58 protein-coding genes, 1 tRNA gene and 1 other RNA gene (1 of these 60 running past the window's edge) are annotated in these 57,671 nt (G+C 47.3%); 18 read left to right on the forward strand and 42 right to left on the reverse strand.

Going from position 1 to position 57,671, the window contains the following annotated elements; translation table 11 throughout:
- Nucleotides 1-107 precede the first annotated feature (107 nt).
- From BM613_RS07805 to sigK, 10 genes are all read right to left on the reverse strand, one after another.
- On the reverse strand, nucleotides 108-932 hold the full coding sequence (locus BM613_RS07805; RefSeq protein WP_109430619.1) for a cyanophycinase: 825 nt from the start codon (nucleotides 930-932) through the stop codon (nucleotides 108-110).
- Nucleotides 933-1,031: 99 nt separating this feature from the next.
- Entirely contained in the window at nucleotides 1,032-1,214 is a 183-nt protein-coding gene (locus BM613_RS07810) for a small, acid-soluble spore protein, alpha/beta type (RefSeq protein ID WP_109430620.1), read from the reverse strand.
- Between the two features lie 147 nt (nucleotides 1,215-1,361).
- A complete protein-coding gene (gene veg / locus BM613_RS07815) occupies nucleotides 1,362-1,640 on the reverse strand; it encodes a biofilm formation stimulator Veg (RefSeq protein WP_109430621.1) in 279 nt (92 codons plus the stop codon).
- Between the two features lie 148 nt (nucleotides 1,641-1,788).
- Complete coding sequence (yabG, locus tag BM613_RS07820; RefSeq protein ID WP_109430622.1) at nucleotides 1,789-2,652, reverse strand: sporulation peptidase YabG; 864 nt, start codon at nucleotides 2,650-2,652, stop codon at nucleotides 1,789-1,791.
- Nucleotides 2,653-2,779: 127 nt separating this feature from the next.
- Nucleotides 2,780-3,250 carry a ribonuclease H-like YkuK family protein gene (locus tag BM613_RS07825; protein ID WP_245926306.1) on the reverse strand — a complete coding sequence of 157 codons (471 nt, stop codon included), beginning with the start codon at nucleotides 3,248-3,250 and terminating at the stop codon, nucleotides 2,780-2,782.
- Complete coding sequence (gene rsmA, locus BM613_RS07830; protein WP_109430624.1) at nucleotides 3,216-4,157, reverse strand: 16S rRNA (adenine(1518)-N(6)/adenine(1519)-N(6))-dimethyltransferase RsmA; 942 nt, start codon at nucleotides 4,155-4,157, stop codon at nucleotides 3,216-3,218. The genes BM613_RS07825 and rsmA overlap by 35 nt, the downstream gene beginning before the upstream one ends.
- Nucleotides 4,154-4,705 carry a ribonuclease M5 gene (gene rnmV, locus BM613_RS07835; RefSeq protein WP_109430625.1) on the reverse strand — a complete coding sequence of 184 codons (552 nt, stop codon included), beginning with the start codon at nucleotides 4,703-4,705 and terminating at the stop codon, nucleotides 4,154-4,156. Before rnmV ends, rsmA begins: the two co-directional genes overlap by 4 nt.
- Nucleotides 4,705-5,484 (reverse strand): TatD family hydrolase, encoded by a 780-nt coding sequence (locus BM613_RS07840; protein WP_109430696.1) that lies wholly within the window; start codon nucleotides 5,482-5,484, stop codon nucleotides 4,705-4,707. The genes rnmV and BM613_RS07840 overlap by 1 nt, the downstream gene beginning before the upstream one ends.
- A 5-nt stretch (nucleotides 5,485-5,489) precedes the next feature.
- Complete coding sequence (gene metG / locus BM613_RS07845; protein WP_109430626.1) at nucleotides 5,490-7,493, reverse strand: methionine--tRNA ligase; 2,004 nt, start codon at nucleotides 7,491-7,493, stop codon at nucleotides 5,490-5,492.
- A gap of 184 nt (nucleotides 7,494-7,677) precedes the next feature.
- Complete coding sequence (gene sigK / locus BM613_RS07850) at nucleotides 7,678-8,415, reverse strand: RNA polymerase sporulation sigma factor SigK (RefSeq protein ID WP_109430627.1); 738 nt, start codon at nucleotides 8,413-8,415, stop codon at nucleotides 7,678-7,680.
- Nucleotides 8,416-8,696: 281 nt separating this feature from the next.
- On the opposite strand from sigK, the gene BM613_RS07855 reads away from it, so the two are divergent.
- The gene (locus BM613_RS07855) at nucleotides 8,697-8,945 is read left to right on the forward strand and encodes an AbrB/MazE/SpoVT family DNA-binding domain-containing protein (protein WP_109430628.1); all 249 of its coding nucleotides are present in this window, start codon (nucleotides 8,697-8,699) and stop codon (nucleotides 8,943-8,945) included.
- 27 nt (nucleotides 8,946-8,972) lie between these two features.
- Here BM613_RS07855 and rsmI read toward each other — a convergent pair whose 3' ends face one another.
- From rsmI to BM613_RS07895, 8 genes are all read right to left on the reverse strand, one after another.
- Nucleotides 8,973-9,854, reverse strand: coding sequence for a 16S rRNA (cytidine(1402)-2'-O)-methyltransferase (rsmI, locus tag BM613_RS07860; RefSeq protein WP_109430629.1), 882 nt, complete (start codon nucleotides 9,852-9,854; stop codon nucleotides 8,973-8,975).
- Between the two features lie 39 nt (nucleotides 9,855-9,893).
- On the reverse strand, nucleotides 9,894-10,208 hold the full coding sequence (locus BM613_RS07865) for an initiation-control protein YabA (protein WP_342767161.1): 315 nt from the start codon (nucleotides 10,206-10,208) through the stop codon (nucleotides 9,894-9,896).
- 29 nt (nucleotides 10,209-10,237) lie between these two features.
- Nucleotides 10,238-11,185: a hypothetical protein gene (locus tag BM613_RS07870; protein WP_109430630.1), complete on the reverse strand. Its 948-nt coding sequence runs from the start codon at nucleotides 11,183-11,185 to the stop codon at nucleotides 10,238-10,240.
- An 18-nt stretch (nucleotides 11,186-11,203) separates the two neighbouring features.
- Nucleotides 11,204-11,650, reverse strand: a complete 447-nt coding sequence (locus BM613_RS07875) for a YaaR family protein (protein WP_109430631.1) — start codon at nucleotides 11,648-11,650, stop codon at nucleotides 11,204-11,206.
- Nucleotides 11,651-11,671: 21 nt separating this feature from the next.
- Entirely contained in the window at nucleotides 11,672-12,001 is a 330-nt protein-coding gene (locus BM613_RS07880) for a cyclic-di-AMP receptor (protein WP_109430632.1), read from the reverse strand.
- Nucleotides 11,992-12,654 carry a dTMP kinase gene (gene tmk / locus BM613_RS07885; RefSeq protein WP_109430633.1) on the reverse strand — a complete coding sequence of 221 codons (663 nt, stop codon included), beginning with the start codon at nucleotides 12,652-12,654 and terminating at the stop codon, nucleotides 11,992-11,994. The genes BM613_RS07880 and tmk overlap by 10 nt, the downstream gene beginning before the upstream one ends.
- The gene (locus tag BM613_RS07890) at nucleotides 12,651-14,126 is read right to left on the reverse strand and encodes an aminotransferase class I/II-fold pyridoxal phosphate-dependent enzyme (protein ID WP_109430634.1); all 1,476 of its coding nucleotides are present in this window, start codon (nucleotides 14,124-14,126) and stop codon (nucleotides 12,651-12,653) included. The genes tmk and BM613_RS07890 overlap by 4 nt, the downstream gene beginning before the upstream one ends.
- Nucleotides 14,127-14,198: 72 nt before the next feature.
- Nucleotides 14,199-14,417, reverse strand: a complete 219-nt coding sequence (locus BM613_RS07895) for a sigma factor G inhibitor Gin (RefSeq protein ID WP_109430635.1) — start codon at nucleotides 14,415-14,417, stop codon at nucleotides 14,199-14,201.
- Nucleotides 14,418-14,602: 185 nt separating this feature from the next.
- Here BM613_RS07895 and BM613_RS07900 point away from each other — a divergent pair, with 185 nt between their 5' ends.
- A complete protein-coding gene (locus tag BM613_RS07900; RefSeq protein ID WP_109430636.1) occupies nucleotides 14,603-16,240 on the forward strand; it encodes a putative polysaccharide biosynthesis protein in 1,638 nt (545 codons plus the stop codon).
- A 77-nt stretch (nucleotides 16,241-16,317) separates the two neighbouring features.
- Here the strand turns inward: BM613_RS07900 and BM613_RS07905 are convergent, their stop codons facing one another.
- The 9 genes from BM613_RS07905 to BM613_RS07945 all read right to left on the reverse strand — a co-directional run bounded on the left by BM613_RS07905 (nucleotide 16,318) and on the right by BM613_RS07945 (nucleotide 21,608).
- Nucleotides 16,318-16,587 carry a pro-sigmaK processing inhibitor BofA family protein gene (locus BM613_RS07905; RefSeq protein WP_109430637.1) on the reverse strand — a complete coding sequence of 90 codons (270 nt, stop codon included), beginning with the start codon at nucleotides 16,585-16,587 and terminating at the stop codon, nucleotides 16,318-16,320.
- 15 nt (nucleotides 16,588-16,602) lie between these two features.
- Nucleotides 16,603-16,911, reverse strand: a complete 309-nt coding sequence (locus BM613_RS07910) for a DUF2508 family protein (RefSeq protein WP_109430638.1) — start codon at nucleotides 16,909-16,911, stop codon at nucleotides 16,603-16,605.
- A 67-nt stretch (nucleotides 16,912-16,978) separates the two neighbouring features.
- On the reverse strand, nucleotides 16,979-17,578 hold the full coding sequence (gene recR / locus BM613_RS07915; RefSeq protein ID WP_109430698.1) for a recombination mediator RecR: 600 nt from the start codon (nucleotides 17,576-17,578) through the stop codon (nucleotides 16,979-16,981).
- A 2-nt stretch (nucleotides 17,579-17,580) separates the two neighbouring features.
- Entirely contained in the window at nucleotides 17,581-17,892 is a 312-nt protein-coding gene (locus BM613_RS07920) for a YbaB/EbfC family nucleoid-associated protein (RefSeq protein WP_109430639.1), read from the reverse strand.
- Nucleotides 17,893-17,909: 17 nt separating this feature from the next.
- The gene (gene dnaX, locus BM613_RS07925) at nucleotides 17,910-19,685 is read right to left on the reverse strand and encodes a DNA polymerase III subunit gamma/tau (protein WP_181362969.1); all 1,776 of its coding nucleotides are present in this window, start codon (nucleotides 19,683-19,685) and stop codon (nucleotides 17,910-17,912) included.
- A 5-nt stretch (nucleotides 19,686-19,690) separates the two neighbouring features.
- A complete protein-coding gene (locus BM613_RS07930) occupies nucleotides 19,691-20,824 on the reverse strand; it encodes a two-component system sensor histidine kinase NtrB (RefSeq protein WP_109430641.1) in 1,134 nt (377 codons plus the stop codon).
- 65 nt (nucleotides 20,825-20,889) lie between these two features.
- Nucleotides 20,890-20,989, reverse strand: an RNA gene (ffs, locus tag BM613_RS07935) — signal recognition particle sRNA small type.
- Between the two features lie 34 nt (nucleotides 20,990-21,023).
- Nucleotides 21,024-21,113 (reverse strand) — tRNA-Ser (locus BM613_RS07940).
- 30 nt (nucleotides 21,114-21,143) lie between these two features.
- Complete coding sequence (locus BM613_RS07945) at nucleotides 21,144-21,608, reverse strand: nucleoside deaminase (RefSeq protein ID WP_109430642.1); 465 nt, start codon at nucleotides 21,606-21,608, stop codon at nucleotides 21,144-21,146.
- Between the two features lie 118 nt (nucleotides 21,609-21,726).
- Between BM613_RS07945 and asnB the strand changes: the two genes are divergently transcribed.
- Nucleotides 21,727-23,577 carry an asparagine synthase (glutamine-hydrolyzing) gene (gene asnB, locus BM613_RS07950; protein WP_109430643.1) on the forward strand — a complete coding sequence of 617 codons (1,851 nt, stop codon included), beginning with the start codon at nucleotides 21,727-21,729 and terminating at the stop codon, nucleotides 23,575-23,577.
- A 22-nt stretch (nucleotides 23,578-23,599) separates the two neighbouring features.
- On the opposite strand, the gene gmk is transcribed toward asnB, so the two are convergent.
- The 3 genes from gmk to BM613_RS07965 form a co-directional block, all read right to left on the reverse strand.
- Nucleotides 23,600-24,244, reverse strand: coding sequence for a guanylate kinase (gmk, locus tag BM613_RS07955; RefSeq protein WP_181362970.1), 645 nt, complete (start codon nucleotides 24,242-24,244; stop codon nucleotides 23,600-23,602).
- 225 nt (nucleotides 24,245-24,469) lie between these two features.
- On the reverse strand, nucleotides 24,470-24,676 hold the full coding sequence (locus tag BM613_RS07960) for a copper ion binding protein (RefSeq protein WP_109430645.1): 207 nt from the start codon (nucleotides 24,674-24,676) through the stop codon (nucleotides 24,470-24,472).
- A gap of 60 nt (nucleotides 24,677-24,736) precedes the next feature.
- On the reverse strand, nucleotides 24,737-27,115 hold the full coding sequence (locus BM613_RS07965) for a heavy metal translocating P-type ATPase (protein ID WP_109430646.1): 2,379 nt from the start codon (nucleotides 27,113-27,115) through the stop codon (nucleotides 24,737-24,739).
- A gap of 343 nt (nucleotides 27,116-27,458) precedes the next feature.
- Between BM613_RS07965 and BM613_RS07970 the strand changes: the two genes are divergently transcribed.
- On the forward strand, nucleotides 27,459-28,655 hold the full coding sequence (locus BM613_RS07970) for an ROK family transcriptional regulator (protein ID WP_245926307.1): 1,197 nt from the start codon (nucleotides 27,459-27,461) through the stop codon (nucleotides 28,653-28,655).
- 55 nt (nucleotides 28,656-28,710) lie between these two features.
- Here BM613_RS07970 and BM613_RS07975 read toward each other — a convergent pair whose 3' ends face one another.
- Both BM613_RS07975 and BM613_RS07980 read right to left on the reverse strand, forming a co-directional pair.
- Nucleotides 28,711-30,321: a long-chain fatty acid--CoA ligase gene (locus BM613_RS07975; RefSeq protein WP_109430648.1), complete on the reverse strand. Its 1,611-nt coding sequence runs from the start codon at nucleotides 30,319-30,321 to the stop codon at nucleotides 28,711-28,713.
- A gap of 100 nt (nucleotides 30,322-30,421) precedes the next feature.
- The gene (locus BM613_RS07980) at nucleotides 30,422-30,910 is read right to left on the reverse strand and encodes a PaaI family thioesterase (RefSeq protein ID WP_109430649.1); all 489 of its coding nucleotides are present in this window, start codon (nucleotides 30,908-30,910) and stop codon (nucleotides 30,422-30,424) included.
- 210 nt (nucleotides 30,911-31,120) lie between these two features.
- On the opposite strand from BM613_RS07980, the gene BM613_RS15670 reads away from it, so the two are divergent.
- The 5 genes from BM613_RS15670 to BM613_RS08000 all read left to right on the forward strand — a co-directional run bounded on the left by BM613_RS15670 (nucleotide 31,121) and on the right by BM613_RS08000 (nucleotide 35,424).
- Nucleotides 31,121-31,246, forward strand: a complete 126-nt coding sequence (locus tag BM613_RS15670; RefSeq protein ID WP_281267838.1) for a hypothetical protein — start codon at nucleotides 31,121-31,123, stop codon at nucleotides 31,244-31,246.
- 263 nt (nucleotides 31,247-31,509) lie between these two features.
- Complete coding sequence (locus tag BM613_RS07985) at nucleotides 31,510-32,412, forward strand: ubiquinol oxidase subunit II (protein WP_109430650.1); 903 nt, start codon at nucleotides 31,510-31,512, stop codon at nucleotides 32,410-32,412.
- 44 nt (nucleotides 32,413-32,456) lie between these two features.
- A complete protein-coding gene (gene qoxB, locus BM613_RS07990) occupies nucleotides 32,457-34,424 on the forward strand; it encodes a cytochrome aa3 quinol oxidase subunit I (protein ID WP_109430651.1) in 1,968 nt (655 codons plus the stop codon).
- Nucleotides 34,425-34,427: 3 nt separating this feature from the next.
- The gene (locus BM613_RS07995) at nucleotides 34,428-35,054 is read left to right on the forward strand and encodes a cytochrome (ubi)quinol oxidase subunit III (protein ID WP_425450694.1); all 627 of its coding nucleotides are present in this window, start codon (nucleotides 34,428-34,430) and stop codon (nucleotides 35,052-35,054) included.
- Nucleotide 35,055: 1 nt separating this feature from the next.
- Nucleotides 35,056-35,424 (forward strand): cytochrome o ubiquinol oxidase subunit IV, encoded by a 369-nt coding sequence (locus tag BM613_RS08000; protein ID WP_109430652.1) that lies wholly within the window; start codon nucleotides 35,056-35,058, stop codon nucleotides 35,422-35,424.
- An 85-nt stretch (nucleotides 35,425-35,509) separates the two neighbouring features.
- Here the strand turns inward: BM613_RS08000 and thiC are convergent, their stop codons facing one another.
- From thiC to proB, 10 genes are all read right to left on the reverse strand, one after another.
- Entirely contained in the window at nucleotides 35,510-37,285 is a 1,776-nt protein-coding gene (gene thiC, locus BM613_RS08005) for a phosphomethylpyrimidine synthase ThiC (protein WP_109430653.1), read from the reverse strand.
- A gap of 231 nt (nucleotides 37,286-37,516) precedes the next feature.
- Nucleotides 37,517-39,847: a histidine kinase gene (locus BM613_RS08010; RefSeq protein WP_245926308.1), complete on the reverse strand. Its 2,331-nt coding sequence runs from the start codon at nucleotides 39,845-39,847 to the stop codon at nucleotides 37,517-37,519.
- A gap of 17 nt (nucleotides 39,848-39,864) precedes the next feature.
- Nucleotides 39,865-40,440 (reverse strand): potassium-transporting ATPase subunit KdpC, encoded by a 576-nt coding sequence (gene kdpC / locus BM613_RS08015; RefSeq protein WP_109430654.1) that lies wholly within the window; start codon nucleotides 40,438-40,440, stop codon nucleotides 39,865-39,867.
- A gap of 54 nt (nucleotides 40,441-40,494) precedes the next feature.
- Nucleotides 40,495-42,549 (reverse strand): potassium-transporting ATPase subunit KdpB, encoded by a 2,055-nt coding sequence (gene kdpB, locus BM613_RS08020; protein ID WP_109430655.1) that lies wholly within the window; start codon nucleotides 42,547-42,549, stop codon nucleotides 40,495-40,497.
- Between the two features lie 18 nt (nucleotides 42,550-42,567).
- A complete protein-coding gene (kdpA, locus tag BM613_RS08025; RefSeq protein WP_109430656.1) occupies nucleotides 42,568-44,280 on the reverse strand; it encodes a potassium-transporting ATPase subunit KdpA in 1,713 nt (570 codons plus the stop codon).
- 22 nt (nucleotides 44,281-44,302) lie between these two features.
- Nucleotides 44,303-44,380 carry a K(+)-transporting ATPase subunit F gene (kdpF, locus tag BM613_RS15775; protein ID WP_109430701.1) on the reverse strand — a complete coding sequence of 26 codons (78 nt, stop codon included), beginning with the start codon at nucleotides 44,378-44,380 and terminating at the stop codon, nucleotides 44,303-44,305.
- Between the two features lie 325 nt (nucleotides 44,381-44,705).
- Nucleotides 44,706-45,392: a response regulator gene (locus tag BM613_RS08035; protein ID WP_109430657.1), complete on the reverse strand. Its 687-nt coding sequence runs from the start codon at nucleotides 45,390-45,392 to the stop codon at nucleotides 44,706-44,708.
- Entirely contained in the window at nucleotides 45,367-46,953 is a 1,587-nt protein-coding gene (locus tag BM613_RS08040; protein WP_245926309.1) for a DUF4118 domain-containing protein, read from the reverse strand. The genes BM613_RS08035 and BM613_RS08040 overlap by 26 nt, the downstream gene beginning before the upstream one ends.
- Nucleotides 46,954-46,997: 44 nt before the next feature.
- Nucleotides 46,998-48,323, reverse strand: coding sequence for a glutamate-5-semialdehyde dehydrogenase (locus BM613_RS08045; protein ID WP_109430658.1), 1,326 nt, complete (start codon nucleotides 48,321-48,323; stop codon nucleotides 46,998-47,000).
- On the reverse strand, nucleotides 48,301-49,398 hold the full coding sequence (gene proB / locus BM613_RS08050; RefSeq protein ID WP_245926310.1) for a glutamate 5-kinase: 1,098 nt from the start codon (nucleotides 49,396-49,398) through the stop codon (nucleotides 48,301-48,303). The genes BM613_RS08045 and proB overlap by 23 nt, the downstream gene beginning before the upstream one ends.
- A 291-nt stretch (nucleotides 49,399-49,689) precedes the next feature.
- On the opposite strand from proB, the gene BM613_RS08055 reads away from it, so the two are divergent.
- From BM613_RS08055 to BM613_RS08095, 9 genes are all read left to right on the forward strand, one after another.
- Nucleotides 49,690-51,273 (forward strand): spore germination protein, encoded by a 1,584-nt coding sequence (locus BM613_RS08055; protein WP_109430659.1) that lies wholly within the window; start codon nucleotides 49,690-49,692, stop codon nucleotides 51,271-51,273.
- Between the two features lie 11 nt (nucleotides 51,274-51,284).
- The gene (locus tag BM613_RS08060) at nucleotides 51,285-52,487 is read left to right on the forward strand and encodes a Ger(x)C family spore germination protein (protein WP_181362972.1); all 1,203 of its coding nucleotides are present in this window, start codon (nucleotides 51,285-51,287) and stop codon (nucleotides 52,485-52,487) included.
- Entirely contained in the window at nucleotides 52,484-52,708 is a 225-nt protein-coding gene (locus BM613_RS08065) for a hypothetical protein (RefSeq protein WP_109430661.1), read from the forward strand. The genes BM613_RS08060 and BM613_RS08065 overlap by 4 nt, the downstream gene beginning before the upstream one ends.
- Nucleotides 52,709-52,724: 16 nt before the next feature.
- Nucleotides 52,725-53,801, forward strand: a complete 1,077-nt coding sequence (locus tag BM613_RS08070) for a GerAB/ArcD/ProY family transporter (RefSeq protein ID WP_109430662.1) — start codon at nucleotides 52,725-52,727, stop codon at nucleotides 53,799-53,801.
- A gap of 65 nt (nucleotides 53,802-53,866) precedes the next feature.
- Nucleotides 53,867-54,922: an ABC transporter substrate-binding protein gene (locus tag BM613_RS08075; protein WP_281267840.1), complete on the forward strand. Its 1,056-nt coding sequence runs from the start codon at nucleotides 53,867-53,869 to the stop codon at nucleotides 54,920-54,922.
- On the forward strand, nucleotides 54,912-55,709 hold the full coding sequence (locus BM613_RS08080) for an ABC transporter ATP-binding protein (RefSeq protein WP_245926311.1): 798 nt from the start codon (nucleotides 54,912-54,914) through the stop codon (nucleotides 55,707-55,709). Before BM613_RS08075 ends, BM613_RS08080 begins: the two co-directional genes overlap by 11 nt.
- Nucleotides 55,693-56,424 carry an ABC transporter ATP-binding protein gene (locus BM613_RS08085; RefSeq protein WP_109430665.1) on the forward strand — a complete coding sequence of 244 codons (732 nt, stop codon included), beginning with the start codon at nucleotides 55,693-55,695 and terminating at the stop codon, nucleotides 56,422-56,424. Before BM613_RS08080 ends, BM613_RS08085 begins: the two co-directional genes overlap by 17 nt.
- Entirely contained in the window at nucleotides 56,421-57,290 is an 870-nt protein-coding gene (locus BM613_RS08090) for a branched-chain amino acid ABC transporter permease (protein WP_109430666.1), read from the forward strand. The genes BM613_RS08085 and BM613_RS08090 overlap by 4 nt, the downstream gene beginning before the upstream one ends.
- Nucleotides 57,290-57,671, forward strand: the 5' portion of a protein-coding gene (locus BM613_RS08095; RefSeq protein WP_109430667.1) for a branched-chain amino acid ABC transporter permease. 608 nt of this gene lie beyond the right edge of the window; 382 of the gene's 990 nt are visible here — the first part of the coding sequence; it begins with the start codon at nucleotides 57,290-57,292; the stop codon falls past the right edge of the window. Before BM613_RS08090 ends, BM613_RS08095 begins: the two co-directional genes overlap by 1 nt.

The following is a 57,671-nucleotide window of genomic DNA, read 5'->3' on the forward strand; positions in this document are numbered from 1 at the left end:
TTTATTATTGTCCCTACCCGTGTACTCCTCCAAACCAAGCCGCATCATTAAGACCGGTTGTTAAATGTATACGTTCGGGCCATGGATCGCCCGCAGGTGGACGACTTTCACTCATTTCCACTCCTCGTAAGGCGTTCTAAATTCGGTTTGCGCTCGCGCAATGAAAATTTGTACCCGGCCGGTAAAATATGCAATTTCACGCCGCACAGCGCCAATGCGTCATTGTTTCGCAACTCTCCTAAATTTGAGAACGTAAGCGCTCCTGCATCGACTACCGAAACGGCACCTCGGCCGATCACCTCAAACTGAGTCCCACGTACAATCACTGCAGTATCTTCGTCGATACCCAGTCCAAGGTGGTGCGGATACTGTGCCACTGCAGACAATAGTCGACCGAGACGACCACGCTGTGCAAAATGCTGATCAATCACAACGCCGTCGATAAACTCCATCCCAGGAGCCATTTGCACAATGCCGATGCGCGGATTGGTGTCTCCTGCTCCCTCGACAATCATCGTGCTGCTCATCATCGAAGCTCCCGCACTTGTGCCCGCTAATACAACTCCTTTCTCATGAGCCGTATGCAAAGCGGAGTCCACTTTTGTCCCGCCAAGTAATGTTGTAATTCGAATCTGTTCACCGCCTGTAAAAAATACTCCAGTCGCTTTTTCAATCGCACGACATGCACTATCACGATCTGCAGCTTCTCTGGAGGATACATCAAACGTCCGAACATCCTCGACGCCAATTTTTTCAAAGACGTCGATATAGTCTGCACCTACTTCAAGCGGCAATTCTGTGGCCACAGTCATCACGACGATACGTGCGTGCGTGCCGCCGGCTAAGCGAATAAACTCGCGCAAAATCGTCATGTCTCCACGTTTGTCCTCAGCGCCCCCAATAATCACTAGAGCGCCACTGTGCTCGCCCATTCTTCGCCTCCAATCGCCACATACAATACTTTTTCAGCTATTCATATAGAGAGACGGCTGAGAGAACCAGCCGTCTTGGTCGCCCATCTCCAGGTTCAACTACCGGTTTTCGCGAGCTGCGAGCGACTGTTCTGCAATTTCAATAGCCCGCTTGACCATGTTGCCAGCATCCCGAGTGGTAATGCCGCCCCAACCCTCTTTTTGAAGAGTGGGATAGAAGCCGAGATCTTTCGCGAGTTCATACTTGAATTGCTCGGACATCACGCCACGCCTGCGCCCCATGTAGTTTGACCCCCTTTGAATCCTGCGTCCAAAATTAGCTTTCCCGCCATGTACTTCCGTATGCGATCTTTTCAAAAATAAAAGAACTGCCCCAACGAGAAAACTCGTTAAGGCAGCTCGGAAATTCTTGGTGTATAAAATTATACGTTACTCTTCAAATTCTGAAATTGAGACTGGCGCATCGCCACGATACACGGTTAACTCTACTGTTTCCGTCAAGATGTCAGCGTAGCTATACGATACGCGCTTAAATGAATTCTCTGCTTGATCCAATTTTACAACAAATACAGATGGGTATGTTTCTTCTAAGATGCCCGTACGTTCAACTGTCTTGCGACGACCACCATTTGCCCGCAGCAGAATCTTTTCTCCTACCAGGCCTTCCAAATTGCGCTTAATATCGTTCAAAGCGTTCTTTGCAGCCACACACTCCACCTCTTTCCACAGCAAAAGTATACCACAGTCACTTTTACTGTGTCAAATGGCGGGCAAATATTATATCAGTCGTCGTTTTTCTTTGTCAATCATATAAGGCTAGATTTTTTAGAATACCCAGTGATGAATGTTTCTATCCTCAATATCGAGAGCGCGGCAATCCAATGCGGTACTTGCCACGCGATTCGATCCCTCCTAACCCCTCTGTTCCTGTAATTGTCGATTTAACAACCTGAAAGATATCGATCGTCTCATTGATCGGCGTATACGCAATTTGTTCAGCAAGAAAGACCGGGTCTAGAGCATGGATCAAAATTCGCTCTGGTGAACTTGCAAAATTAGCGCCAGCCTCAAGGAGAGCCTCATAATGAGATTGACAAGCTCCAGCAAAAATAATTAATTCATCCAAGCTGCGCTCGAATTTGCGCGCCGCTCGTACCGCTCGAATAAAGTGATCTGAGTTGCGATAATTATCTAGCCGCAAGGCATCAGCACCCTTCGCACTCCTCAAGACGCTGTCATGCCCTGTAATAATAAGAATATCCGGATCATGTTCAGTCAATAGTTGTACCATCACATCTGCCATGCGAGCTTCTGGAATGTTTTTCCCGACCGCGCGAATCCCCAAACGGCGATAAACTTCTAAACATTTTTCCAAATACGCACCATCGCCGTCCAAATGTAATACGCGGCCGGGCAATTCAAAAAAATCTGGACCTTGCTTTCTTTTCTCTGAGCGATATCCTAATTTGTCTTTCTCAACTTGCCTGCGCAATTGTACAAGACGCAATGTTTCGTGTTCTAGTTTCGCCTGTGCAACTTGATAGGATTTCCAGTCGGATTCTGTAAGAGCTGCGAGATCTTCGAAGGGAGCGTCCGCAATCAAGCGCAGATCAAGCCCCTTTAAAATGGCCATCCCAGCATTTATGTCAAGCCCGACGATCATGAAACAAATGTCTCTGCCATATGAAGGACGTACAACCAAATCCCCCACTTTCCACACGCATAACCGCCTCCCGCATCAGACCCTCTTTAGACGGTATCTTATGTGTGATCGTGGAGAACGGTGCATCCATAGCCTAGAGTCTCTGTGGGCAAAGACGGCTTCGCATTCCCACATAGGAAGATGACTAGGATTTACTGTATCGATCAGCCACCTTTGAAGCACCAAAAGACTCGGGTTTAATCTTTGGCAAATATCCACTTTGCGTTACCCATCCAATTAAATCCTTAATCAACGCCTTTGTTTCACCATCTTCCCCGACATCTAAATGTACTTCGATTGGCAGTGCCACGCGATGGGGACCGAGTGCTTTTTCTAATTCATGCACAATCTCAAGTGCCATCGAAGCTTCCATAAAGATTCTTTGACGAAGGGGAATTGGTCGCTTATAGGGGCGCTTTAAAATATAAAAACGCGCGCCTTTTCCTACCCTGTGAACAACGATAGCCGTTACAAACAAGGTAGATTGGCGCGCAAGATGCGGTTGTGAATCTGACCCGACAATGAGTCGATAGCGATCTTCAGACTGCTCTGCGATGTAAGCGCTAATGTCTGCAGCTACATCATCCATTGTCATATTGCCCTTTGTTGGACTCATAAACCTCATGAGTTGTCACCTTCCTATCGGATGAAGAGACAAACTGTTTGAAGTGATCCGCAAGCGCTGCAAATTCTTCTAAGGTTAGTGTTTCTCCGCGACGAACCCCTTCAATACCTGAAGCAGCCAGCCATTCGCGAATCATGATCTTGGGTAGCCCAAACTCCATCGCCAGTGTATTTTCTAGCGTCTTCCTGCGCTTAGCAAATGCGCCCCGGACAACGCGAAAAAACACGTCGCGATTACAGGAGAACTCGTGTTCAACGCGCTCTAACGCAACGACAGCCGAGTCAACGTCTGGCTTTGGCACAAAACAAGTGCCTGGCACGAACGCTACAATCTGTGCTTGTGAATAGTATTGCACAGCTACACTTAAAGCACCATAGTCTTTTCCACCTGGTTTTGCAACCATGCGCTCCGCCACTTCTTTTTGTACCATCACAACGATGCGAGAGAAGGGCAACGCTCCCTCAAGGAGCCGCATCAATAAAGGTGTCGTAATATAATACGGCAAATTTGCTGCAAAACGAATCGTTGTGTCTTTTGGCATGTCCGCCAAGAGTCCTGCAAAATCAAATTGCAGGGCATCCGCAAAACGTATGTCAACCTCTGTATAATCACCGAGTGTTTCCTGTAACAAAGGTTTTAATGTCTGATCCTTCTCAATTGCAATGACACGATCGAATCCCCCTTCAATAAGGGCTTGCGTAAGCGTCCCGATCCCAGGTCCCACCTCAACAGCTACTTTCTGGCCCACCGCAGGCGCCCCTGCGATCGCTGCAGAAACAATCTGCGAAAGCACGTGCCCATCGATCAAAAAATTTTGCCCGAGCCCTTTTTTCATCGTAAAGCCATATCTTTTGAGGAGATCTGCTACAACACGAGGCTGATACAGCCGTGGTTTCAATGCCCTTCCTCCTCATCCAATGCGAAAAGTGCCTCCTCTAGCTCTGCTCGCGTTACCCCAAGTGCATTGATCCGCTGATAGAATGTTTTTGCATTCGCATACCCAATATGCAAGCGAGCACCAAGTTTTTCCCTGCGCTGTGCAGCTTTTTTGGTACCTACCAAACCGAAACTTTGCATTTCACTCCATGACATCACTACTTCAGGATGCCAAAAAACTGCGCGAACTTTTTGCAAAGCTGCTCGAATGGCCTCTGGAGATGCATTTTCCACCCCCACATCCCCCTTTTTCAGCGCTTCATCACGTGCAATATACGCGTGTTTCGCCTCAGGGAAACGCTGTGCAAGCGCTTTTCGAATTTGATTCCCAGTATAATCGGGATCTGTCAATACGATGATTCCACGGGCTTGTGCCGCCCGTTCGATCCGATCAAAAACATCTTTCTGAATATGTGATCCACCTGTAACGAGCACATCAGCAACGACAGCTTGCAAAATGCGATCGCGATCATGCGTTCCCTCTACAACGATGACCTCTTTTACTTGCATCACTGCACATCCCCAGCAATGGAAAAGATCCGATGAGCATTCGCGTAGGTTACACGAGCAATCTCTTCGACCGGGAGTTGCCGCAACTGCGCCAACTTATCCGCAACAAACCGTACGTGAGCAGGCTCATTTTGCTTCCCACGATAAGGTTCAGGCGTCAAATAAGGTGCATCCGTCTCAATTAACAAGCGATCCAAGGGTACTTGTGCAGCAACCTCTCGCGGTCGCTTCGCATTTTTAAACGTGATTGGACCCGCAAACGACAAGTAGAAATTCAATTGCAGACACTCTGCAGCCATCTCGCTACTCCCAGAAAAACTATGCATGATGCCGCCAATTTCTTTTGCATTTTCATCTCGCAAAATGCGAACGACGTCTCCATGTGCATCTCGATCATGAATCACAATCGGTTTTCTCACCTGTTTTGCAATCGCAATCTGACGGCGAAAAACGTCTGCTTGAACTTCCCGTGCGGGTTCTTCATAGTGATAATCGAGTCCAATTTCCCCAATTCCTACTACTTTTTCATCCCGCACCCATACTTCTAAATCCGCAAAGTCACTCTCGCCAACAGCCGCTGCATCTTGTGGATGAAATCCCACTACGGCAAAGACTGCCTCGTGTTGTGCAGCCAACTCCATCGCCCGCAGCGACGATTCACGGTCATATCCAGGCACTACAAAACGTGTGACCCCAACTTCTTGCGCACGGACAATCAACTCCCCGGCACGCAAAAAAAGATCCGGATCATTTAGATGGGTATGTGTATCAAATAGCATCAAGGTCACTTGACTTTTGCCCCCAGTGGAATATCCCCAGACACTGTAGCGAGAACCAATTGCTCACCTACAGAAGCCGCCAATATCATGCCATTTGATTCAACGCCTCGCAACTTGACCGGCTTTAGATTTGAGACGAGGATCACCTTTTGTCCCACGAGTTGCTCAGGTGCATAATATTTTGCAATGCCAGAGACAACCTGTCTTTTCTCTGTTCCTAAATCCAATTGCAATTTCAGCAATTTATCTGCTTTTGGAATCGCTTCTGCGTGTATCACCTGCGCAACACGCAGATCGACTTTGGTGAAATCCTCAATTTGAATCAGTTGCGCGACGCCAGTCATTTCCGCATCAGCTTTCTCCGCTGCTGGAATTTCAGTTGTAGAACTGCCTTGCACTTGTTCGCTCACAATTGACGCCCCCTGTTTTTGATCCATCATCTGATCTAATGCCTCTACCTCAGCTCTTACATCAAGGCGCGGAAAAATCGGGTCACCTTTTCTGCTCTGGATTCCACTTGGTAAAAGCCCAAACTGCTTTGCGCTCGCCCAAGTAGTGAACTCGCCAGGCTCAATCCCTATCTGTTCCCACATCTTGTGCGGCGTTTTAGGCATGAATGGTTGCAACAACACACTGATGACGCGTAGTGCCTCAAAAACGGTATAGAGTACCGTTCCCAGCCGATTGACATCTTGTTGTTTCGCAAGTGCCCATGGTGCCGTTTCATCAATATAGCGATTGCCGCGGCGAACGAGATTCCACACCGCAGAGAGTGCACCAGCAAAATCGTAGCGATCAAGTGCCTCTTCCACCTGCTTGGCTGATTGCACGGCGAGTGCAGCAACTTCCTCTTCAAGCGCCGTGATCGTTCCTGCAGCCGGGATGACTCCTTCGCAAAACTGTCCCAACATCGAGAGCGAGCGATGTAAAAGATTACCGAGATCGTTTGCAAGGTCGAAGTTTAATCGCTCCATTAGCGCTTCTGGGGTAAATACGCCATCTTGTCCAAAAGGAATTTCGCGCAATAAAAAGTACCGTAATGCATCAGACCCATAGCGGTCGATCAATAAATTGGGATCAATCACGTTGCCTTTGGTCTTCGACATTTTCCCATCTTTCATCAATAGCCAACCGTGTGCGACAATTTGTTTTGGCAGCGGCAAATCAAGAGCCATTAAGAAAATCGGCCAATAGATCGCGTGAAAACGGACGATTTCTTTCGCCATGAGATGAACATTGGCCGGCCAAAAATGCTCAAAACGCTCCCGCAAAATGGGATCCTGAGACAGATAGCCTAACGCCGTGATGTAGTTTGTCAGTGCGTCAAGCCAAACGTAAACTACATGTTCCGGATTTTCTCGAACGGGAATACCCCAACTGAAACTCGTGCGGGATACGCAAAGATCTTCGAGTCCAGGGCGCAAAAAATTATTCAACATCTCATGTTTACGTGATTCCGGAACAATGAATTCAGGATGCTCTTCATAATACGCAATGAGTCGGTCTGCATACTTACTCATTTTAAAAAAGTAACTTGGTTCACGCACCAGTTCAACTGTACCCCCGCAATCCGGACAATGTCCCTCATGGAGTTGTCGCTCTGTCCAGAATGACTCGCAAGGAGTACAATACCATCCCTCATAATCAGCTAAATAAATATCGCCTTGTGAAACCAAACGGGTGAAAATCTCTTGTACCACTGTCTTGTGCCGTGGTTCCGTCGTGCGAATAAAGTCATCATAGGAAATATCAAGTCGCTCCCATAAGCGCTGAATCCAGCTGACAATGCCATCGATGTACGATTGCGGGTCTTTTCCCGCAGCCTCTGCCTTGCGTTGTAATTTTTGCCCATGCTCGTCTGTCCCGGTAAGGTAGAACACGTCGTACCCTTGCAACCGTTTATAGCGAGCCAACGTATCCGCAACCGTCGTCGAATACGCATGACCAATATGCAATTTATCATTCGGATAATAAATTGGGGTCGTAATGTAAAATGTGCGTTCGCTCACTCGAGGAATCCTCCGTTTTCATGAAGCATCACACGGTCTAAAGTTTGCGCAAAATGCTTCAATGACCAAATAGATCTTGCCGCCCATGGTATCAATAAACCAGAGCTACTGTCAATTTATTAGCCACCTAAAAATCCCCTGCACACTCGTGTGCAGGGGGAGATCAGTGAGCAAGATTCTGTTCTTAACGCGGTGAACGCTGATTGCGAAACGACGAGGACACGCGTTTGGGACGTGGATGTAAAGCATGCTGCAACTTCGTTAACGCTCTCGCCTCGATGCGCGATACATAAGAGCGTGAAATCCCCATGAGTTCAGCAATCTGATTTTGCGTCCACTCCATTCCATCGATTAACCCATAACGCAAACAGACCACTTTACGCTCTCGTTCATCTAATATAGGTAAAAACGAACGCAATCGTTCTTCTTCCAAACGCTCTCCAACAAATCGCTCCAATTCATCTGAATCAGACCCTAGCACATCACGTAAAGTCAGATCATTCCCCTCTTTATCTGTGCCGATCGATTCATCCATTGAAATATCACGACTCGACTTCTTCCTAGAACGCAAATGCATAAGCATCTCATTTTCAATGCAGCGCGCCGCGTAGGTGGCAAATTTCGTGCCTGCATCTTGACGAAAACTCTTGACCGCCTTAATCAGCCCAATCGTACCAAGCGAAATCATATCGTCCTCATCAACGCCAGAATCCCGAAATTTTTTTGCAATGTAAGCGACAAGTCGCAAATTATGTTCAATGAGACGGTTGTAAGCAGCTTCATCGCCCTGTTGGATCTGAAGCAGACATTCCTTTTCTTCCTGTTCATTCAGTGGTTGCGGGAAAGCCTGGTTTTTTACATAGGAAACGAGTGACACCGTTTCCTTGACACATAGGGTGATGAGTGAAATTAGAGCTGGCACTCCACGTCCCTCCTGCTATCTTGGCGGCATCAAACCATCGTATGTCAGGGGAACTGGAAGCGTTACATCAATAGGCCCATGTTTGACGCAAAAAAGTAAAAAAAACTATTGCATCTCTATGGTCTAAGTGGTAGACTTTCACTAGTAAATAAGTGGGTAAACCTTAATAAAATCCGCTAGTTTGTGAAACTTGCGGAAGATTGCATTTTACCTGTGAATACAGGTTATGCAAGGAGATAGAAAAAATAAAAAGTAACCAATCATGGGGAGGAACACTCACAATGATGAAGTCCACAGGCATTGTCCGTAAGGTTGACGAATTAGGGCGTGTTGTCATTCCGATTGAACTGCGCCGCACCTTAGGAATTGGAGAAAAAGATGCTCTAGAAATTTACGTCGACGGCGATCGCATCGTTCTGAAAAAATACGAGCCTGCCTGCATTTTCTGTGGTCAAGCGGACGAAATTATCCACTTCAAAGGGAAAAATATCTGCCCGAATTGCATTGCTGAAATGGCACAACAAAAATAAGCGATTCGATACTCAATAGATCTATCTTTATGATTTATTTTCTAATAGTGCACGGTAAACGTCCCGCCGCGAAATGCTGCGGGCTTTTGCCACTTCTCGCATGGCTTCTTTTTGCGTTAATCCTTCAGCCATCCATTGTGCGACATGTTCAGCGATAGACAATTGCTCCCCTAAAACCGATTGATGATTCTGCGTTACATGAGGATCCCATTGGGGGTCCGCCCCTACGAGAACCACCATCTCTCCACGCTTCATCTCTTCGGGCAACAACTGCTGATGTTCCGCAAGGCGTCCTCGTACATAGCACTCATGGTGCTTTGTCAATTCTTTCGCGATGACGACCGGACAATTTCCCAATCCTTCATATAAATCTGCCAACATCTTATCAATGCGATGAGGAGCTTCGTAAAAAATGAGCGTTTCCGATCGCCCACGCAATTGCTCGATGATAGCTCGCCGCTCTTTCGCAACACGAGGCAGAAAGCCGTGAAAAGAAAAGTTTTTCGTATCTAGTCCGGATCCTACTAGAGCGGTCATCGCCGCATTGGGCCCAGGCAGAACGACATAGGGTAATTGTTCTGCCACCAACAGTGCAATTAAATCAAATCCGGGATCAGAGATCGCTGGCATTCCTGCATCAGAGACTAGAGCGCCCGAGTAACCCGCTTGAAGAAGGCGAATCACACTCTCCCCTGCAGTGCGCACATTATGTTCATGATATGAAAAAAACTGCTTCGGTCGAATCGCAAAATGTGTCAATAGTTTTCTTGTGTGACGAGTATCTTCTGCAGCAATAAAATCAACTTCTTGGAGGACGCGTAAAGCACGCAAAGTAATATCCTCGAGATTTCCTATAGGTGTAGGCACTACATATAAAGTTCCGACTGACATCGCATGGGAATCACTCATGAGCGGCCATCCTTCGATTGAGGCACATGGCAATCTTCTCTATACACGCTGCAGACTTTGTAAACAAAACAGACATTCTCCTTTGCGCAAGCTCCCATAATTAACATTGCAGATATGAAACCCATCTTCGTACAGCTGTCCAAGATAACGGGCCGCTTCACCCTGTATTGGGGTTTTTTCTTCCGCATAGAGACGTGCACGTTCACGTAACTTCACATTTTCAAGCGCTAATTGCCCATTTTCCTCTATCAAATCGCTAATCAGCAGCTTCAATTCTCCAAGTTCCTGATAAAATTCCCCGATTCGATCTTGTAGTTGCTCGATCTGCCGCAACATGGCCTGTTTGTCGATCATGAGATTTCACCCCTCAGCTACTGCAAGCGTCACGCTGACTCCCTTTGAAACTGAAGAAATACGGCTTCTAAAGCTGTTGCGACTTGAACGTGACTTGATAAGCGTCTGCGTAACGCGCCAAGCTCTACGGCGATACGAGCATAGTGGTCGATTTGTTCGCCCTTTGCTACATGCTGTAATTGCCGTATTTGTGCGCGAAAATGAGAGACGGGTTGCGAACAACTCACTGCGATGAGATCTCGGAAATACGCAATCAACAAATCTACAATCGCGTAACCTTGCTCTGCTTTAAAATTCATCTTTGCAAATCGATCAGCAACAGCATGCCAACCGTGTGGCTCTTGTGTTGCTAAAGACTGTCCCAATTCTAGCACTAGCGACAGGGCATCAGCAAACTGCGCTTGAACCTTCGCAAAATCCCCATCTTCTTCCTCTTTGTTTGGCCATAACGCGAACAAGCCGTCATCGTCTGTCTCTTGCAGGTTTAGTGAATTTTTATCAATGCGCAAAAGTGCACAACGCGAACGCAATGTGGGCAAGAGTGCTGCCAGTGAGACTGTTAAAAACAAAAATAAACGATTTTCACCTGGTTCCTCTACCCATTTGAGAATGGCATTCGTCGCTTCGACCGTTAACTTTTGAGCATCCTCTACGACAATCATGCGCAAGGTGACACCGCTAGCCTTTCTCGTATCCGCAGACCATGCCGAACGCATTTGAGCAATTTTGAGAGAGGCCCCATCTGGCGCAATCCAAGTCATTCCGAGGTGATTGCCCGATGCAATACGCAAACATTCATCACACGTCTGGCAAGCATCTCCTGAAGGAGAAACTCGTGAACAGTAGAGACCTTGTACGATTTGGTGTGCCGTTTGGCGCAAAACGGTGAGAGATTCACCTAGTAAAATATAGGCATGTCCAAGGCGATGCAGATCGTGCAGACGTCTCATTTTGTTTGCTATTTCCGTCGCGTCCATCTCATAAGAACCTCATTTCTACAAGCGAAGACTGACCAACAAGCCCTTGATTTCCCCGACAATCCGCAATACATCAATCGGTTCTTGTTGCTGCTGCAACACCGAATGCATCAGGTCGAGTAAGTGACGATCAATTTGCTCGACTTGCATAAAAATTTTCTGTCGACCTAATCGCCCTTTCGTCACTGCTTGGTGAACGGTTAACCCGTTTTGAACTGCACGTTGCACAAACTCCATCACTGCATCACGATAAGCTTGTGCAGTTTCGACCGAAGGATGCCGCACTAGTTTCTCTCCTCGTTTCGTCACAGCATCCATCAATCTCCCCCACTCTTGCTCTTCTAAAACCTGCTGCGTGGCGACTAATTGGCTCTGAAAAGCGGACGATTCTTTCGCTGCGCCCACATTTGCCACTGGGGGATGTCCAGAATCTAAGAGATTAGAACGCTCCATCTTTACCTTCAAATATAACGCCCCCGCACGTGATCAATACTGTTCAAAGCGATCCACTTGTACAATAAACACCGTGGCTCCGCCAACTTGGACAGACACCGGATACGAGACAAAGGATTCAACTTGATTGCCAAGCGGCGTAAGTGGTGTCACGAGTTGCTCACGCGCGCGGCAACTTTGTCGAATGTGTGAGAGTGCTTCCTCAACGCGAGAGTCTTCTACGCCAATCATGAATGTCGTATTGCCCGAACGCAAGAATCCCCCTGTCGAAGCTAACTTCGTCGCGCGAATCCCGGCTTTAACCAGTCGTTCTGAGAGACGAGCCACGTCTTTATCTTGAACCACCGCAAAGATCAATTGCATGGAGAACCCTCCCCCCCATTTATCAATTGAGAGACGATGCGCCAAATCTCCTGTTCAACAGTTTCTGGTGACCCTGTAGCATCTAGCCAAAGCATTCGCTGCTGGTCTTGTTCATATAACTGGTTTAATCCGCTGCGCACCGCGCGGAAAAAGTCAGCATTACGCTGCTCCATACGATCCTTCTTCCCCATTCCACTGCGTGCATTCAAGCGTTGTTCAGCTACTTCCACTGGAACATCTAGAATGAAGGTTACATGCGGAAGAATCCCTTGCAAGGCAGGTTGATTTAACGCCCACACCAATTCTGGTGTCACCTCGTCCGCCGCACTGCCATACCCCTGGTAGACAACACTCGCATCGACAAACCGATCACAGATCACAATCTTCCCAGCTGCAAGCGCGGGCGCAATCACGCGCTGCACATGTTCTGCACGCGCGGCTGCATATAAATACGCCTCTGTGAGCGAGGTCATCACAGATTCGGGATCTAGTAAAAGCGCGCGAATCGCGTCTCCGATCGGAGTGCCGCCTGGCTCGCGCGTGCAAATATATTCATGCGAAGTTTCCCGGAGACGCGCGCAAAGCCGCTCAACTTGCGTCGTTTTCCCAGAACCATCAATGCCCTCAAAGGTGATAAAAACACCCCGATTCAAGATACAGCCTCGCCTCCTTGTTCTTCCGCAGCCTCTAGATAATATCGAATCCTCGGCGGATTTTGCTCTAACAGGCCATCGATTCTCTGCTGAGCCGCGTGATGTTGCAAAAGCACTTGTGCAGTCTCGGCAGTCAGCGTCTCACCCGGAAGCACATAAGGAATTCCTGGCGGATACGGCACAATAGCATCAGCGACCACATGCCCAATCGCATCTTGTAACGCCCCCTCTACTTCATGAAGGACGCGCTGCCCAAGGTTATGCAACACAAGAGGGTGCGTCACCACCTGCTGTGTGTGTGTGGTGAGATCTACGGGAGAAGTGACAGATGAGATCCCCTCTCCGATCGCGAGTAATGCCTCCACCACCATCTCCATATCGCGATGTGTCGATGCGTAAGTCCAGACAAACAACACGTGACGTTCTGTTGCTAGTTCCACATATACTCCAAAACGTTCTCGCAAAAGGCGTTCGACTTCAAATCCCGTACGCTGCAATCGGCCCGCATCCAATACCCATTTGAAAGGGTCTGCAAAACCGACAGGAGCAACTTCAACAATCAATCCAGGCCTCTTCTCTATGACGCGCATTTTTGCACTTCGTAAAGCCGCTAACGTGTTCGATAACATTTGTTTCCCCTGAGTGGCCATTTGCTGGCGCGCACTATCTATAGATGCGAGCAACAAATAAGAAGGAGAACTGGACTGAAGGGTGCGCAACCATTTCTTTAGTCTGGACCGATCGACCCGTTCACCACAAACGTGCAGAAGTCCGGATTGTGTAAATGCCCCCAACATTTTATGAGCGCTGTGGATCACGAGGTCTGCGCCTACTTGTACAGCTGAGGTTGGCAGATCTGCATGAAAAGAAAAATGCGCACCATGCGCTTCATCCACAATGACAAGCACGTCATTTTGGTGAGCCAATTTAACGATCGCTGCCAAATCCGAAGCCGCGCCATAATACGTTGGACTCGTGACAATTAGCGTCTTGCAAGATGGAAAATGGGACAAAGCTTGTTCCACAGTCGCAAGCGATAGGGCTCCTGCAACTCCTCCTTGCACCTCCGGAAAAACAGGAACGATCTGTGCGCCTGCAAGCTCTAATGCAGACCATATTGACTGATGGGCATTACGCGCTACAATCGCAAGATCTCCAGGTCCAACAGCTGTTAAGATCGCAGCAAGATTCCCTACTGTGCTGCCCCCTACCAAAAAATAAGTCTCTTGTGCCCCCCAAGCTGCGGCAGCTAGCTGTTGCGCTGCTAAAATCGGGCCTGTAGGATGATGAAGATCATCCGCACCGGGTAACTCTGTAATATCAAGACGTCCTACATGTCCTACGTAGGCAGCCAATTCTTCAGAAAGGCCTTGTCCCGCTTTATGTCCTGGCACATGTAGCGAGACTCGTTCACGCGCTTGGTGCGCGCGGACTGCTTCAACAATCGGCATTGCCTTTTGATCGATTCTCATAACTCACCTTAGGAATACAATTTCGTGACGCGATGACAGAATCCTTCTGCTTCACTCTATTGTATGCAACATTTATGATAAGGTCGACCCATTGGCTTCTTCTTTGTCTAAGTTTAAAACATCGATCCACAAACCGCGCAGACGACCGACAAAATAGTCATAGAGATCGTCCTCTACATTGGTGCGGCAGATATCTTGCTCACACTCCAAGCAAATAAATTGTGTCAAAATATGAATTCCTTCTGTACATTCGCGTTCACAAATCATGCATACCGAACGGTTTGTCTCCATCTCAACCACTATCCCCTAGTTATTCAATCCTAGCAATCAGTATACCTCTCTTTGATTGCTGTTATACGAGAGCATATAGATCCGACTTCTGTGCACCTACCGTATGCATTTCGACGTGAAAAGGTTCCTCATGTGCTATACTACGTGCAGTGTGCGCAAGGACTTGGCAAGGGAGGAGCAAAGTCTTGTCTTCGGAATCACAAGGGCGATTTGGACGTGGGGCGTCTTCAATGGTAAGCGCAGTATTCATCTCAAAAGTACTCGGACTGCTTTTTATCATCCCCCTGCAAAATATGATCGGCGGTTACGCCTATGGACTCTATTATCTAGCTTATCCACTTTATACTGTGATGCTGACGTTATCTACAGCCGGATTTCCACTTGCTCTCTCCAAATCCATCAGCGACTTGTCGGCACGCGGTCGACATCGCGAGGCAACCGCAACCTTTCGCATTGTTGGACGAGCGATGCTTGTATTTGGCCTTGTTTCTTTTTTCCTCATGTGGTTTATGGGGCCCCTCTACCTGCGATTGGCAGTCCCCCAACAGCAACATGCACTTTTGCATGACGCACTGCCTGCCGTTCGCGCACTAGCGCTTGCCTTACTCCTGCTTCCTCTGATGAGTGCCATGCGAGGATATTTACAAGGATATTTAAACCTTCAACCTTCTGGTACTTCTCAAGTTGTTGAACAGATCGTTCGTGTGATTTTCATTTTGGCCGGCGCCTTTCTCGCAATTCAACTCGGTTATGGACCGCGCGTAACTGCCGCAGTAGCCACATTGGGTGCGGTCGTTGGTGCGATCCCGGCATTTATCGTCTTGCGTCACGCGGTGATCAAAACGCGCCGGGCTCATTTGCAAAAATCACGCGTTGCGCAGATGCCCCGCCTGCCTGCACGCTCGATTTTATGGCGTCTCTTCCTCTACTCGCTACCTATTGCCATGGGAAGCTTAGTTCTTCCACTGTCCCAGCAAGTCGACGCTTGGACTGTGCCGCGCGAACTCGTCGCAAGTGGCCTTAGCGTCGTTGCAGCTACAGTGCAATATGGCATTTACAGTGGCGAAGCGCTAAAACTCATTCAGCTCCCACTTGCGTTTGCTAACGCGATCGGGGCTTCTGTCATGCCCGCAATCACTGAAGCCATGGCACGCAAAGATCGCAAATTGGGTGAAGATCGCCTCTTGCTTACGCTTCGCATGACAGCTTTTATCACGCTTCCAGGCGCACTGATTCTCAGCGTTCTCGCGTTACCGATCAATCTGGCCCTGTTTAAAAGTACAGCCGGCACAGACGCGATTGCGCTTGCCGGCGTGATGAGCATTTATAGTGCGATTGAACTCGTATCTACCTATATTTTACAAGGATACGATCGCTTTTATACACCTGTTTGGCATATGGGAGTAGGGCTCCTCATAAAGCTAGGATTAAACCTCACCTTGATTCCACTCTTTGGCATCGATGGCGCGGCAATCGCCGGGATCGTCGGATATTTCGTTTCTTCCTGGCTAAATATGGCAGCCATTCGCCGTGCCACAGGTCTTCGTGTGTACTTTTTACGCTTAACTTGGCGCACTTTCGTCGCCTCTGGGGCCGTTGGACTTCTCTCTTATGGCATTTTGCGCCTCTATGAATTCATGACCACGTGGCTTCCAGCTTTTCACGCCTCTCGGATGTTGGCGCTAGGCGCTGTCCTTGTGAGCTTAGTCCTTGGCGTTCCAGTTTATATCGCCACCGCATTAATGTTGCGCGCCGTTGATCAGGAGGAATTGCTCCGCATGCCGATGATCGGCCCTTTACTTATAAAATTGGCGCGGGCGTAAGCAGGATTTTTCAACTGCCTGCGCTTAAAAAGGCCAGATTGCTCGGCAGCGGTGGCACTTCCTCACTCGTGGCATTCTTAGAGAAGCCAGTGTTGGACAATCGCAAGTGCCGCGACACCGGGCACCCCTAATACACTCGCGACGCCAGCTGTTTGCAGATTGAGTGGAACGTGAATGCCCATTCCCTTCCCTACATAATCAATCGCCGCGAGAGCAAGCAAGCCCACGCTCAAGTTACGCAAAAGAACGCCAAAAAAAGACAGCGGATCACGCAAAATTTGAGCAGCCACAATGAGCACCACTAAAATGCCAAGTGCCATCCAAAGTGCAGTCTGATCGCTAAACATCGTACGCCTCCTCCGTTAAAAGGAATCAGAGTCGCGCGCAAAAGATAGATTCACACGAGGAAAGTCTTGACGATCAGACCGATACGAACGGAAATTTACATGGTTTGGGATGTTCACGACAATTCGCAAACGCCTAGCCACGCGCATTAACCCTTCAAATCGCATTTCCGCCGCATTTAACAGATAGATGGCATCGTCGATAACAACCTCGTCCATCGCGTTGTTAAACTGTTGCAAGGCCAGTTGCCACTGCGCATGTGCGTCTGCAATTTGCGCAAGGAGCTCTGCGCGCTGCTCGTCCGAAAACCCCTCGAATTCCTCCATAGGCCGGCCCTCTACTTTCCGTATGGTTAGTAGAGTATAGTGAGCAAGCAGAGGTTTTATGACAACTTTAGATTGGACGGCGAAATTCCATCGCACGTTTAAGCGTTATTTCATCCGCATATTCCAAATCGCCACCCACAGGGATCCCATGTGCGATACGTGTAACTTGCAACTGATCAAAGTGATGTGCCAAGCGCGCGATGTACATCGCTGTAGCCTCGCCTTCCACTGTTGAATTGGTTGCTAAAATTAGCTCAGTTACTTGTTCATTCGCGATGCGCTGCAACAATTCACGCAGGTGAAGCTGGTCTGGACCAATCCCATCCATCGGGGAAATTGCCCCGCCAAGTACGTGATAGAGCCCGTCATATGCTTGCATTCGCTCAATTGCAAGCATATCGCGAGTGTCTTGCACTACACAAATGACACTGCGATCGCGTAGGGGATCTCCACATACCGGGCAAGGGCTGCGATCGCTGATTGCGCAACACTGTTCACAAATGGTTAACTCCTGTTTCATACGCAACAGCGCCTGCGCGAATTCTTGCACTTGCTCATCTGCCATCGTCGTCACATAAAATGCAAGACGTTGTGCGGACTTTGGACCGATTCCAGGCAGTCGCTCAAACTGTTGAATCAGCCGCAAAATAGGTTCTGGAAACTGCAACATTAGAATAACCCAGGGATGTTCAATCCCCTTGTGTATTTGCCCATTTGTTCTTCAATGAGCGCTTCGACTTTCTGATTGGCATCATGCAGTGCCGTTAAAATTAAATCTTCCAGCATCTCTACATCTTCAGGGTCGACCACTTCCGGCTTAATTTTCACAACTTCCACTTTGCGATGTCCATTCATCTGAATCGTCACTGCATCTCCACTCGCAGACCCCGTTACCGTCATGGAACCGAGCGCCTCTTGCGCCTTACTCATATCCTCTTGCAATTTCTTGGCTTGCTTCATCAACTGATTCATATTTTTCATTAGACCATCTCCTGTTCCTATTCTTCGATTACAATTTGCACTCGATCTTCACCGAGTAATTCTATCACTTTTTCCACCCACGGCTCACGTCCTTTCGACTGTATGGGTTCAGTATCCAGCGGATGCTCTTGTTGCAATTGTCCCCATTTGTCCTCAAGGATTGTAGCGATTGATAACGTGCATTGAAAGAGTCTTTGCAACACCTCTTCAATGAATTCGCGGTGAGGACTGCGCATCACGGTCTCCGCATGCAAAGAAGACTTAAAAGCGACCACAAGATGTTCTCCAAACACAGCTACAGGACGTCCCGCCAACAACCATGCCCTAGACTGTATGCTCACCTTCTTCACTTCTTCTAAAACGAGATTCCACTTTTGCTCAATCGCAGCAAGTCGATCTTGATCATTTTGTGACATTTTCTTTCCACGCCATGGCTCTATTCCCCTCATCGCCACCTTTTGAGGATGTATCGGAGAGACTCGCACCTCTGAAGCAGGAGCAAAATCCGCTTGCGCCATGTAGTCAGGAGTTTTCCCCTCAGTAAAAGGTGTACGCACTTCCTCACTTGTGATGGGGGAACTCCTTTCTTTACGCAAATTCTCATGCCGTTGTTCAAACGCCTCAATGCGTTTCGTCAGTTGCGATACCTCTTGCTGTAATTCCTGCAATACCTCCGCTTGTACCAACTGCCCTGCTTTTTGCTGAGCCTGTATTTCGTTTATAAAAGAGACCAGACTCACTTCGACATAAAGCCGAGTCTGTGCTTGATAACGCAATTCCGACTGTAGGCTGCCCATTCGCTGCGCAAAGGTCAGCAAAATTTCAGGAGTCACACGTTGAATGACGATTGGGAATGTGGGATCATACGCGGAGCGATCTCCGGATTTTTCCTCTACTCCCCCACAACGCTGTAAAATCGCATCGCGTAAATAGGACGAAATCTCTACTACAAGCTGCGACGGATCCACTCCTTGTTCCCAAAATGACGCCAGCAGTGATAACAATGCCGCATAGTCACGCGTAAAAACATGAGTGCAAAGCTGGCCAATCTTTTCACTCGCAACCCCCCCTGTCACTTGCGCCACTTGCTCTACGCCAACTTGTAAATCAGAAAATGCGACCACCTGATCTAACAGCGCGAGCGCATCACGCAATCCTCCTTCTGTCAAACGCGCAATCAGCCACAAGGCCGCATCCTCAATCTCAACTGGGAGCGTTGCGACCACTTCTCGCAAGCGATCGACCACACGTTCAATCTTGACACGGCCAAAAGTAAAGCGTTGGCACCGTGAAGCGACAGTGGGAGGCACTTTATGCAATTCTGTCGTGGCCAAAATAAAAAGGCAATAATCGGGGGGCTCCTCGAGTGTTTTTAGCAATGCATTAAACGCTTCCGGCGTTAACATGTGGACTTCATCGATAATGTACACTTTCTTTTGAACTTCAGTCGGTGCATATCGCACTTGTTCCAACAGAGAGCGAATTTCATCAATTCCGCGGTTCGACGCCGCGTCCATCTCAATCACATCCATAACCGCGCCAGCTGTAATCCCAGTACAAGCCGGGCAGACATTACAAGGCTCAACCCCTTGCGGATGCTCACAATTGACCGCTTTTGCCAAAATCTTTGCTAAGCTGGTTTTCCCAGTACCACGTGGCCCGGCAAATAAGTATGCATGTGCCAAGCGGTTCATCTGGAGCGCGTGCGTCAGTGTGGTCACCACATGCTCCTGTCCAATTACGTCCGCAAAGCGCTGCGGTCGCCACGCGCGATACAAAGCCACATAAGACACCATGATCACTCCTTGACCGCAGCCGGTAAAATGATCGAAAAAGTCGTACCAAATCCCTTAGAAAAGACGCGAATTTCTCCGCCAAATTCAGTGACAATGCGTTGACAAATCGCCAACCCTAGACCTGTTCCATGTTCCTTCATGGTAAAAAATGCATCAAAAATTCGATCAATCATATAAGATGGAATGCCTGGTCCCGTATCAGAGATGTCGATGTGAACATTTTTTCTGTCTGCATCATCATGTGTCGCAATCGTTAACGTCCCCCCTCCGCTATCTTCCATCGCATCCAGTGCATTACTCACAAGATTAAGCAGCACTTGTTTGAGATGATTGCGATCCACGCGCACAAGAGACGTAGGTTCTAAAAGAAACTGACAATCTATGTTGCGCAACAGGGCATCGGATTGAACAATAGAGGCAATGCTCTCAATCACTTCATTGGATGTAATCATCTCCAGCACAAGATCTGCTGGCTTTGCAAGAAGCAACATTTGGTTGACGAGTTGATTCACCCGATCAATTTCAGATAGCATCAGTTGAATATAAACTTGCTCCTTTTCTAATCCTACAGCAACGAGATCCCGTTCTAATACCTGTAGAAAACCTCGGATCGAAGTCAGTGGGTTGCGAATTTCATGCGCTATCCCCGCCGCCATTTTCCCTGCAGTCGCCAATTTATCATGTCGCAATACCTGCGCCTCAATGGTCATCAAGTTGTCGATCTCGCGACAAGCAAATATTGATCCATATACCTCTTGGTGTTGCTGAATGACATGGGCGTCAACAAGTAAATGAACAAGTTTTTCTTTGCGCTCAAAATGAACCAAGCGAGAACGATATTCGCTCTGCTCCAGAAACGTCTTTTCAAAAAGCGCAATCAAAGGGGGGTATTTACTAAGGATCACGTGGAGTGGTTGCGGAGCGTCCATCACCGGCAATTCAACGAGCTCAGCAAAGGGATGATTATATTCGATCATCAATTGATGCGAATCCGTATATATGTAGGAAATAGGCAGTATTGACATCATCCACTGCATCAAATGCAAAATAGGGGTCGGATCTACCTGATCCTCCGAACTTCCCGATAGTCCAAACATTTCGAATAGAGTTGATAACTCCGAGTGAGATTTGCGCATGCACACGTTCCCCTTGCCGTACGACGACCGAAAAACATGAAGATTTAGCCGAACTCTCAGCGCCACCTAGCCAGGCGGGACTGCGGCACCCGTCTGACATCTCTTAGTGCTGCTTCCGTCAGGACCTGACACAGTTCGAGAGCAAGCGTTGCGCAGGACCCAACTAGATGAGCGCTGAGACTCCGGCTAAATATAGAAATGGCGGAGAGAGTGGGATTCGAACCCACGAGCCCCGTTAAGGACTACTCGCTTTCGAGGCGAGCTCCTTCGACCACTCGGACATCTCTCCGCAGGTCGCGTCAAAACAGCTACTCATGAATTAGCGCAAGCGTTTTTCGCGAAAGAAATCTTGAATTATATTACCACATTGTTGAGCCAAAATGCCACCGGTAACAACTGGATAATGATTGAGTCGTTCAAATGCATACGCATGACCAGATGACCGGAGTGCTCCACCCTTAGGATTTTCAGCTCCATAAACTACATGCGAGATCCTGCTAAGTTGAATCGCACCTGCACACATCATACAGGGTTCGATCGTAACATACAAGCGGCAGTCGTGAAGTCGCCAGTGCTTGCGCTTAGCAGCCGCAGCCTGAATGGCTAACATCTCCGCATGAGCCGTAGGATCGCCGCGCCACTCACGCAGATTATATCCCCTTCCCAATACCTGCCCCTCTTTATCTATTACAACAGCACCAATCGGAACTTCCCCCAAATCATAGGCCCGCCTCGCCTCATGTAAGGCTAGCTCCATAAAATACTCGTGATCTTCGCGTATCATCTTGCCCACAATCTCCTTTCCCTCATTGTATCATCGACACACCTTTTTGGCCTCTTGCATACATTGTGAAAGACCTGGGCTCATAAATCCCTGAACAGTTTACTAGGAGGAATCTGACATGTGCGGAATTGCAGGATATGTCGATTGGGAAGGTGCCACAAAAGAACGTTTGAACACGATAGAGCACATGGGCACAACCTTAGTCTGTCGGGGACCGGACGCGGATGGGACCTTTGTCCATGGGCCCGTGGCGTTTGCTCACCGCAGACTCATTGTCATCGATCCAGAAGGCGGGATCCAACCGATGGTGCGCCGTGTAGACGGTCGCAGATATGTCATCACCTATAATGGTGAACTGTACAATATGGATGAATTGCGGCGAGAACTCGAACTGTGCGGACACACCTTTGAAACGCGATCTGACACAGAATTACTCCTGCTCTCTTATGTCCAATGGGGTCCCCAATGCGTAGAAAAACTCAACGGAATTTTCGCTTTTGGCATCTGGAGTGAGACCGACCAAACCCTCTTTTTGGCGCGTGATCGCTTAGGTGTAAAACCTCTATTCTACACGGAACGTGGTCACTTATTCGTGTTTGGCTCAGAATTGAAAGCTCTTCTTGCACATCCAAACGTGCCAGCTGAAGTCGATTTGGAAGGGCTCGCCGAATTACTTCTCATCGGTCCGGCCCACACACCCGGTCACGCTGTATTTAAAGGAATTCATGAACTACGGCCTGGTTACTCTCTGCTCTACTCTCAGTCAGGGACAAAAATCACCCAGTACTGGAGACTCGAGAGCCATCCACACGAAGATGACGTCGAAACAACTGCTGACACGGTGCGCGAATTACTGCGAGATGCCGTATCGCGCCAACTCGTCTCCGATGTGCCTGTAGTCACTTTTTTATCGGGAGGACTCGATTCCAGTGCAGTCAGTGCACTTGCTGCGGAAGCTTTTCAGGCAGATGGACGCGGCCCCTTGCATACTTACTCGATCGATTTTGCAAATATGGATGAATACTTTGAAGCGAACGCCTTTCAGACTGGGCGCGATACGCCATTTGCCCGCCGCGTGTCCAAATATCTTGGCACCATACACCATGAAATCGTCTTTGACACACCTGATTTGATCGAACATTTAACTCGCCCGCTCGCCGCTCGCGACCTTCCTGGCATGGCAGACATTGACACGTCACTCTATCTTTTCTGCAAGGAAATAAAAAAAGAGGCGACAGTCGCGCTGTCAGGCGAAGCCGCTGACGAAGTGTTTGGCGGATACCCTTGGTTCCATCGAGAAGACGCATTACAAGCTGATACTTTTCCCTGGTCACTTCAACTCGAAGAACGTATACGGCTTTTGTCCAAGGAATTCCTCGCACGACTTAACCCGATTGAATACGTGAAGGAACGCTACCATGAGGCGCTGGCCGAAGTGCCAAAACTACCTGGTGAAACCCGTGAGGAAGAGCGCTTGCGTGAAATCTCTTATTTAAACATCACACGCTTTTTAACGACTTTACTTGAACGCAAGGATCGCATGAGTATGGCGACAGGGTTGGAGGTTCGAGTTCCTTTTTGTGACCATCGATTGGTCGAGTATGTGTGGAATATTCCTTGGAAGATTAAGCGTTTTGATGGGACTGCGAAGGCCATTTTGCGTAAAGCAATGGTGGGCATTCTACCTGATGACGTCGTCTATCGACGCAAAAGCCCCTATCCTTCTACCCATAACCCCGCTTATTTAGCTGCTGTACGAGAGTGGGTAGAGCAGATTCTCGACGATAAAACGCAACCTATTCACGCCTTAATAAACGAATCGGCCGTTCGCGAACTGATTCAAGCAAGTTACAATAAACTCGAACATCGGCCTTGGTTTGGTCAAATCATGGCAACCCCACAGATGTTTGACTATCTGATTCAAATCAACACGTGGTTAAAAACGTACAACGTTCAAATTACATGGTAAACAAGCGGGAGAAGCTGTGCCTTTATTGTGGCACTTCCCGCTTCCCCTTGAAGTTTTTACTAGTTCTCACTTCTTGAATAATCTCTCGCAACTGCTGCGCACTCTCGTCGAGATTGTCATTTACAACCACAAAGTCATACTTGTCTTGATATTTCATCTCAAGCTCCACACGCTCTAGTCGCTTCTGAATATTGCGTTGGTCTGCATCCCGACTATACAGGCGATTTGACAATTCATCGAGTGAAGGTGGCATTATAAAAATTGTACAAATGTGTTCTGGAAAAGCCGCGACAGCATCTGCACAACCGAGCACATCCATGTCTGTGATAATATCGTAGCCATTTTCAATCGCATAGCGAATCGATGGTAAATGTGTACCATAGTAGTCATTCGTATGAATTTTCTTCCACTCGAGAAACTGCCCACGCTCGATCATTTCCTCAAATTCATCCTTAGAAACAAAAACGTAAGGATTCAGTTGACTTTCACCAGGACGCATGGGGCGAGTCGTGGCCGAAGGCATATAATACACGCCTGACAACCCCTGCAAAACGATGCCAAGCAGTGTGTTTTTCCCTACACCAGAAGGACCAGATAAAATAAAAAAATAGCCTGGTCGATCTTGTTGATCCTCCGGTCGAAATGGAATAAAGATTTCCGGAACCATCCTCATCCCCCCTTTACACGTGTCGCGGCATCGCACAAATCCCTGCCAAGCACATGGTTTACCACATTATGATGGGTATGTAGGAGCTCTGTCAACGCTACATACCCTATCCGGTCATAAAACAGTAAAAAACGAGTGAAATGGGCATTCTCAGGATTTTCGATCATACAAAGTAGGGGGCAAGCATTTTAGCTCCCCCCATTAAACTCATGTATAAATTATTGATCACTCAGTATCGTATCCGGCTTCTTCTATCGCTTCTTTCAAAGACTCCACCGTGGTTTTTGTTTCATCAAACGTAACTGTGGCCTTTGCACTTGCTAGATCCACCTTTGCTTCGCGTACCCCCTGTACACGATTCAGTGCATTCGTAACTGATTTCACACATCCACCACAGGTCATACCCTTTACTGCAATTGTAATTGTCGACATGACTTCCATCTCCTTTTTTCTATGCAACCGCTCCGTATGCAACGTCTTGTCACATAGACATTACACACTTCTTCCCAAGCGAAGACAACGCAATAACAAGCTATTTGAAACTACGCTTACTGAACTCATTGCCATAGCCGCCCCAGCAATGACTGGACTAAGAATTCCAGAAGCAGCAAGCGGAATCCCAAGTACATTGTAAAAAAATGCCCAGAAGAGATTTTGTCGAATCTTTTTCATTGTCGCTTTAGATAACCGAATCGCATCAACCACACCATACGTCCTTGCATTCATCAGTGCAATGTCGGCTGCTTCAATCGCAACGTCTGCACCTGTCCCCATCGCAATGCCAATGTCAGCTGCCGCCAATGCCGGAGCATCATTGATTCCATCCCCCACCATCGCCACAATGCGCCCATCCTTACGGAGCGATTCCACCTTCGACGCCTTCTCTGTAGGGAGGACACTGGCAATGACGTTCGTGATTCCAACTTGTGTAGCGACCGCCTTTGCTGTTCGTTCATTGTCACCAGTAATCATCCACACTTCGATGCCCATCCGATGAAGTTCACGCACTGTTTCAGCTGCATCTTCTTTAATAGGGTCCGAGATGGCCAAAATACCCAGCACTTGCTTTGAATCAGCTACTAAAATCGCCGTTTTCCCAGTTTCCTCATAACGAACAAGGATCTCGTTAGGAATGTTGTCAATCCCGTGTTCAAGCAGCCACTTGTCATTCCCAATTCGAATCAGTTGATCATCAATCTGGCCCTCGATTCCCTTCCCAGGGATTGCTTCTACATTCGATACTGTTTGAAGAGCAACTCCGAGTTCCTCTGCGTATCGCACGACAGCTGTACCTAGTGGATGTTCACTCTGCGCCTCTAGTGAGGCTGCTAGCCGAATCAATTCTGTTTCAGTTACTCCTGATGCCGTCCAAACATCAGTCACCCTAGGTTTCCCAGTTGTGAGGGTCCCTGTTTTATCCAGTATCACAGTGTTTATTTTGTGTGCCAACTCAAGATGTTCTCCGCCCTTAATGAGGATCCCAGATTCTGCACCTAGACCTGTACCGACCATGATGGCTGTCGGTGTCGCTAAGCCTAACGAACATGGGCAAGCAATGACCAGTACTGCAACTGCTGCAAATAACGCATGTGACCAACCACTGAATATTCCCCAAAGAATCAACGTGAAAAGTGCAATGATCAGTACAATAGGTACAAAAATACCTGATATTTTGTCAGCAAGTCTTTGTACAGGCGCCTTAGACCCTTGCGCTTGGTCTACCAAGCGAATCACTTGTGCCAATGCAGTATCAGAGCCCACTTTTGTGACTTCCATCGTGAATGCTCGCGTTTGGTTTACTGAAGCACCCACTACCGGATCGCCGACCTCTTTTGAGACGGGGAGTGGCTCCCCCGTTAAAAAGGATTCATCCACGAATGTATTGCCTTCTGTAATCACACCGTCTGTCGGAATTTTCTCCCCAGGGCGAACTCGTACCGTATCCCCCACTTGCAACTGTTCTACCGACACATCACTTTCCTGCCCATCCCGAATGACATGGGCAACTTTAGCACCCAATTTGGCCAGAGCTTCCAAAGCCGAGCTCGATTGCGCTTTCGCTCTCGTCTCCAATAACTTCCCCATAAAAATAAGTGTGATGACTGTAGCGGAGGAATCAAAATACGTATCTGGACTTCCTATCCATGTTAAGATTACACTGTATACGTACGCAACAGATGTTCCAAGAGCGACTAACACGTCCATGTTGGCCGCTCCACCCCGCAGGGAATGATATGCTCCTTTATAAAATCGCCAACCGACGTAAAATTGAACGGGCGTAGCCAAGATAAAACTCAGCCAATTCGGCATATAGGCCTGACCGCCAAACAACATATACAGCATTTGTATTACGAGCGGCATTGTGAGAATGACAGAAAACCAGAACTTCGCTAGTTCCCGTTTATATTCTTGCTTTTTACGAAGTTTTTCTTCTTCAACTACCTGTTTCGATGCAAGTGTTGCCTCATATCCGGCCTTTTCAACAGCCTTTATGAGATCATCCTCTTGAATCAACCCTGGGATGTAAGAGATATGGGCCTTCTCAGAAGCTAAATTGACATGAATCGATTTGACGGAATCAACTTTCCCCACCACTTTTTCAATTCGAGCTGCGCAAGATGCACAGGTCATTCCCTTGATGTTCAGATCCACTTCTCGAATTGGAACAGAGTAGCCAGACTTCTCAATTTTTTGAACGACATCTTGCCAAGTAGATTCACTATCCAAAATGACGCGTGCTCGTTCCGAGGCGAGATTCACATTGATTTCTTTGACCCCGGGAAGTTTCGCAACGTTTTTTTCGATTCGGATCGCGCAGGATGCACAAGTCATCCCCTCAATCGGTATACTGAGTTCTTCGATCTTTGCCACGAAGATTCCCTCCTGCCTTCTATTCCCCTCCGACAATCGTATCTTTTACGAATTACGAGTGTATGATTCCAGACTAGATAAAGTTGCTTAGTGAGAAGCTGCTTGATCACATCAAACCGCCTTCACATACTATACCCCCGTACAGTATGTATGTCAAATGCGCATAATACCAAATACTCGAAATGGACTCCTCCAAACAACTGCATAGATGATCTCGCGTTTAAAACTCAGCAATTTCCTTTTTAATTACAAATACATGTTACTTCAAACACTTATGTAAATGTGTTAAACTATGTAGTAAATTCACACGCTCTCATTTATAAGGAGAATCTGAAATGCTATGATGAATATCGATGCGTCCGCCATGCGATTGCTCAACCGAGCAAGCGTCTTGCGTTATATCCGCGATCATAAGTTGACGACGCGAATTGCAATTTCCGAGGCTACAGGACTCACACGAGCCACTGTATCGTCATTGGTTGAAACACTACTTGAAGAAGGATTTGTTGATGAAGTGGGGTATGGCGCTTCCAGCGGAGGACGCAAACCTGTAATGCTGCGATTCAATGCCGACGCAGCATATAGCATTGGCGTTGATGTGCAAATTTCGCATATGACCACAGTGGTATGTAATATTCGAGGCGATATCGCATACAAAAATGTACGTCGATTACTTAACGCTCAAACGGGGCAAAAAATTGACCAACTCTCTTTATTAGAGTGGATTCAAACGGAAGTCAAAGCTGCACTTGCACATGTGCCGCCATCGCCGCACGGGATCACAGGGATTGGCCTAGCCGTTCCAGGACTTGTGAATTTCACTACTGGATTTATTTATCATCTTCCGAATTTATCGATATCAAACTGGGGGATAAGAGAAGTCCTTCAAGAACAATTTGCGCTTCCTGTCTATGTGGATAATGACGCAAACTGTGGCGCCTTTGCCGAATATGAAAAACGCAATGTGCCAAAATCAAGTATTATCTATGTGAACGCTGGAATCGGTGTAGGCGTAGGACTTATTTTAAACGGTCAATTATTCCGAGGTAGAGATGGTCTAGCTGGCGAATTTGGACATATGACGATCGAAGAAAACGGCGTTCCCTGTAGTTGTGGAAATCGTGGGTGTTTTGAACAATACGCATCAGAACAAAGTCTGATGCGCTATTTAGAGGAATTACAAATTCATGTGTCCCCATCTGCGGAAATTAGCAGCATCCTTGAACAAGTCATTTACGAATCTTATCTTGGCTCTGAGAAATATCAATTCGCTTTCGAACGTTTAGGCACTTATCTAGGCATTGGTATGGCCAATATTGCTAACGCCTTAAATCCTGATGAAATTGTCCTTGGTGGAAGAGTGTCTATGGCCTATAAATTTCTTTCAGAACGAATGATCTCCACTTTTAAACAACGCGCAATTTCTCAAAACCGAGAAATCCCAATTGTCATGGGATATGTCAATGGTGTGGCGATTGGCGCAGCTGGCATTGCGATGAATGAATCGCTGTTTGCCAGTCCGGTTGCCTCTGTTGGTTAAGTCCCCTCCCAATCTACAAAAGTTTGCAACCATTGTAGATTGGGAGGTCACTGCATTATAGTTGACCTGAGTTGTATTGCTCACGCAATGTTTTTTTAGAAAATTTACCAACACTTGTTTTGGGGATCTCTGATACAAAGACAAGATCGTCAGGAAGCCACCACCGCGCCACCCGCGCTTCTAAAAACGCCATCAAAGCTTCCTTTGTCAGCGTCTCCCCAGGCTTCACGACCACACAAGCGAGGGGACGTTCTTGCCACCTCTCATGAGGGATCCCAATCACAGCCGCCTCAGCGACAGCTGGGTGCCCCATGATGGCGTTTTCAAGATCAACCGATGAAATCCACTCCCCACCACTCTTTATAAGATCGCGGGTGCGATCGACGATCTGCAGATACCCATCTTGATCCATCGTGACAATATCCCCCGTGCGAAACCACCCATCCTTAAAACTTTCTTTCGTCTTCTCAGGATCTTGATAATACTCTTTGATTACCCATGGACCTTTTAAGAGTAACTCCCCCATTTCTACACCGTCATGAGCAATTTCTTCTCCTCCCGCATTGATGATTTTCATCTCCAATCCCGGAACAAGTAATCCTGACTTCGCTCGTTTTTGCAGTTGTTCAGCATAGGGGAGAGACTGAAATTTTGCTTTTTGCATCCCAATAAAAGTGACAGGTGTCGTTTCAGTTTGTCCATACCCTTGATAGAGATGAATGTTTAACTCTTTCTCATAGGCCTCGATCAATGCCATTGGCAAGGCAGAACCACCTGAGAGAAAATAGCGAACGTGACGAAAATCAAATTTTCCTGGATGTTGTCGAACGTAGTTCAAAATCCCCATCCATACGGTAGGCACGCCTACGCTGTACGTAACTTTCTCTTGGTCTATAAGTGTACACAAGTCAGAAATTTGGGGGCGACTGCCTGGATAGACTTGTTTTGCGCCAATCCAAGTGTCTGAATATGGCCTTCCCCAGGCATTGACATGAAACATAGGGACAATTGGTAGTGTCACGTCAGATTCGTCTGTCCCAAGCTCTCCTGTCAGTGCCATCAAACAGTGTAGATATAATCCCCGATGCGAATACTCCACACCTTTTGGCATGCCTGTCGTCGCCGATGTGTACCCTAAAATTGCAGTCGTATTTTCATCAAAAATCGGCCACTCGTAATCTTTTTCTTCATGAGCAATCAAATTTTCATAAGAAATTGCATTCGGAAGCGAAGTTGCAGGGAGTTCTGACTTATCTGTCATTACGATATACGTGTGCACTGTGGGTAATTCAGTAGCAATTTCCTCAATCACGGGCAACAGATCTTCATCGACAAAAAGAACACGGTCTTTGGCGTGATTGATCACATAGATGAGTTGTTCCTTAAACAAGCGGATATTTACTGTATGCAACACTCGCTGAGAACAAGGTACAGCAAAATAAAGTTCAAGATGGCGATGATGATTCCATGCAAAAGACGCTACATGTTCATGCGCATCAATCCCTAAACGGTCGAGCGCCCTTGCCAGCTGACTAACCCGTTGATAAAGCGCGCGATACGTATATCGGAAAATACCTGAGTAATCACGCGACACAATCTCTTTCTCAGGAAAAACTGTGTTCGCACGATACAACACTGACCGCAAAAGCAATGGATAATCCATCATCAGCGATTTTCCCTCCCCCACAAATTCGCACTCGCATCTACTATACCCAGTGAGTCTCTTTGGGGTCAATTGGGGAAGGGAAATCGCATACACAACAGATTTACACTTTATGGTAGAAAGATCCTGTCGCAGTCGCCATCACTTTCCCCGTTTCATCTACAACCTCACATGTAGTGATATTAATGCGTCCCCCTGATGAAATTACTTTAGCTCGCGCGGTCGTATGTGTCCCACGAATTGGTTGATGATAGCGAATATGCAAATCCAGTGTGACCCCTGGTCGTTTTTTATCCAAGAAGCTAGCTAACCCCATCACATTATCACAAAGCAAAGCAGTCACACCGCCATGCAACATATTCAGCGGATTGAGCACTAATTGATTCACGGGTAACTGGATCGAAGCGTCATAACCCGCAATTTCCACTTGTTTCTCACCTAAAAAATGATGTAGGAAATAAAATCCATGTTCACCCCGATTTTCCCTCGAGGCTTCCGCAGCATGCAAAGCGACTAGCAAGTCTTCTGCATCAAAATCAGCTAATTTCTGCAAATATACCTGTTTCTCTTTCTCACGACTGTCGTGCATCATTTCAACCACCCCTAAAACACACTATTAGATGATCTTACCACAGAACAAGTGTACTTGCAGAAAAGGAGACTCTATAAAATCGCCAACTTCCCTTTCATGGATGAACCGGTTAATACATCGTCATCCCACACATACTAACGTCGCGCCATTTGAATGAAGAACACCCATAGTTTGCATTCCACGCACTTGCCCTATAAGGAGGAACGTGAATTGAAACAAAATGCGAATGAAGGATTAAGTAAAACATTTTGGGCTGTCATCATCATTTTTGCACTATTTTTTCTCATGGGAGCAGTACTTTGGTGGTTCGACGGGTATCTACTCCGCTATAAATAAGGAATATTTTTCTTTATTTTGGTTATCTTATGTAATCCATATCGATCTCTGGAGGCTGAGTTGTGGAAGGAAAACCAAGACACACGCCAAAAAGAAGACGTTTGTCACGTCGAGACTTTGCTGTCGGAATTACCGTCGTGATGCTAGTTGTTCTCTTAATCCTTTTATGGGAATTTCATGGATATTTATATCAGTTTTTCACAGGTTCGCTCTAGGGAAAGGGGCACCATCCACATGATGATAACAACGAGGTTGATCTCCCTATGATGCAAAAAAGAACGGGCACATACACCTTGATTGCTGCCCTCTGCGCGACGTTATTCCTGCTCCCCGGGTGCGGAGAACAGGTACTCGTCTTTCACCCCGTGGGTCCTGTCGGCCAAGTAGAAAAACAGATGATCATTCTTTCCATTGTGATGGTTTCCATTGTAGTTATACCCGTAATCGCGCTGCTTTGGGTCATTGTCGTTCGATACCGCGATACCCCTGATAACCCAACACCCTATCGCCCAGAATGGTCAGAAAGTAGGACATTAGAATTTCTATGGTGGGCTGTACCTATCGTCATCATCGGAGTTCTAGGATTTGTCACTGTACAAAAAACCTTTGCATTAGTCCGTCCACCGGGTAAAGTGATCAATCCCTTAACCATTCAAGTAACCTCTCTTGACTGGAAATGGTTATTCCAATATCCCGGACAAAAAATTGCAACGGTAAACTATTGTGAAATCCCTGCCAATCGTCCTATTGAATTTGTTTTAACTTCAAATGCACCGATGAACTCTTTTTGGGTTCCTCAATTAGGCGGACAAGAATACACGATGCCAGGCATGGCAATGAAGTTGTGGCTTGAAGCAGACCAACCAGGCGTCTATTTTGGTTCCGGGGCAAACTTTAGCGGAGAAGGTTTCTCACACATGCATTTTCATGTGATTGCACGTCCGCAAAGTGATTTTGATCATTGGGTACAAAGAATAAAATCCACAGCCCCCCCGCTTACGACTCAACAATATGCGGTTTTGGCACAACGGACGATCGTTCAACCGATGTCCTTTTCTACCAATCAACCTGGACTGTTCGAGAAAATTGTCAGTCAGGATGGCGGCATGTATATGCGGCGCGATCTCATGAAAGGGAAAGTTAACACCCACGTGGGAACAGATTAGAAAAGCCTGTTGCAGTCAAACCTCATTTGGAAAGAAGGACATACATGCTGTACAACGTGGAAAACTTTGCGAGTCACTTTTTTGTTCTAGGAGATCCTCTGATTTACGGTGCCGATGTATCGATTGTACTGGTCAGTTTAGCAATTGTTTTTGTCCTCACGTACTACAAAAAATGGGGCTGGCTATGGCGAGAGTGGCTGACGACCGTCGACCACAAAAAAATTGGCATTATGTACATGATTGCTGCCCTGCTCATGTTATTTCGTGGCGGTGTCGATGCCATTTTGATGCGAACGCAATTAATCATGCCAAATATGCCCTTTTTAAAGGCACAACATTACAATGAAATATTTACTACACACGGAACGATTATGATCTTATTCATGGCTATGCCATTTATCTTTGCCATGATGAACATTGCCGTGCCACTACAAATTGGCGCGCGCGATGTAGCATTTCCCTATCTAAATGCCATCAGTTTTTGGCTCTTTTTCTTTGCTGCCATGCTACTTAACTTGTCGTTTGTCATCGGTGGATCACCAGATGCAGGATGGACAAGCTATGCTCCACTCGCTGGACTCACTTTTGATAAAGGGCCAGGAGAAAATTATTATCTGCTCGCGCTTCAAATTACAGGAATAGGAAGTATGGCGACGGGCATCAACTTTTTTGTGACCATCATGAAAATGCGCGCGCCGGGGATGACGCTCATGCGCATGCCACTCTTTACATGGTCAATTCTCGCCGCCTGCATCATCATCATCTTTGCTTTTCCACCACTGACCGCTGCGTTGACTTTATTGCTGATGGATCGGCTCGCAGGAGCCCACTTTTTCACCATTTTTGACGGCGGTAATCCAATGATGTATGTCAATATGTTTTGGATGTGGGGCCATCCCGAAGTATATATTGTTGTTCTGCCCGCTTTCGGAGTGTTTTCAGAAGTTGTCGCAACGTTTTCGAAAAAACGTACTTTTGGCTATGCATCGATGGTCGCTTCGCTCATTGCAATCGCCGTCATCAGTTTCTTCACTTGGGTGCACCACTTTTTCACGATGGGTGCTGGACCTGGCGTGAATAGCTTCTTTGCTGTCGCAACGATGATCATTGCCATTCCGACAGGCGTCAAAGTGTTTAACTGGCTCTTTACGATGTATCAAGGAAGAATCCGCACCAAACTCCCTATGTTGTGGGCGATTGCGTTTATTCCCAACTTCGCAATTGGCGGTGCAAGCGGCGTGATGCTTGCTGTTGCACCTGCTGATTACCAATTCCATAACAGCTACTTTCTCGTAGCTCATTTTCACCAAGTACTGATCGGCGGCGTCGTGTTTGGCATGCTGGCAGGCATGTATTACTGGTGGCCAAAGATGTTTGGATTTATGCTCAATGAAAGGTTAGGACGGATTGCCTTTTGGTTTTTCAACATCGGATTCTATGTCTGCTTCCTTCCACAATATTGGTTAGGCTGGATGGGAATGACCCGCCGGATCTATACCTATTTACCAGGTATGGGTTGGACTTTTTGGAATATTATTTCCACATTTGGCGCTTATTTGATGGGGGTTGGATTCGTCTTTATCGTTTTACAAATTCTCTATAGCATTCGCTATGGCGAACGAGATCTTACAGGTGACCCTTGGGATGGGCGCACACTTGAATGGTCATTGCCGTCGCCTGTACCTCACTACAATTTTGCGCGCATCCCCGAAGTTACTGGACGTGACGCTTGGTGGACAATGAAAGAAGCCAAGCAAAAAGGAGAAATGCAACCCGAGCTTGAGCCGCTAAAGCCCATCCATATGCCAAACGATTCGGGCCGACCCTTTATTCTCTCTGTTCTATTTTTCATCTTTGGATTTGGCATGGTATTCACGTGGTATCCAATGGCAGCGGTCGCATTCATCGGCATCTTGCTCTCTCTTATTTTGCGATCTTTTGAATACGACACAGATCACACCCTGTCCGTCGATGAAATCCGACGTACGGAAGCAGCCTATGGGAGGGTATAGCAAATGGCCATGGCCGATTCATTCGTCAAGTCACAAGGGTCTCAAAGTGTCCCGTTGGAATATACGCACGAGGAAGACGCGCTGCGTATATTTGGATTTTGGATTTTTCTCGCGACCGATTTACTGCTCTTTGCAAGTTTATTTGCAACCTATTCTGTTTTATATCGGCACGTAGGACACGGCCCTGGACCGTTGCAAATCTTTGATATCACAGGATTTTCCGCGGAGACATTCATCCTGTTGACCAGCAGTTTTACATGTGGACTGGCCACCTATTCAATGCATCGCGGTCAAAAAGCAGCCATGATGGCTTGGATGATTGTTACCATTTTGCTCGGTGTCTCTTTTATCAGTTTAGAATTGAGTGAATTTGCAAGTGATATAGCACGCGGGGCCACACTACAGACCAGCGCCTTCTTGTCGGCTTTCTTTACTTTAGTCGGCACACATGGAGCACACGTTTCTTTTGGAATCGTGTGGATGACACTCATTCTCATTCAACTCGCAATTCATGGGTTAACCCCGACAACAGCACGTAAAGCGTTTATTGTCAGCCTTTATTGGCATTTTCTCGACGTTGTCTGGATCTTTATCTTCACCATCGTCTACTTACTAGGAGTGATGAGTTAAAATGTCGACGATAGATGACGGAATTCAAGAACATGCGCACAGCTATCATCATGGAGGCCCCTCTGCAGGGAAAGAAGATCACGGGCCTTGGAAACACATCATTGGCTTTGTGATCTCTCTGCTCTTCACTGCACTTGCACTGTGGATGGTTGTTGCACATATTGCACATGCCAGCATGTTGTTTGCGGTGATTTTAGCATTGGCGATTGCTCAGGCATTTGTGCAACTCTTTTTCTTCATGCACATCAGTGAAAGCCATGCTCCACAGTGGCCCTTTCACGTATGGATGTTGACACTGGGTTTGCTTTTTACGATCACAGTGATTGTCGGTTCCATTTGGATCATGAGTTTTGGAACGGAATCCTATTAATTGAAAATGACAGTGCGATACTTTTGCAAAAAAAAAGGGATCGCAAGAAACACATCCTCTTGCCACCCTTTTTTTGCGCTCACGACTATTGATAAATGTGGTTCCCAAGCTCGCGGAATTCTTTTGCCTTTTCCTCCATCCCTTGCTGAACAACGGCCTCTTCGTTTACACCCTGTTTTTCTGCATATTCACGGATGTCTTGTGTGATGCGCATACTGCAGAATTTAGGACCGCACATCGAACAAAAATGCGCCGTTTTTGCTGGCTCAGCAGGTAAGGTTTCATCGTGATATGCAAGAGCCCGTTCTGGATCAAGGGATAAATGAAACTGATCCTTCCATCGAAACTCAAATCTTGCCTTAGAAAGTGCATCGTCACGCTCTTGTGCATGCGGGTGCCCTTTGGCAAGATCAGCCGCATGTGCAGCAATTTTATACGTGATGACCCCTTCTCGAACGTCCTCTTTATTTGGAAGACCCAGATGTTCTTTGGGCGTGACATAGCAGAGCATAGCCGTGCCAAACCAACCAATCATGGCTGCACCAATCGCTGAGGTAATATGGTCATATCCAGGAGCGATATCGGTCGTGAGAGGACCTAATGTATAAAAAGGTGCCTCGTGACACACTTCTAATTGGCGATCCATATTTTCCTTAATCTTATGCATCGGCACGTGGCCTGGCCCTTCAATCATCACCTGAACATCATGCTTCCATGCGATTTCTGTAAGTTCTCCAAGTGTTTCTAATTCGGCAAACTGCGCTTCATCGTTCGCATCAGCAATAGATCCGGGACGCAATCCATCCCCAAGTGAAAAGGAAACATCGTAAGCCTTCATAATCTCGCAAATTTCCTCGAAATGTGTATAAAGGAAATTTTCCTGATGATGGGCGAGACACCAAGCGGCCATGATCGACCCGCCTCGCGACACGATGCCTGTCACCCGCTTCGCTGTCAGTGGAATATACCGCAATAAAACACCTGCATGGATGGTGAAATAGTCCACTCCCTGTTCAGCCTGTTCGATCAACGTATCGCGATAAATCTCCCAAGTAAGTTCTTCCGCTTGGCCATTGACTTTTTCAAGCGCTTGATAGATGGGTACTGTACCAACGGGAACTGGGGAATTGCGAATGATCCATTCTCTTGTCGTATGAATGTTTTTCCCTGTCGATAAATCCATAATCGTATCAGCGCCCCACCGTGTCGCCCAGGTCATCTTCTCGACTTCTTCATCAATCGACGACGAAACCGCTGAATTCCCAATATTTGCATTAATCTTCACCAGGAAATTCCGACCAATAATCATCGGTTCACTTTCTGGGTGATTAATATTCGCTGGAATGATCGCACGGCCGCGAGCAACTTCACTTCGCACGAATTCTGGAGATACTTGTTCACGGATCGCCACATACTCCATTTCAGGTGTAATGATCCCTTTGCGCGCATAGTGCATCTGAGTGACTGCATGGCCTGATTTTGCGCGCAGCGGACGGCGGCGTAAACCAGGATACACATCGTGATGAATTTTCTGTCCCTCACGATATCCATTGTCCAGCGGTTGTACTTCACGCCCCTCATATTCTTCAACATCCCCGCGCTCTAAAATCCAAGCACGACGAGGCGCAGGCAATCCTTTCGTGAAATCAGGGCGATACAGCTCATCGGTATATGGACCACTCGTATCATAGACGCGAACGGGTGAATTTTCCTGTTCGCCATAACGACCCGTAGTCGGCGTTAGTTGAATCTCCCGCATAGGTACTTGCACGTCTGACCGACTGCCCTCCACATACACCTTTGTACTGCCTGGCAACGAAGTCCCGTAAGAAATACGCCGTTCTTGCTTCGCTTGCTCCATCTCCCTATTCTCCTCACCGGATTATGATTTTTTTACAAAATACAAAAAGCCGCTTGGAGATCCCAACGGCTTCACACACATTCATCCTATGCTGTGTCCCTCCGCTGGCATTATCCAGATCAGGTCATCGGTCGATAGCAGATGCGGCTACCCTCTCAGCCTGGCTCAACCAAGCTCCCGTTCTTTCAAAATTCATTATAGCATATGCCTCGCAACGGCCACGTATTTTTTTTACTCGCGAGAATTCGCCACAATATAGAGATCGACAAAATCTGCGTGGGCCAATACGTAATCGATCGGGTTTCCCTGCAGTCGACGAAGCCATTGAGTAGAGGGAAGAGGCTGACCTGTCACAAATTGTGAAATGCCAAGTTCCCCAGCCACCGCGACAATCGTAGCCCCTACCCCTTGTTCAAGCGCCCTACGTGTAATAAAGGTTGCCTCAAACTGCTGACTAAGTTTTTGAATGCGCAAGAGATCTCGCTGATCCTCCTCAGACAGAGACTCTTGAGTAAGAACGACAAGTACCCACAATTGCGCCTGCAAACGATCGGCTAAGCGCCACCCTCTGCGAATTAATTTTTCTGAATGCGGACGATGGTTGACTGCGACAAGGATACGCTCCTGCCGTGCAGAATCCGATTGTCCCTTATCAAGTTCGCGATCAAGTCGCTGATCCACATCATCTGCTACCTCTAAAAGCGCCAACTCGCGCAGGGCAGATAAATTGCCAATTTGAAAAAAGTGATCAAGCGCATGTTGAATCTTATCTTCTGAGTAAATTTTCCCATCAATTAATCGTTGTTGCAACGTTTCAGGGGTCACATCGATGAGTTTTACTTCGCGCGCTAATTTCATGAACCAATCAGGTACTCTCTCGCGTACTTTGACACCTGTAATGTGCTCTACTTTATCGTGTAAACTCTCCAGATGTTGAATATTTACGGCTGTGACCACATGGATGCCGTGGTCGAGCAAATATTCAATATCCTGATATCTTTTTTCACGTATACTCCCAGGTACATTGGAGTGCGCAAGCTCATCAATGATCACAATTTCGGGTTTGCGTTGCAAAATGGCATCCACATCTAAATCTTCATATAGTCTTCCCTGAAATCGATGCAAGCGCTTTGGAAGCACTTCAAGATCCTCAATTTGCGCAGCCGTTTCAACTCGCCCATGAGTTTCGATTAATCCGATGACGACATCTTTTCCACGTCGTCGCCAATCGTGGGCATCGCGTAGCATCTTGTACGTTTTTCCGACCCCAGGCGCAGCTCCCACATAGATCGTCAGTCTGCCTTTGCGCAACTCCCCCTTCATGGATGGCAAAGCTAGAGAAGTAGAGCGACTCTTTACAGGATCTAAGGGCTTAGGCCCACACACTTGCTCTCCCCTCTGGCTGTGGTGATCCTCTTTCCAACCCACAATGCGCACATCCATATACTTCATATGACGCAATAAATAGCGTACAGGCGCATCCTTCCAAAATCGCTTCCAGCGCTTCGCATGTGCTGGCTGCCCGATCACCACCTGTGTGACATTGCATCGCTCAGCCGTTTCAAGGATGGCTTTACCGATCGGTCTGTCATTTTGCGCTTCCAAAATCCACTCTGCGCCACAATCTAACGCGATTTGCTGCAGTTTATCCAGGCGTTCTTTCTCGCGGCCTTTTAGCTGACCCTCTCCCGTGTTAAAGACAGACAGCACATATAATTCTGCCTTCATGCGCTGTGCCATACGATAGCCGCGTTGGATCAGTTGTACCGCGCGCGGTAGATAATTCACGCACACCATAATCGACTCGCGCGCACCAACTGGCCCTGGGATGCGCGATCGCGCATAAGAACGCTGCAATCGCTCATCTACGTCTTCTGCGACAAGACGCAACGCAAGTTCGCGCAATCCAAATAAGTTTGACTTACGAAAAAAATGCTCGAGTGCCTGATGAATTTTATCTGGCGGATAAATGCTGCCATCTCGCATCCGCTGGCGCAATGTCTCAGGTGTAACATCAATGACTTCCACTTCTTGCGCACGTTTGACAAATGCAGCTGGAATTAACTCCTGCACGCGAATCCCCGTAATCTCTTGTGCCTCTTCATGAATTCCCTCGATGTGCTGAACATTCACAGCCGTTAAAACAGAAATCCCTTGATCAAGTAAGTACTCCACATCCATATAACGCTTAGGAAAAGTAGAGCCAGGCGCATTTGAGTGCGCCAGCTCATCAATCACGACCACATCAGGTTTACGTGCACAGATCGCTTCCAAGTCTACCTCTTCAAATCTCCGCCCACGATAGTGAATTACACGCCGCGGAATCATCTCAAGTGGACCAATTTGCTCTTGGGTTTCAGGACGCCCATGTGTATCAATGTATCCAATCACAACATCTACACCGCGCTCGCGCAAGCGATTGGCCTCAGCCAACATCGTATACGTTTTTCCTACACCTGGCGCTGCACCGATAAATAACTTCAATTCACTGTCTGATCCACCACCGAACAATTCGTTTGCCATGTACTCTACTTCCATCACTTTCTGCTCTTCTTTTTTCAAGCCTGATCACCCGCTTTTTAACGTCGCGTGCCGATCTGTTTGACAATGGCCATATTCAATTGCATCACGTTGACCATAGGTTCTCCCCAGATGCCAAGTGTACGTCCAGTCGTAGAGTTTGTGATTAACTGCCGCAAATAAATCGGGCTTAACCCTGAAGCCCTTGCAATACGTGGCACCTGCAAAAATGCGTCTTGAAGTGAGATATCAGGATCCAACCCAGAAGCAGAAGACTCGACCATGTCTGTAGGGATCTGCGAAACCGCAATCCCTGGGTTTTGCCGTTCCACAACTTGCAAATTGTGATGAATTTCTGCGATTAACGCCGGATTTGTCGGCCCTAGGTTTGATCCCCCCGAATTGTTGGCCGCGTAGTTTACCGCAGAAGGTCGCGGATGAAATAGCCAAGGAACTGTTGTCATCTGTGCGATCAACTCAGAACCCACAATTCGTCCTCGCCAAGTAACCATACTTCCTTGTGCTTGATAAGGGAACAATAAATTCCCGATTCCCGTCACACACAACGGATACACGAACCCGAGTAAGACTGCAAATACAATTGTAAACCGAAGTGCGCGCCAAAAATTCACCATTCTTGTATACCCCTTTATCACACAATCACTCGCTGATTTCTCATTGCAACCATCTTAGACATGCGCAAAACCAAGTGCCGTAATGAGAAGATCAATAAGCTTAATGCCAATAAACGGGGCAATCACACCACCGACGCCGTACAACAACAAATTGCGCAATAGCAATGAGGTCGCACTCATGGGACGATATTGAACCCCTTTCATTGCTAGTGGAATTAGCATTGGGATAATGATGGCATTAAAGATCAACGCAGATAGAATTGCACTTTGTGGGCTCGTCAAACGCATCACATTTAACGCTTGTAGACTTGGAATCATTTTCACGAAAATGGCAGGTATAATCGCAAAATACTTTGCTACGTCATTTGCAATTGAAAATGTCGTAATTGCACCGCGCGTAATCAATAGCTGCTTGCCGATCGAAACCACTTCAATCAGCTTTGTTGGATCAGAATCCAAGTCCACCATGTTTCCTGCTTCTTTCGCCGCCATTGTCCCAGAGTTCATCGCCAAACCAACATCAGCCTGCGCAAGCGCGGGTGCGTCATTGGTGCCGTCGCCAGACATCGCCACGAGCTTCCCTTGTTCTTGCTCAGCTTTAATCAGTCGCATCTTGTCTTCCGGTTTAGCCTCTGCAATAAAATCATCGACTCCCGCTTCCTTAGCAATTGTCGCAGCGGTTAGAGGATTATCCCCTGTACACATCACCGTTTTAATTCCCATTCGGCGCAATTTTTCAAAGCGTTCACGCATTCCTGGTTTTACGATATCTTTTAAATAGATCAGACCATATACTTCTGTACCGCGTAGAACAGCAAGCGGCGTGCCCCCCTCTTTTGCAATTCCTTCTGTCTTTTGCGCGAGATCACTAGGGACACTTTCTCCGTGTTCTTCGACATAGCGGCGAATGGCATCCACTGCCCCTTTGCGATAGATCGTCCCATCGGCTAAATTCAGTCCACTCATCCGAGTATCCGCGCTAAATTCTATATTTTCAGCGTCCGTATACGCCTCACGTGCGAATGAAACGCCACGTTCACGAGCTAAATCCACTACTGAGCGTCCCTCTGGCGTTTCATCAAACAGAGAAGAGATCACCGCAGACTCAATTAACTCTTTTTCTGTATGTCCCCCGACCGGAATAAATTCACTGGCTAATCGATTCCCAATTGTAATCGTTCCTGTTTTATCGAGGATGAGTGTATTGATATCGCCCGCTGCTTCCACCGCTTTCCCCGACTTAGCAATCACATTGAAACGGATCACACGATCCATACCTGCAATCCCAATTGCAGATAGCAAAGCTCCAATTGTCGTTGGAATGAGGCATACGAGTAATGCAATGAGCGTTGCAATGCCAATGCTCCCATGCACATACGTTGCCATCGGCTCCAACGTATCGACAACAATCCCAAAAATAAGCGTAAGCCCCGCCAGAAGTACAGACAATGCCAGTTCATTTGGCGTTTTTTGTCTGCTTGCCCCTTCTACTAGGCGAATCATTTGGTCGAGAAACGATTCGCCCGGGTCTACCTTCACCTGAATCATTAACTCATCGGACAATAGTTTTGTCCCACCTGTCACGGAACTAAAGTCTCCCCCTGCACCGCGAATCACAGGTGCTGACTCGCCAGTTATCGCGGATTCATCAACACTTCCAAGTCCCTCCAAAACCTCTCCGTCCGCAGGAATCATATCTCCAGCAATCACCCGTACGATATCGCCTTTGCGAAGTGTTGTTGCTGGAACCACTTCATACTCGCCCGACGATTTCCTTCGTTGCGCCGTCAAATCTGTCTTTGCCTTGCGCAGCGAATCCGCTTGCGCTTTGCCACGTCCTTCCGCTACTGCCTCAGCAAAATTGCCAAATAGAATCGTGATCAATAAAATGACTGCCACGAGCAGATCATATGTGCGCTGACCAGGATGGTGATAGCCGCCAAAGATCGTCGGATCTAGCGATAAAATACACGTAATAAGAAATCCAATTTCAACGACAAACATAACGGGATTGCGGATCAGAATGCGTGGATCTAATTTCACAAACGCCTCTCTGATCGCATGTGACACGATCTCGCCTGTCAAAGTTTTTGCAGACTGCTTAGCCATTGCAACTTCTCCTTTTCCCTAATGACCGACTATATGGCTCATCATTTGCAACTGTTCTCCGATGGGTCCAATCGCCAAAGCCGGAAAAAAAGTAAGGGCCCCAACGATGACAAACACCGCTACAAATACACTGCCAAATGCAAATGTGTCTGTTCGTAACGTTCCGCTCGTTTGTGGGATAATTGCTTTCTTCGCCAAGGAACCGGCAATTGCAAACATCGCAATGATCGATACATAGCGACCAAGCAACATGACAATGCCAAGAGACAGATTGTAAAACACCGTGTTCCCGTTTAATCCTGCAAATGCAGACCCATTGTTTGCGGCAGCACTTGTAAAAGCATAAAGCACTTCTGTAAACCCATGTAATCCTGGATTTAACATCGATGAGGTGCCCGCTTTTGTAACGACGGCGATTGCTGTCGGCACGAGGATCAAAAACGGATGCACAAGCATCGCAACAGTCGCCAATTTCATTTCACGCGCTTCGATTTTTTTCCCAAAGATCTCGGGAGTTCTCCCAACCATCAACCCTGAAAGAAATACAGTAATTAAAAGAAACATCAGGATGTTTAATAAACCTACTCCTTTGCCGCCAAAAATGAGATTAAACATCATAAACAACAAGGGGACAAGTTGACTTAATGGCATCAAACTATCGTGCATCGTATTCACCGCACCCGTCGTAAAGGCAGTCGTCATGGCAACAAAAGCGCTGCTAAGAGCGGGTCCAAACCGCCATTCTTTCCCTTCCATATTCGGGCCGCTCAAGCCAAGGGCTTGATGAACAAGTGGATTCCCACCAACTTCATTGGCATAAACAATAAATGCACCTATGATAAGAAGAGCGGTCAACAGAACATAGAGCACAACTGCTTGGCGACGATTTGCGATAAATTTCCCAAATGTCGCAAGTAAAGCTGTCGGAATCAAACCCATCGCAATCATTTCAAGTACTGAAGTGAGCGCTGTAGGATCTTCAAAAGGATGCGCCGAATTGGCATTAAAAAAGCCACCACCATTTGTCCCTAGCTGCTTGATCGCTTCAAGTGATGCGACAGGACCCCGTGAGATCGTCTGCGTAGACCCTTGTAACGTATGAGCAATTTGCGCACCAAGTAGTGTCTGAGGTACCCCTAAGCCAACGAGTACAACAGCAAACACGACGGCAAGTGGCAACAAAACGCGCGTATGCACCTTAATTAAGTCCACCCAAAAATTTCCCAAAGATTCCGACTTATGTGCGACCAGCCCTCGCAAAAAAGCAATAGCTGCCACAAATCCCGTTGCAGCAGACGTGAATTGTAAATAGGTAATCGCGAGCATCTGTCCGAGATAAGACATAGATTGTTCGCCTGCATAATTTTGCCAATTTGTATTTGTGATAAAACTCGCTGCTGTATTAAACGCCAAATCCCAACTCATCCCTGGAATGTGATCTGGATTAAACGGCAAGATGCCTTGTAAACGAAAAATCAGGTAAGCAAAGATCATCATCATGAAATTGACAAGCATCAGCGCGCGCAGATACGCTTTCCAATCCATTTGCACGGAGGGATTTACCCCCACCAACCGATAGAGAAGTCGCTCAAACGGAGCAAAAACCGCTTCAAATCTGCTGTGTCCACCCGTAAATACACGATATAAATAGCCCCCAAACGGAATTCCCAGTCCTAGAATGATTGCAATAATCGCCAAAATCCCGATCGAACCGGCTACAGTAAACCTCATTCACTCCTAACAAAACCTCATTCTAAAATTGTTCAGGATGGAAAATGACATAGGTCAAATAGCCCATCACGCCCACAGAAAGGACCAGCAATACCCACATTGAAATTCCCCCTAAACCTTATCAAATACCCGAAAAATCACGTAAAATAGGCCAAATATCAAAAAAAACAATAAAAAAGAGAAGATATCCCCCATCTCACAGCCCCCATTTCCTTTTTCTACTATGAGTTAGGTCCTTGAGAATTATGCGCCAAAGACCTATTTTCGTAGACCCACACGTAATGACGATTCCGATTGTACTGCCTCCTCACATAAAAAAGGCGGTCGATAATCAACGCACCCATGTAAAAAGAATATAAAAATAGCCATTTGCTACATCGCAAACGGCCGAATCTGCTTATGCCTATTTCGTCTCTATCCATAAATCATTGAAAGTCTTTGAACCGATAGCCGATCCCAGGTTCCGTAAGAATCAGCGTCGGCCTCGTGGGATCATCCTCCAATTTTTTGCGCAAATGCCCGATATAGACTCGCAGATAATGTGCGGTCGCCTCTGAATTCTGCTCTCCCCACACTTCTTTTACAAGTTGATGATGGGTTAATACTCGACCTGCGTGCAATACGAGCGTCTTTAATAAATCGTACTCGATCGGTGTGAGACGAACCAATTGCCCTTGTTTCTCTACCACTCGACGCGCCAAATCCATCTGCACATCGCCAATCTGCAAGACTGGCTCCGTGAGCGCGTGTGCGGCATGTCGCAAGGCTACCCGAATTCGCGCGACCAGTTCCCCCATCGCAAACGGCTTTGTCATATAATCGTCAGCCCCAGAATCGAGAATGGTCACAGTCTCAGACTCTTTGTCACGAACTGTAAGTACAATGACAGGAAGTTGCGACCACTCACGGATTTGCCGTAATACCTCAGCGCCATCCAAATCGGGCAATCCAAGGTCAAGTACTGCTAAATCTGGCCGCTCCATCGCCACAGAAACAAGTCCATCCGCCCCCGTTCCTGCTTCGATTACAGTGAATCCATGAGCTTGTAAGGTGACTTTTAGTAATTTTCGAATCTGCAGTTCATCGTCAATCACTAAGATTTTTGCGCCCATCCCCGCTCTCCTCCTGGCTTTCGGCAATCGGCAACTGAATGACCATACGGATACCCGTTGGCACTTTACGCCTAGCGAAGATCTGCCCACCATGTGCCTCGACAATTCCTTTGCAGATCGCGAGACCGAGTCCAGTGCCAGGAATTCGTTTTGCTGACTCCGCACGGTAAAACTTATCGAATATTTTCTCCTCTTCACCCTCTGGAATGCCGATTCCTTCATCTTCAACAATTATGACAGCAACCCCATCTTGCTCTCTCACCTGGATGTCAATCTGACTGCCATCGAATGAATACTTTACCGCGTTACTCAAGATATTGACAAGCACTTGTTCGATCAATACGTCATCGACATAAAAAGGAGGCAGCTCTGCAGGCATCTGGATCTGCACCTTTCGTCGCAAAAGCGGATCTTGCAACTGGCGCAAAACTACGCCAAGCATATCAGCTACATCACATAAACGCCGTCGTAATGTCAACATACCACTTTCCAAGCGGACCATGCCTAACAAGTTGGTCACTAATCGATTCATGCGCATCGCACTATCGCGGATTGTAAACAGTAAATCGCGCTGGTCCTCTGGACTAAGTACCTCTGCATGTTCGATCATTCCCGTTACAGAACCGATAATGCCAGCAAGCGGCGTGCGTAACTCATGTGAAATCGAATCGAGCAACGCCGTGCGCAATCGTTCAGATTCTGCAGATAGACGCGCAATCCGCGCCTCCCGCTCTAATTGAATACGTGCAACTGAGACGGTCGCCAATCCGACAAACGCTTCGACCAAGTGCTGTCTCACCCCAATCCCTTCATGAAGATCTGAGGTTGCACCAATGACCAAAACACCTCGGACAACTTCCTCCGTCTTCAGAAGAAAATAGCGTGCAGCTTCGCGAGAAAAATTTTCTGTTCCCAGTCCAGCCGATTTGCCATTTTGAAGTACATAGAGACAAGCATCAACACACAAATCACTCTCAGCTAATGCACAACGTTCGACCCCTACATCATGCAACGGTTCCATGAAATCCTTTTTCACACATCCATAGGCATCTCCCTTAGGAAGCACAATCCACACAGGTGCATGGAATGTATCTGCGACATGCGAGACAATTGCTGTAGCCATGTCATCAAGATCATCGAGAGCCGTCATACGTTTGCTTAACTGGTATAAAGAAGCCGTGTCTGCTTCGCGCTGCTGAGATTCATACACCTGCTGACGCAGACGAAAGGCGAGTGTCGCTGTAAGAATCGCCACGACTAAAAACACAGCAAAAGAAATCAAGTAACGCAAATCACTTACAGAAAAACTGAAAATAGGCGGGACAAAAAAATAGTCAAATGCAACCACACCCACAGCAGCTGCATAGATGGAAGGCCCAACCCCCCATCTCGTCGCGCTAAAAAGGACCGGAAGTAAGAATAACAGTGCAATGTTTGCCAGTTGAAATGAGAGACCCACTTTCAACAAAGCCAATGTCAGCAGTCCGATCGCGACGGTGACCAGTAAATAAGGCCACACTCCTTGGTTTAAACGTTCGCTTTTTTTGCGACGAACCTCCACCTTTGTTCCCTCAAATCTTTCCACTCAATTTCCTATTCCCGAATTTATGTGCGCGTCTGCCCCGTCCCCCGCACTCGATATTTATAACTCGTCAATTCGCGCAATCCCATCGGTCCACGCGCGTGTAATTTTTGCGTGGAAATTCCAATTTCCGCTCCAAAGCCAAATTCAAATCCGTCAGTAAACCGCGTTGAGGCATTATGATAGACTGCCGCTGCATCGACACGACGCAAAAACTCCTCTGCGGTTGCAAGATCCTCTGTCACAATCGCCTCAGAATGACCGGTTCCATATCGTCCGATGTGATCAATGGCCTCATCTAATGAGGATACAACCTTTACTGCAAGAATGAGCCCAAGAAATTCAGTCGCATAATCTTCTTCAACTGCTCGCTGTAAAAGAGCAAGCGTACGTTCTTCATTGTGAGAAAGCGCTGAGTGATTTTGCAGAACAAAAAAAGAAGGTTCATCAAGTCGCAGTTCCACGCCAGACGCAATCATGCGACGAGCTATCAAGGGTAAGAAATCCTGCGCAATCGCTTCATGGATAAGCAACGTTTCCGCCGCGTTACATACAGAAGGTCGCTGTGTCTTTGCATTCAAGGTAATCTCTACAGCCATATCTAACTTCGCGTTTGCATCGACATAGACATGACAATTGCCCACACCCGTCTCAATCACTGGCACAGTTGCATGTTCAACCACATGACGGATTAACCCGGCCCCACCCCTTGGAATCACAAGATCAACCATGCCCCGCGCACGAATCAATGCGTCAACCGAGCGCCGATCCGTATCTGTCACCATCATCACAAGGTCACTCGGCAACCCAACCTCTTCAAGTGCCCTGCGCAATGCCCCCGTAAGTGCAGCGTTCGTTTCATACGCCTCTTTCCCACCGCGCAACACGACAACATTTCCCGTCTTCAGTGTTAATGCCGCTGTATCCACGGTCACATTCGGACGAGCCTCATAAATGACGCCTACCACACCAAAGGGAACCCGCACTTGTTCGATCAGTAACCCATTTGGACGTGTCCACGATGCCATCACTTCCCCGATCGGATCATCGAGGGCAATAACTGCATGCAATCCTTGCACCATCGCCAAAATACGTTGTTCATCCAAAGCAAGTCGATCTAGCCGCGCTTGCGTCTCAAATGCCTCCTGTGCACGGGTCAGATCCTTTTTATTTGCCGTTAAGATTTCATCTGTCGCACGTAAAATGTGCTCTCCCATCACTGCAAGAGCTTGATCCTTTTGCTCACGAGTTAACATATTGGCCGCTTTTGCCGCCTCACGGGCTCGTAAGAGTTCTTTTTCCACTATGCTCACTCCCCAAGTGATCTCACAAAAGCAGTGCGAGGTCATTGCGATGCACAACTTCCGGCAGACCGTGTAATTGACCTTTCAGCGACTTGTTTTTAATGAAATATTCTAAATCACGTGCAGAAAACGACACGATGCCTTTTGCGATGGCTCTCCCTTCAGGGTCGATTAACTCTACAATCGCTCCTTCGTCAAATCGCCCCTCCACCCGCTCAATACCCGGTAGCAATAAACTGCCACCTGTCGTTCGCACAGCACGCGCCGCGCCAGCATCAATGTACAGCCGACCCACGCTGCGCGAACCGTGAACAAGCCAAGACTTTCGCGCATTCCAATGACTCTTCTCCGGAAGAAAGCGTGTGCCAAGCCTTTCCCCTCTTAGCAATCGCATCAGCACATTAGGCTCAGAAGCCGCTGCAATCACCACTTCAATCCCCGAATGGATTGCCATTTCTGCCGCGCGGATTTTTGTGTGCATGCCGCCAGTCCCAACTGACGACCCGACCCCACCTGCAAGCTCACGAATTGAACTGTCGATTTTCTCAACTTCTTCGATCCGTTTGGCATCTGGCACAACTCTTGGATCCTCTGTATAGAGTCCATCAATATCCGTTAGTAAGATCAGATGCTGCGCACATATCAAAATGGCAACTAACGCCGCGAGCGAATCATTATCTCCAAAGCGAATTTCATTCACTGCAACCGTATCATTTTCATTGACAATCGGTAAAACGCCCGCCTCAAGCAACGTCTCCAAGGTATTTCGAATGTTCACAAAGCGACGCCGATTCTCCATGTCTGAACGCGTCAGCAAAATCTGTGCAACCACACGATTTAAGGACATAAACTCACGTTGGTATAAATCGATTAAGAGACTCTGTCCAACCGCAGAAGCCGCCTGTTTCTCAGGTACCGTGCGCGCTGATCGCCATCCTAACCGTCCCCGGCCTGCAGCGATCGCTCCAGATGAGACTAAAATCACCTCATAAGCAGGATCCTTTAAGACTGGCGCTAGTCGTTCAACAATCCCATGCACTTTTTGCGAAGACAACAGACCCGTAGTAGGATCTGTCAAACTGCTCGAACCCACCTTGACCACTATCCGTAAACGTTGCACACTCTCACCTCGTACATGAATAACAGTATACACCGTAACCCTTCTTGTAGGAATTCTCTTGAATATAGTTGGAATTCGATTGATGGCATAACCTCATTTGAATAGGAAGCATGGACTTGAAATCATCACGTTGTTTTCTGCTCGGTTGCTATTTCAAATGCTGATCCCCCATCACCTCAACACCCCCACCAATGAATAGGTAATTATTGGATGGAGAGACTAAGGGTACACAATTGTTGAACAGGGCGTCATCAGAATCAATCCATATTTCGAGCGAGGATCAGATAGCGGATGAAAGCAAAAAAGTTAATTGGACGCAAACTATCCAACATCAAAACATGTCGGTCACAGCGTACTCATCGTAAATTACCCCATCCCACATCAGGTGATGCGACAGAACGCACACTCCCTGCACAAATCGCGAAGGTACAAGAATGGATAGAGCAGGAATGGCATCCTTGTACGGATTTACAATTTCGTACACTCCGCGTCAATCAACATGAACTTCTTTTAGTCTGGATTCAAGGACTAGTTGCAAAAGAATATATTCAAAGCGGCATTCTTCAACCGTTACTTTCTGGTGATCTCACGTTAGAAACGCTACGTGACGTTGCAGACCACCTCCAAACAGTCACAATTGATCCTATCCATACGCTCGATGATTGCAATGTGGCCCTAGAAGATGGAAAAGTCGTGATCAGCCTCGATGGACAATCGCGGGGCCTTGCCGTCGACGTGAGTAAAATTCCCGGAAGATCGCTCGAAAAAGCTGAAAATGAACCCACCCTGCATGGACCGCAAGAAGCTTTTGTCGAAAATGCAGCCACGAATATTTCATTGTTGCGCAAGCGAATTCGCAGTCCACGCCTAAAAATCGAAACGTATATACTTGGCAGTTACTCGAAAACAAGCGTATCTATTCTTTACATTGAAGGAATTACAAAGCCTGCTTTGCTAACCGAAATGAGAGAACGGCTGTTGCGCATCCATACCGATATGGTACACGATCTCAATGATCTTCAAGAGTATATCGCGGATGAAGCTTTCACCTTATTTCCGCTCACTGAAGAGACAGAGCGCCCTGAGCGCGTTGCCGCCAACTTATTGCAAGGACGCGCTGGAATCATCGCCGATGGTTCTCCATTTTGCTTAATGGTACCCGCAACTTTCGTCAATTTCTTGACGTCACCCGATGACTATTACATGCAATATTCCCTCGTGTTGCCATTGCGTGTGTTGCGTCACGTGATGTACTGGATCTCGATCTTACTCCCTGCCATGTATGTGGCGCTCTTGACCTATAATCAAGACCTGCTCCCCACTCCACTACTGATCAGTGTCACAGCGCAACACGCGGGCATCCCCTTTCCGACCGTCGTGGAAGCTTTACTCATGCTCGCAGCTTTTGAGGCTCTGCGTGAAGCAGGTACGCGTTTGCCACGCGCTGTGGGCCAGTCGGTGAGTATTGTTGGCACGCTAATTATTGGTGATGCTGCTGTTCGCGCCGGACTTGTGTCTCCCGGCATCATTATTGCAGTCGCTAGTACCGGGGTCGCATCCTTCACTTTGCCTGCTCTTGGATTAGTAAGTTCCAGTCGCAACATCCAGTTTTTATTTGTCATTGTCGCAGGATTATTAGGTCTTTATGGAATCTTGTTGTTAGGGATGCTATTGGTCGGACATCTCGTCTCTTTGCGTTCCTTTGGTGTGCCTTACATGTCACCCATTGCCCCAATGATCTGGTCGGATATGAAAGATGTCGTGATTCGCAGTCCTTGGTGGGCGATGAAACGCCGTCCCAGACAATTCGAACCACAAAATCCAGTCCGTAGCGATCGGATGCCACCAGGCCCCAAACAGCAAAAACGTATATGAGGAGTCTGTTGATGAAAAGAATCCTGATCGTTGCAGCTCTATTCGTATGTTGTTTATCACTTACGAGTTGTGCAGATCATACAGAGGTCAACGACATGAATGTAGTTGTCGGATTAGGGCTTGACGAGACAAAAGATGGAATGACTAGAGTGACTGCGGAATTTGTCAATCCGCAAAACTCGCCGATCTCAGGGGGTCAAGGTGGAAGCAGCGGCGGATCTAGTAAGAGTAAAGCCTACTTTATTCGAGACACTACAGGTCCATCCTTAGAAGACGCGATTAAACAATTTGATCAAATCCTTCCTCACCGCATGTATATGGCACACAATACTGTAGTGGTTTTCGGCGCAACATACCTAAAACATGGAATTGAGCGAGCTTTTGATTATTTAGAGCGGAACCGCTATTTGCGTCGTAACCAAATGATGATCGCGACGACAGGATCAGCAAATCGCCTCTTAGCCGCGCCGACAGATCCGGAGCCGACCAATGCCTTTGGCCTGCGCGCGTTAGCTGAACAAGCAGCTGCCACATCACCTGTTATGGACAGCGAACAATTGCACATCATTAAGCAGTACCTATCTCCTTCGCACGCCCCAGTCCTCATTTGGATGGATTTAGATCAAAAGGGTAGGCCCATGCAAAAAGGAGTCGCTCTTTTGCATGGAGGGAAGATCGTAGATTATTTGGATTTACCACATGCAGAAGGTCTTTTCTGGCTCAAGGGAGAAACGCACCAAATTCAAGTTTCTGTCCCATGCGCAAATCATCACAAAACTACATTTCGCATTGTGCGCTCCAATACGAAGGTGACTGCTATCCAAAATCCGCATCATAAGCTTACATTCATCGTCTCCTTGCAAGGCACTGCGGAAATAGAGAGCTTTTGCAGCACTGAACTTTTTGACCAAACACTGTATCAACGCATAAGCCAACAGGTGGATACTGCTGTGTTAGATAAGATGCGCCAAACGATGAAGACCCTTCAAACTGATGACGTTGATGCAGTCCAATTTGCGGCACAACTCTACCGCCATCACCCACAACTATGGCGCAAATTGAAAGGTTCATGGAATCAAGACTTTACACATCTGCCAGTGTCTTATCACGTACATATTCAAGTTGAGCGCTCTGGTCTTATTGCACAAACGCCTACGCGGTGGCTCGAAGATCAAGGGAAGCCACCTCGCGTGCAAGGAGGAGGTGCAAAGTGAGTGAAATGTCTATCCTCTTTGCACTTGTTTTATGGTTTGCACAACGCCGGCAACTGCGTGCAGCGCCAATTCGTGAACGCGTAATCTGGTACGCCATGGTCGGTCTCGCTATAAGTTTTGCATTCGTAATCAGTTGGCATCTCGCTCCGAATCTCCAACCACTTGCCTGGATCGATCGATTGTTTGATCCTCTGACACACAAACTCTATCAAATTCTTTGAGAGGAGACGTCACGAGATGCAAATCCAAATTTCGCGTGTGCAACTCATCACCATCCTAGTTTGGGTTGTATTAGGCACAGGTATTGTGACGATTCCTGCAGCAATCGCACAATTCACCATTCATGACGCGTGGATGATCCCCCTCTTTTTCCTTTTTGGCGGCGGCGGCGTCGCCCTTGTAGCACACCTTTTCATGAAAACCTTCCCACATCAATCCCTCGCACAGGCAGCAGAAAACTCCTTGGGACACATCTTTGGCTCTGGTCTCGTAATCTGGATTCTCATTTGGCTTTATCTCGCAGTGACCACGATTGCGCGCGAATTAAGTGCCTTTGCTACCACAGTAATCTTGCCACACACACCTGAATACGTCATCTCTGCATTCAATCTGTTCGTCGTTGCATACTTAGTCTACCTTGGCTTAGAAGTGATTGCGCGCGTAAATGAATTTATTACACCCCTCGTATTGATCAGCGTTCCTATTCTATTTATTTTATCCGTGCGAAATTTCGAATTCGAACAATTTCTCCCCATGTTCGCTGACGGAATGAGTCCGATTGCAAGAGCTGCTGTCGTTCAGCTACTCGATTATTCCCTCGAAATGCTTATCGTTCTGCAGATCATACCCACCTTAGAAAGTCCACAAACAATTGGTAAAGACATTTTGATCGCATCGGCCATCATTACAGGCATTCTCAGTTTAATCGTGACGCTCACGGTCGGAATCGTCGGTCCCTCTACCAGCTATCTGAATTATCCTGTGCTCGAAATTGTTCGCTCCATTCGCATCGGAAAATTCATAGAGCGACTCGATACACTCTACGTGATGGGCGTTGTGAGCACTCTAATTTTAAAAGTAGCGATGTTTCATTACTGCCTATGCGATACTTGGAAGGACCTTTTCCACTTATCCTCCATCCGATTACTCGCTTGGAGCGGCGGACTTGTCGTGTGGACAGGAAGTCTATTCCTTTTTGGAAATATGGCAGATGTATACCATTTCATTATGGACACTGCCCCCATCTATTTCCTTCTGACAATGGTCGGAATTCCCCTTCTCCTCATCGCCACTCAGAAACTTTTTAAAAAATAGAAATGATCGATAGATGCGAACCTTGGTCGTTTTTTGTGACTCTATTGTGACTCTCCGATGATATTTTGAAGACAAGTTTAGTATGCGCTTTCATCATTCAAAATAGCAAAGGAGGAACCGATCAGGTGGATGGAAATCCAATTCAGGTGATCTGGAAAGATGATAACTCCACTCCTAGCCAAGCAGTCACTGACGCCAAAACACTCTTGCAGGACGATCAAGTGAACATTCTTGCTGGCGGTGTAAACAGTGCGAGCGCAATTGCGATGGAACCACTCGCCCTCAAATACCACACCGTCTACATGGTTGGCCCTGCCGTCGCTGACAGCATTACAGGACAGTATTACAACAAGTACATCTTTAAAATTTCGCCCAATTCATATATGGAGGCCAAGGCGGCTGTCTTGTCCATCGGTACTCCCGGCTCAACTGTCGCTCAACTAGCGCCAAGTTATGCATTTGGCTATGACTCTGTAACCGCCTTTCAAAAACTCGCTACACAAGCAGGTCTAAAAGATGTTCTCAATGTTTTTGCGGACCCAACGGCCACTGACTTTACGCCTCAGCTAACAAGAATTCTGCAGGTTCATCCGAAGTACCTATTTGTGACCTGGGCAGGAGCACCTGGCCCCTGGAATTCCATTGCAAATATGAAACTGCAGCAACAAGGAATCACTGTTGTTACCGGAATTCCTAATATTGCGGCGATTCAGGCGTTGTTTGGTCAATTTGCAGGTATGCGCGGGTTTACAACGTATTATTACCAACTACCGCATAACCCGATCAATGAGTACCTCATTCAACATGATGAGTCCGAGTTTCATACTGTGCCAGACTTGTTCGATCCAGACGGCATGGCAGCAGCGATTGCGTTGGTTGACGGGCTTAAAAAAACAGCTGGGAACGCAAACGGCAATGCTCTTTCTACAGCTCTTTCGGGTATGTCATTTAAAGGGCCAAAAGGGACCTACACTTTTCGTGCTTCTGACCATCAAGCTCTGCAAAATCAATACAGCGTGATTCTCAAAAATGAGCCAGGTTACGCGTATCCCGTACCTACTTTACTCAAAGTGATACCTGCTAGTGAAACGATTCCCCCGGTACTAAACGGTGGACAATAAAACGCAAGCAGCAGAAGAGGGCGAAACCGTGACAATACTAGAGGCTATAGAGATTTCGATAGGATACCGCGGACATCAGGTCATTGAAAATGCATCTCTAAAACTGGATCAAGGGCAATTTGTTTCTCTCATTGGTCCAAATGGTGCTGGAAAAACAACACTACTCAATGCACTTGGAGGCCAGTTACGCATACAAACCGGGGATATTCAGTTCGAAGGAAAATCGATTGCAAATTGGTCGGCGGATCGCCGTGCAAGAGCCGGGATCGGTCGTTCCTTTCAAGCGGTACACCTTTTCCCAAATCTAACAACGGAGCAAAATATACAGCTCGCCGTGCAAGCAAAACGCCGACTGCGACTGCACCACCTGCTAGGTAAAGTGGATCAAGAGGTCACGGCCGCAACAAGACAGATTCTCAATGAGATCGGGCTACTCCACGTAGCCCGTGTTGCAGCAAAAGCCCTTTCACATGGAGATAAACGAAAGTTAGAACTTGCCATGCTCCTCTCACTGCAACCGCGCGTCTTGTTGCTTGATGAACCAACCGCGGGCATGAGCATGACAGAGACGCCGATGATGCTAAAGTTAATCGCACAGCTCAAAGCAACAGGGCATTATGCCATTCTTCTAGTGGAACACAAAATCGATATGGTCATGCAACTTTCCGACCGCATCGTAGTACTGCACCAAGGTCATATCTTGGCACAGGGAACTCCGTCTGAAGTGATGAACGATCAAGAAGTCACAAACGCGTATTTAGGGGGTCACTATGAAGGCATTACTTGAGGTCGAAAACCTTCACACCAAGATTGGCCAGTTCTCTATTTTGCAAGGGGTTTCACTGTCTGTGTGCGAGCATACCATCCATGTCCTGTTGGGGCGTAATGGAGCAGGAAAAACGACGACACTTCGCACCATGATGGGATATCTGCGCCCGGTGCCAGGCATCATTCGCTTTGAAGATCAAGAGTTAACTGGTATTGCGACTTTTCGCATTGCAAGATACGGCATCGGTTATATGCCTGAAGACCATAACCTATTTGCAAATCTTACTGTGGAAGAAAATTTACTTCTCTCTTTGCCAAAACAGGACACCCACGTCAGATCACAAATTGCCAAGATGCTAGACTTGTTCCCAGATCTCCGTGTGGCGTGGCGACGTCCTGCAGGTACGCTCAGTGGCGGACAAAGACAGATGCTCGCACTTGCTTCCGTCCTGGTTTCCAAACCGCGACTACTCCTTGTTGATGAACCGAGCAAAGGACTATCTCCTCGCTTCGTTGAGCGTATCGGCGACGCTCTTGAACAACTTCGTTCAGAGACGACCATTGTACTGGTAGAACAAAACTTCTATCTAGCAAAACGTATAGGAGATTACGTGACGGTACTCGATGAAGGTCACACGGTATATTCCGGAGAAATGCAATCATTCGCTGCATCTGATGAACTGCAAAAGCGATATCTCGGATTACAGACGGACAAGAAGGGGGGCGCCAAATGATGAGTACTTTTTTTACACTTGCGTTGGACGGCATATCGAACAGTGCACTCTATTTTCTCATGGCTGCTGGACTTACTTTAATTTTTGGACTCCTACGTGTTATCAATTTTGCTCATGGTGGACTTTTTGTATGGGGCGCCTATGCAGCAACCTTTCTGTATAGCGCGATGCACCAATTTTGGTTATCCCTATGTGCAGGCATTTTAATTGGCGGATTACTCGGATGGCTGCTGGAAAGGGGATTGCTCACCGCGGTCTATGGAGATGGAAATCAGCAACTGCTTCTTACGATGGGAGTCCTGATTTTGCTGTCGGAACTCATAGAAATTCCGTTTGGACGTGATCCTGTATTAGCAACCGTACCCCCTATACTTCATCACTCATGGGTAATTGATCACGTAACCATAGTTGCCTATTCCCTTTTCACAATCGGAATGGGTGCATGTATCTTTGGTATACTTGTTTACCTTCTACAAAAAACACGAGTAGGCCTCATCATTCGAGCAGGGGTCAACAATCAATCTTTAGTCGAAGCGCGAGGAATTCCGATCCGCCGCCTATTTACGATCGTCTTCCTACTTGGTGCAGCACTGGCTGGATTTGCTGGAGCCCTTGCGGGGCCGTACTATGGATCAATCACTCCTTCGATGGGAATGGATATGCAGTTGAATGCCTTTATCACCGTCGTTCTTGGGGGACTGGGGAGTTTAAGTGGATCGCTAATCGGCAGTTTGCTGATCGGTCTTACCACGTCATTTGTCAGCTACTATACTCCCTCTTTTGCCGTACTTGCCAATGTCCTTTTGATGACTCTCGTACTGCTCGTTCGGCCCCAAGGACTCTTTGGCGAAGGGGAGATTGTTTAATGCGTCCAGTTCGCCTCGCTTGGCTTCTACTCAGTACGCTATTTCTCATGGGCTTTCCGTTTGTTTTCGGCAGTGGAGGCGGAACGTCATTACTCGAGCAAATCTTTGTATTTGGCGCATTTGCCATGTCCTACGACTTGTTAATCGGATATACGGGGATTGTCTCTTTCGGCCACGCAATGTTTTTTGGTACCGGTGCATACGCAGTCGCTATTGTACTCTCAAAAACAGGGGGATCAACCGTTGGTTTATTGCTAGGATTCTTGATTGCAATGACTATTTCCATACTACTGAGTTTGGTCGTCGCGTTTTTATCACTGCGTGTGCGTCACACATATTTTGCCATGGTTACATTAGCAGTAGGTCAAGTGTTTTTTGTTC

Origin of the sequence: Sulfoacidibacillus thermotolerans, assembly GCF_003144315.1 — a bacterium.
GTDB lineage: Bacteria > Bacillota > Bacilli > Alicyclobacillales > SLC66 > Sulfoacidibacillus > Sulfoacidibacillus thermotolerans.

Coding starts and splice junctions, on each gene's coding strand:
- BM613_RS07805 (WP_109430619.1), bottom strand. CDS start 932: ATGGGCGAGCACAGTGGCGCTCTAGTGATTATTGGGGGCGCTGAGGAC.
- BM613_RS07810 (WP_109430620.1), bottom strand. CDS start 1,214: ATGGGGCGCAGGCGTGGCGTGATGTCCGAGCAATTCAAGTATGAACTC.
- BM613_RS07825 (WP_245926306.1), bottom strand. CDS start 3,250: ATGAGTCCAACAAAGGGCAATATGACAATGGATGATGTAGCTGCAGAC.
- rnmV (WP_109430625.1), bottom strand. CDS start 4,705: ATGCAAGTAAAAGAGGTCATCGTTGTAGAGGGAACGCATGATCGCGAT.
- BM613_RS07840 (WP_109430696.1), bottom strand. CDS start 5,484: ATGCTATTTGATACACATACCCATCTAAATGATCCGGATCTTTTTTTG.
- BM613_RS07855 (WP_109430628.1), top strand. CDS start 8,697: ATGATGAAGTCCACAGGCATTGTCCGTAAGGTTGACGAATTAGGGCGT.
- rsmI (WP_109430629.1), bottom strand. CDS start 9,854: ATGAGTGATTCCCATGCGATGTCAGTCGGAACTTTATATGTAGTGCCT.
- BM613_RS07865 (WP_342767161.1), bottom strand. CDS start 10,208: ATGATCGACAAACAGGCCATGTTGCGGCAGATCGAGCAACTACAAGAT.
- BM613_RS07870 (WP_109430630.1), bottom strand. CDS start 11,185: ATGGACGCGACGGAAATAGCAAACAAAATGAGACGTCTGCACGATCTG.
- BM613_RS07880 (WP_109430632.1), bottom strand. CDS start 12,001: ATGCAATTGATCTTTGCGGTGGTTCAAGATAAAGACGTGGCTCGTCTC.
- BM613_RS07890 (WP_109430634.1), bottom strand. CDS start 14,126: ATGAGAATCGATCAAAAGGCAATGCCGATTGTTGAAGCAGTCCGCGCG.
- BM613_RS07895 (WP_109430635.1), bottom strand. CDS start 14,417: ATGGAGACAAACCGTTCGGTATGCATGATTTGTGAACGCGAATGTACA.
- BM613_RS07905 (WP_109430637.1), bottom strand. CDS start 16,587: ATGTTTAGCGATCAGACTGCACTTTGGATGGCACTTGGCATTTTAGTG.
- BM613_RS07910 (WP_109430638.1), bottom strand. CDS start 16,911: ATGGAGGAATTCGAGGGGTTTTCGGACGAGCAGCGCGCAGAGCTCCTT.
- BM613_RS07920 (WP_109430639.1), bottom strand. CDS start 17,892: ATGAAAAATATGAATCAGTTGATGAAGCAAGCCAAGAAATTGCAAGAG.
- BM613_RS07930 (WP_109430641.1), bottom strand. CDS start 20,824: ATGCGCAAATCTCACTCGGAGTTATCAACTCTATTCGAAATGTTTGGA.
- BM613_RS07945 (WP_109430642.1), bottom strand. CDS start 21,608: ATGATACGCGAAGATCACGAGTATTTTATGGAGCTAGCCTTACATGAG.
- asnB (WP_109430643.1), top strand. CDS start 21,727: ATGTGCGGAATTGCAGGATATGTCGATTGGGAAGGTGCCACAAAAGAA.
- gmk (WP_181362970.1), bottom strand. CDS start 24,244: ATGGTTCCGGAAATCTTTATTCCATTTCGACCGGAGGATCAACAAGAT.
- BM613_RS07960 (WP_109430645.1), bottom strand. CDS start 24,676: ATGTCGACAATTACAATTGCAGTAAAGGGTATGACCTGTGGTGGATGT.
- BM613_RS07970 (WP_245926307.1), top strand. CDS start 27,459: ATGAATATCGATGCGTCCGCCATGCGATTGCTCAACCGAGCAAGCGTC.
- BM613_RS07975 (WP_109430648.1), bottom strand. CDS start 30,321: ATGATGGATTATCCATTGCTTTTGCGGTCAGTGTTGTATCGTGCGAAC.
- BM613_RS07980 (WP_109430649.1), bottom strand. CDS start 30,910: ATGATGCACGACAGTCGTGAGAAAGAGAAACAGGTATATTTGCAGAAA.
- BM613_RS07985 (WP_109430650.1), top strand. CDS start 31,510: ATGATGCAAAAAAGAACGGGCACATACACCTTGATTGCTGCCCTCTGC.
- qoxB (WP_109430651.1), top strand. CDS start 32,457: ATGCTGTACAACGTGGAAAACTTTGCGAGTCACTTTTTTGTTCTAGGA.
- BM613_RS07995 (WP_425450694.1), top strand. CDS start 34,428: ATGGCCATGGCCGATTCATTCGTCAAGTCACAAGGGTCTCAAAGTGTC.
- BM613_RS08000 (WP_109430652.1), top strand. CDS start 35,056: ATGTCGACGATAGATGACGGAATTCAAGAACATGCGCACAGCTATCAT.
- thiC (WP_109430653.1), bottom strand. CDS start 37,285: ATGGAGCAAGCGAAGCAAGAACGGCGTATTTCTTACGGGACTTCGTTG.
- kdpC (WP_109430654.1), bottom strand. CDS start 40,440: ATGGTGAATTTTTGGCGCGCACTTCGGTTTACAATTGTATTTGCAGTC.
- kdpB (WP_109430655.1), bottom strand. CDS start 42,549: ATGGCTAAGCAGTCTGCAAAAACTTTGACAGGCGAGATCGTGTCACAT.
- kdpA (WP_109430656.1), bottom strand. CDS start 44,280: ATGAGGTTTACTGTAGCCGGTTCGATCGGGATTTTGGCGATTATTGCA.
- kdpF (WP_109430701.1), bottom strand. CDS start 44,380: ATGTGGGTATTGCTGGTCCTTTCTGTGGGCGTGATGGGCTATTTGACC.
- BM613_RS08035 (WP_109430657.1), bottom strand. CDS start 45,392: ATGGGCGCAAAAATCTTAGTGATTGACGATGAACTGCAGATTCGAAAA.
- BM613_RS08045 (WP_109430658.1), bottom strand. CDS start 48,323: ATGACCTCGCACTGCTTTTGTGAGATCACTTGGGGAGTGAGCATAGTG.
- BM613_RS08055 (WP_109430659.1), top strand. CDS start 49,690: ATGAAAGCAAAAAAGTTAATTGGACGCAAACTATCCAACATCAAAACA.
- BM613_RS08060 (WP_181362972.1), top strand. CDS start 51,285: ATGAAAAGAATCCTGATCGTTGCAGCTCTATTCGTATGTTGTTTATCA.
- BM613_RS08070 (WP_109430662.1), top strand. CDS start 52,725: ATGCAAATCCAAATTTCGCGTGTGCAACTCATCACCATCCTAGTTTGG.
- BM613_RS08085 (WP_109430665.1), top strand. CDS start 55,693: ATGAAGGCATTACTTGAGGTCGAAAACCTTCACACCAAGATTGGCCAG.
- BM613_RS08090 (WP_109430666.1), top strand. CDS start 56,421: ATGATGAGTACTTTTTTTACACTTGCGTTGGACGGCATATCGAACAGT.